The 57355-nt window shown below is 64.0% G+C and carries 47 protein-coding genes (2 of these 47 only partly in view); 22 read left to right on the plus strand and 25 right to left on the minus strand.

Annotation, left to right across the window (positions count from 1 at the left end; genetic code table 11):
- Both WM94_RS27910 and WM94_RS27915 read right to left on the minus strand, forming a co-directional pair.
- Window positions 1-6587, minus strand: the 5' portion of a protein-coding gene (locus WM94_RS27910) for a non-ribosomal peptide synthetase (RefSeq protein WP_061552651.1). Its footprint begins 5740 nt before the window's first position; the window shows 6587 of its 12327 coding nt (coding positions 1-6587); it begins with the start codon at window positions 6585-6587; the stop codon falls past the left edge of the window.
- A 1-nt stretch (window position 6588) separates the two neighbouring features.
- Window positions 6589-13053, minus strand: a complete 6465-nt coding sequence (locus WM94_RS27915; RefSeq protein ID WP_061552652.1) for a non-ribosomal peptide synthetase — start codon at window positions 13051-13053, stop codon at window positions 6589-6591.
- Between the two features lie 476 nt (window positions 13054-13529).
- Here WM94_RS27915 and WM94_RS27920 point away from each other — a divergent pair, with 476 nt between their 5' ends.
- The 4 genes from WM94_RS27920 (at window position 13530) to WM94_RS29995 (ending at window position 16255) form a co-directional block, all read left to right on the plus strand.
- Window positions 13530-14939 (plus strand): PAAR domain-containing protein, encoded by a 1410-nt coding sequence (locus tag WM94_RS27920; RefSeq protein ID WP_061552653.1) that lies wholly within the window; start codon window positions 13530-13532, stop codon window positions 14937-14939.
- Window positions 14932-15336, plus strand: a complete 405-nt coding sequence (locus WM94_RS30350; RefSeq protein ID WP_144084442.1) for a hypothetical protein — start codon at window positions 14932-14934, stop codon at window positions 15334-15336. The genes WM94_RS27920 and WM94_RS30350 overlap by 8 nt, the downstream gene beginning before the upstream one ends.
- A 300-nt stretch (window positions 15337-15636) precedes the next feature.
- Window positions 15637-15876, plus strand: a complete 240-nt coding sequence (locus tag WM94_RS27925) for a hypothetical protein (RefSeq protein WP_061552654.1) — start codon at window positions 15637-15639, stop codon at window positions 15874-15876.
- Window position 15877: 1 nt separating this feature from the next.
- Window positions 15878-16255 carry a hypothetical protein gene (locus tag WM94_RS29995; RefSeq protein WP_082810666.1) on the plus strand — a complete coding sequence of 126 codons (378 nt, stop codon included), beginning with the start codon at window positions 15878-15880 and terminating at the stop codon, window positions 16253-16255.
- 333 nt (window positions 16256-16588) lie between these two features.
- On the opposite strand, the gene WM94_RS27930 is transcribed toward WM94_RS29995, so the two are convergent.
- Window positions 16589-16849: a DUF3077 domain-containing protein gene (locus WM94_RS27930; protein WP_015271332.1), complete on the minus strand. Its 261-nt coding sequence runs from the start codon at window positions 16847-16849 to the stop codon at window positions 16589-16591.
- A gap of 578 nt (window positions 16850-17427) precedes the next feature.
- The gene (locus WM94_RS27935) at window positions 17428-18411 is read right to left on the minus strand and encodes a TauD/TfdA family dioxygenase (RefSeq protein ID WP_061552655.1); all 984 of its coding nucleotides are present in this window, start codon (window positions 18409-18411) and stop codon (window positions 17428-17430) included.
- A 181-nt stretch (window positions 18412-18592) separates the two neighbouring features.
- On the opposite strand from WM94_RS27935, the gene azu reads away from it, so the two are divergent.
- The 3 genes from azu (at window position 18593) to WM94_RS27950 (ending at window position 22040) form a co-directional block, all read left to right on the plus strand.
- Window positions 18593-19042, plus strand: coding sequence for an azurin (azu, locus tag WM94_RS27940; RefSeq protein WP_025340201.1), 450 nt, complete (start codon window positions 18593-18595; stop codon window positions 19040-19042).
- 33 nt (window positions 19043-19075) lie between these two features.
- Window positions 19076-20728 (plus strand): cyclic peptide export ABC transporter, encoded by a 1653-nt coding sequence (locus WM94_RS27945; protein WP_015271335.1) that lies wholly within the window; start codon window positions 19076-19078, stop codon window positions 20726-20728.
- Between the two features lie 154 nt (window positions 20729-20882).
- Entirely contained in the window at window positions 20883-22040 is a 1158-nt protein-coding gene (locus tag WM94_RS27950; protein ID WP_061552656.1) for a hypothetical protein, read from the plus strand.
- Window positions 22041-22176: 136 nt separating this feature from the next.
- Here the strand turns inward: WM94_RS27950 and WM94_RS27955 are convergent, their stop codons facing one another.
- On the minus strand, window positions 22177-23112 hold the full coding sequence (locus WM94_RS27955; RefSeq protein WP_015271337.1) for an aspartyl/asparaginyl beta-hydroxylase domain-containing protein: 936 nt from the start codon (window positions 23110-23112) through the stop codon (window positions 22177-22179).
- A 287-nt stretch (window positions 23113-23399) separates the two neighbouring features.
- The gene (gene cysK / locus WM94_RS27960; RefSeq protein ID WP_061552657.1) at window positions 23400-24374 is read right to left on the minus strand and encodes a cysteine synthase A; all 975 of its coding nucleotides are present in this window, start codon (window positions 24372-24374) and stop codon (window positions 23400-23402) included.
- Between the two features lie 134 nt (window positions 24375-24508).
- On the opposite strand from cysK, the gene WM94_RS27965 reads away from it, so the two are divergent.
- The 3 genes from WM94_RS27965 to WM94_RS27975 all read left to right on the plus strand — a co-directional run bounded on the left by WM94_RS27965 (window position 24509) and on the right by WM94_RS27975 (window position 27849).
- Window positions 24509-25582, plus strand: a complete 1074-nt coding sequence (locus WM94_RS27965) for a DUF748 domain-containing protein (RefSeq protein ID WP_013973747.1) — start codon at window positions 24509-24511, stop codon at window positions 25580-25582.
- Window positions 25583-25811: 229 nt separating this feature from the next.
- On the plus strand, window positions 25812-26657 hold the full coding sequence (locus WM94_RS27970) for a MoxR family ATPase (protein WP_061552658.1): 846 nt from the start codon (window positions 25812-25814) through the stop codon (window positions 26655-26657).
- A 13-nt stretch (window positions 26658-26670) separates the two neighbouring features.
- Complete coding sequence (locus tag WM94_RS27975; RefSeq protein WP_013973749.1) at window positions 26671-27849, plus strand: VWA domain-containing protein; 1179 nt, start codon at window positions 26671-26673, stop codon at window positions 27847-27849.
- A 114-nt stretch (window positions 27850-27963) separates the two neighbouring features.
- Here the strand turns inward: WM94_RS27975 and WM94_RS27980 are convergent, their stop codons facing one another.
- Genes WM94_RS27980 through WM94_RS27995 form a run of 4 tightly spaced genes read right to left on the minus strand, consistent with a single transcriptional unit; the run spans window position 27964 to window position 31636 of the window.
- Window positions 27964-28881: a biotin-dependent carboxyltransferase family protein gene (locus WM94_RS27980; RefSeq protein ID WP_061552659.1), complete on the minus strand. Its 918-nt coding sequence runs from the start codon at window positions 28879-28881 to the stop codon at window positions 27964-27966.
- Complete coding sequence (pxpB, locus tag WM94_RS27985) at window positions 28878-29564, minus strand: 5-oxoprolinase subunit PxpB (protein ID WP_061552660.1); 687 nt, start codon at window positions 29562-29564, stop codon at window positions 28878-28880. Before pxpB ends, WM94_RS27980 begins: the two co-directional genes overlap by 4 nt.
- Window positions 29561-30340, minus strand: a complete 780-nt coding sequence (locus WM94_RS27990; RefSeq protein WP_054573769.1) for a 5-oxoprolinase subunit PxpA — start codon at window positions 30338-30340, stop codon at window positions 29561-29563. The genes pxpB and WM94_RS27990 overlap by 4 nt, the downstream gene beginning before the upstream one ends.
- Before the next feature lie 9 nt (window positions 30341-30349).
- Window positions 30350-31636, minus strand: a complete 1287-nt coding sequence (locus WM94_RS27995; protein WP_061552661.1) for an MFS transporter — start codon at window positions 31634-31636, stop codon at window positions 30350-30352.
- A 128-nt stretch (window positions 31637-31764) separates the two neighbouring features.
- Here WM94_RS27995 and WM94_RS28000 point away from each other — a divergent pair, with 128 nt between their 5' ends.
- Window positions 31765-32676, plus strand: a complete 912-nt coding sequence (locus WM94_RS28000; RefSeq protein ID WP_061552662.1) for a LysR family transcriptional regulator — start codon at window positions 31765-31767, stop codon at window positions 32674-32676.
- A 199-nt stretch (window positions 32677-32875) separates the two neighbouring features.
- Here WM94_RS28000 and WM94_RS28005 read toward each other — a convergent pair whose 3' ends face one another.
- From WM94_RS28005 to WM94_RS28015, 3 genes are read right to left on the minus strand one after another with little or no spacing between them, the layout of a single operon-like run.
- Complete coding sequence (locus tag WM94_RS28005) at window positions 32876-33397, minus strand: DUF2937 family protein (protein WP_061552663.1); 522 nt, start codon at window positions 33395-33397, stop codon at window positions 32876-32878.
- 9 nt (window positions 33398-33406) lie between these two features.
- Complete coding sequence (locus tag WM94_RS28010; RefSeq protein ID WP_013973756.1) at window positions 33407-34180, minus strand: class II glutamine amidotransferase; 774 nt, start codon at window positions 34178-34180, stop codon at window positions 33407-33409.
- Window positions 34181-34194: 14 nt separating this feature from the next.
- Complete coding sequence (locus WM94_RS28015; RefSeq protein WP_061552664.1) at window positions 34195-34701, minus strand: hypothetical protein; 507 nt, start codon at window positions 34699-34701, stop codon at window positions 34195-34197.
- Window positions 34702-34839: 138 nt separating this feature from the next.
- Here WM94_RS28015 and WM94_RS28020 point away from each other — a divergent pair, with 138 nt between their 5' ends.
- Complete coding sequence (locus WM94_RS28020) at window positions 34840-36882, plus strand: S9 family peptidase (protein WP_061552665.1); 2043 nt, start codon at window positions 34840-34842, stop codon at window positions 36880-36882.
- Window positions 36883-36931: 49 nt separating this feature from the next.
- Here the strand turns inward: WM94_RS28020 and WM94_RS28025 are convergent, their stop codons facing one another.
- The gene (locus tag WM94_RS28025) at window positions 36932-37210 is read right to left on the minus strand and encodes a hypothetical protein (protein ID WP_015271347.1); all 279 of its coding nucleotides are present in this window, start codon (window positions 37208-37210) and stop codon (window positions 36932-36934) included.
- Between the two features lie 131 nt (window positions 37211-37341).
- Between WM94_RS28025 and WM94_RS28030 the strand changes: the two genes are divergently transcribed.
- The 3 genes from WM94_RS28030 (at window position 37342) to WM94_RS28040 (ending at window position 38657) form a co-directional block, all read left to right on the plus strand.
- Complete coding sequence (locus WM94_RS28030; protein ID WP_003259546.1) at window positions 37342-37713, plus strand: YajD family HNH nuclease; 372 nt, start codon at window positions 37342-37344, stop codon at window positions 37711-37713.
- Between the two features lie 72 nt (window positions 37714-37785).
- Window positions 37786-38256: an RNA methyltransferase gene (locus WM94_RS28035; RefSeq protein ID WP_015271348.1), complete on the plus strand. Its 471-nt coding sequence runs from the start codon at window positions 37786-37788 to the stop codon at window positions 38254-38256.
- Between the two features lie 62 nt (window positions 38257-38318).
- Window positions 38319-38657, plus strand: a complete 339-nt coding sequence (locus WM94_RS28040) for a DUF2892 domain-containing protein (protein ID WP_061552666.1) — start codon at window positions 38319-38321, stop codon at window positions 38655-38657.
- A gap of 130 nt (window positions 38658-38787) precedes the next feature.
- On the opposite strand, the gene WM94_RS28045 is transcribed toward WM94_RS28040, so the two are convergent.
- Window positions 38788-39996 carry a hypothetical protein gene (locus WM94_RS28045; RefSeq protein WP_061552667.1) on the minus strand — a complete coding sequence of 403 codons (1209 nt, stop codon included), beginning with the start codon at window positions 39994-39996 and terminating at the stop codon, window positions 38788-38790.
- Window positions 39997-40037: 41 nt separating this feature from the next.
- The gene (locus WM94_RS28050) at window positions 40038-40487 is read right to left on the minus strand and encodes a YcgN family cysteine cluster protein (RefSeq protein ID WP_015271351.1); all 450 of its coding nucleotides are present in this window, start codon (window positions 40485-40487) and stop codon (window positions 40038-40040) included.
- A gap of 144 nt (window positions 40488-40631) precedes the next feature.
- Here WM94_RS28050 and WM94_RS28055 point away from each other — a divergent pair, with 144 nt between their 5' ends.
- The gene (locus WM94_RS28055) at window positions 40632-41225 is read left to right on the plus strand and encodes a nitroreductase family protein (protein ID WP_015271352.1); all 594 of its coding nucleotides are present in this window, start codon (window positions 40632-40634) and stop codon (window positions 41223-41225) included.
- A 116-nt stretch (window positions 41226-41341) separates the two neighbouring features.
- Here the strand turns inward: WM94_RS28055 and WM94_RS28060 are convergent, their stop codons facing one another.
- The 5 genes from WM94_RS28060 to WM94_RS28080 all read right to left on the minus strand — a co-directional run bounded on the left by WM94_RS28060 (window position 41342) and on the right by WM94_RS28080 (window position 45967).
- Window positions 41342-42274, minus strand: coding sequence for a D-2-hydroxyacid dehydrogenase (locus tag WM94_RS28060; RefSeq protein ID WP_061552668.1), 933 nt, complete (start codon window positions 42272-42274; stop codon window positions 41342-41344).
- Window positions 42275-42276: 2 nt separating this feature from the next.
- Window positions 42277-42570, minus strand: a complete 294-nt coding sequence (locus WM94_RS28065) for a YcgL domain-containing protein (protein ID WP_015271354.1) — start codon at window positions 42568-42570, stop codon at window positions 42277-42279.
- Window positions 42567-43700: a ribonuclease D gene (gene rnd / locus WM94_RS28070; RefSeq protein WP_061552669.1), complete on the minus strand. Its 1134-nt coding sequence runs from the start codon at window positions 43698-43700 to the stop codon at window positions 42567-42569. The genes WM94_RS28065 and rnd overlap by 4 nt, the downstream gene beginning before the upstream one ends.
- A gap of 98 nt (window positions 43701-43798) precedes the next feature.
- Window positions 43799-45436 (minus strand): phosphoethanolamine transferase, encoded by a 1638-nt coding sequence (locus tag WM94_RS28075; protein ID WP_061552670.1) that lies wholly within the window; start codon window positions 45434-45436, stop codon window positions 43799-43801.
- Window positions 45437-45601: 165 nt separating this feature from the next.
- Complete coding sequence (locus tag WM94_RS28080) at window positions 45602-45967, minus strand: 5-carboxymethyl-2-hydroxymuconate Delta-isomerase (protein ID WP_039613987.1); 366 nt, start codon at window positions 45965-45967, stop codon at window positions 45602-45604.
- Window positions 45968-46083: 116 nt separating this feature from the next.
- On the opposite strand from WM94_RS28080, the gene WM94_RS28085 reads away from it, so the two are divergent.
- A complete protein-coding gene (locus WM94_RS28085) occupies window positions 46084-46320 on the plus strand; it encodes a YdcH family protein (RefSeq protein ID WP_003259536.1) in 237 nt (78 codons plus the stop codon).
- Window positions 46321-46443: 123 nt separating this feature from the next.
- Here the strand turns inward: WM94_RS28085 and WM94_RS28090 are convergent, their stop codons facing one another.
- Window positions 46444-47625, minus strand: a complete 1182-nt coding sequence (locus WM94_RS28090) for a PLP-dependent aspartate aminotransferase family protein (protein ID WP_039613986.1) — start codon at window positions 47623-47625, stop codon at window positions 46444-46446.
- A gap of 92 nt (window positions 47626-47717) precedes the next feature.
- On the opposite strand from WM94_RS28090, the gene WM94_RS28095 reads away from it, so the two are divergent.
- The gene (locus WM94_RS28095) at window positions 47718-48179 is read left to right on the plus strand and encodes an Lrp/AsnC family transcriptional regulator (protein WP_039613985.1); all 462 of its coding nucleotides are present in this window, start codon (window positions 47718-47720) and stop codon (window positions 48177-48179) included.
- 117 nt (window positions 48180-48296) lie between these two features.
- Here the strand turns inward: WM94_RS28095 and WM94_RS28100 are convergent, their stop codons facing one another.
- Entirely contained in the window at window positions 48297-50627 is a 2331-nt protein-coding gene (locus tag WM94_RS28100; protein WP_061552671.1) for an FdhF/YdeP family oxidoreductase, read from the minus strand.
- A 348-nt stretch (window positions 50628-50975) separates the two neighbouring features.
- On the opposite strand from WM94_RS28100, the gene moaA reads away from it, so the two are divergent.
- Together moaA and WM94_RS28110 are read left to right on the plus strand one after the other, a co-directional pair.
- Window positions 50976-51980: a GTP 3',8-cyclase MoaA gene (moaA, locus tag WM94_RS28105; RefSeq protein WP_039613983.1), complete on the plus strand. Its 1005-nt coding sequence runs from the start codon at window positions 50976-50978 to the stop codon at window positions 51978-51980.
- A gap of 20 nt (window positions 51981-52000) precedes the next feature.
- Entirely contained in the window at window positions 52001-52900 is a 900-nt protein-coding gene (locus WM94_RS28110) for a bestrophin family protein (protein WP_061552672.1), read from the plus strand.
- Between the two features lie 130 nt (window positions 52901-53030).
- Here the strand turns inward: WM94_RS28110 and moaB are convergent, their stop codons facing one another.
- Window positions 53031-53570, minus strand: coding sequence for a molybdenum cofactor biosynthesis protein B (gene moaB / locus WM94_RS28115; protein WP_003259533.1), 540 nt, complete (start codon window positions 53568-53570; stop codon window positions 53031-53033).
- A gap of 140 nt (window positions 53571-53710) precedes the next feature.
- Here moaB and WM94_RS28120 point away from each other — a divergent pair, with 140 nt between their 5' ends.
- The gene (locus WM94_RS28120; protein WP_061552673.1) at window positions 53711-54598 is read left to right on the plus strand and encodes a LysR family transcriptional regulator; all 888 of its coding nucleotides are present in this window, start codon (window positions 53711-53713) and stop codon (window positions 54596-54598) included.
- Here WM94_RS28120 and WM94_RS28125 read toward each other — a convergent pair.
- Window positions 54586-55368, minus strand: a complete 783-nt coding sequence (locus tag WM94_RS28125; RefSeq protein ID WP_061552674.1) for an AraC family transcriptional regulator — start codon at window positions 55366-55368, stop codon at window positions 54586-54588. The two genes, WM94_RS28120 and WM94_RS28125, sit on opposite strands and share 13 nt — an antisense overlap.
- A gap of 376 nt (window positions 55369-55744) precedes the next feature.
- Between WM94_RS28125 and WM94_RS28130 the strand changes: the two genes are divergently transcribed.
- A protein-coding gene (locus WM94_RS28130) for an APC family permease (RefSeq protein ID WP_061552675.1) crosses the window boundary here: on the plus strand, window positions 55745-57355 show its 5' portion. The gene runs 6 nt beyond the window's last position; 1611 of the gene's 1617 nt are visible here — the first part of the coding sequence; it begins with the start codon at window positions 55745-55747; its stop codon lies off the right edge, out of view.

Genomic DNA, 57355 nt, shown 5'->3' on the forward strand with positions numbered 1-57355 from the left:
AACGGGGTTTTCTGCAGCACGCTGTCGCTGGCGTCCAGCCTGTAGGCCTTCTGCATCCAGCACAGCCGGTTGACCAGCGCCTGATGGCTGTTGCCAGCACCTTTCGGGCGACCGGTGGAGCCGGAGGTGTAGATCAGGTAGGCGAGGTTCAGCGGGGCCACGTCGACATCCGGGTTGGCATCGCTGTAGCCGTCGAAGTTCTCGGTGTCCAGGTCCAGGCTGCGCAGGCCGGCCGGGATCGGCAGGGCTTCGTGCAGGTGCGACTGGGTCAGCAGCAAGGCGATGCCGCTGTCCTCGAACATGTAGCTCAGACGGTCATGTGGATACTCAGGATCCAGAGGCACATACGCGCCGCCGGCCTTCACGATACCCAGCAGGCCGACGACCATCTCCAGGCCGCGCTCCATGGCGATGCCCACCAGCACATCCGGGCCCACGCCCTGCTCGCGCAGCTTGTGCGCCAGCTGGTTGCTACGGCGGTTGAGCTCGGCATAGCTCAGGGTCTGCTCGCCAAAGGCCAGCGCCGGGGCATCCGGGGTGGCGAACACCTGCGCCTCGATCAGCTGGTGAATGCTGCGCTCGTCCGGGTACGTCGCCTGGGTTTCGTTCCAGCCTTCGACCATCTGTCGCTGTTCTGGCAGGCCCAGCATTGGCAGCTCGCCAATCACCGCGTCTGCATTCTCCACCAGCGCCTGCAGCAGGTTGGCAAAGTAGCCAGCCAGGCGGCCAATGCTCTCGTCGCTCCACAGCGCACGGTCGTGGCTGTACTGCATCGACAGCGTGGTGCCCAGTTCCACCACCAGGGTCAGCGGGTAGTTGGTCTGCTCCTGCACGGCCACATCGCCGAAGCGCAGGCCACCGGGCGCGCCCTGTTGCAGCGCCTCGGCCACCGGGTAGTTCTCGAACACCAGGATGCTGTCGAACAAGGCGTCACCGCCCTGCCCCGCCCAGCGCTGCACGTCGTACAGCGGGGTGTGCTCGAACTCGCGCACGGCCAGGTTGCCGGCCTGCACCTGGCCGATCCACTCGGCCACGGTCTGCTCGGCACGCGGGGCACCGATCACCGGCAAGGTGTTGATGAACAGGCCGATCTGTTCTTCCACCCCCGGCAGGTCTGCCGGGCGGCCGGCGACAGTGGCGCCGAAGCACACGCTGGCCTGGCCGGTGCAGCGCTGCAACAGCAGCAGCCAGGCCGATTGCACCAGGGTGTTGACCGTGACCCGGTTGGCCCGGGCGAAGGCTTCGATGCGTGCGGTCTGCTCAGGGTCGAAGGCCAGGCGGTGGTCGCCATGGCCGCTACCGCTTGTGCCTGCACTGCCGGCGATGGCCTGGGCCAGGCGGGTCGGCTCGTCCAGGGCCGCAAGCTGGGCTTTCCAGAAGGCTTCGGCAACGGCCGCGTCCTGGCCCTGCAGCCAGGCGATGTAGTCGCGGTAGTGCGTGGCCTGGGCCTGCGGCGCCAGGCCGGCATAGCGCTGGAGCACTTCGCCCAACAGGCGCGAGGTGCTCCAGCCGTCCATCAGGATGTGGTGGTTGGTGTAGATCAGGTGGTGGCGGGTATCGCCCGTGCGTACCAGTACCAGGCGCAGCAGCGGCGCGGCAGCAAGGTCGAAACCGCGCTGGCGCTCACCCTCGGCCAGGGCCTGCAATGCCTGCTCCAACGCCGGCTGGCCACGCCAGTCATGCTCGCTGCACGGCAATTCGACGGCCTTGCGTACCACCTGTACGGCCTGCTCCAGTTCGCCTTGCAAGACGAAACCGCTGCGCAGGATGTCGTGGGCATCGAGCGTGGCCTGCCACGCCTGGCGGAACCGCTGCACATCCAGCCCCTCCACATCCACGCGCAGCTGGTTGATGTAGTTGCCGGCCTGCTGGTCGTAAAGGGTGTGGAACAACATGCCCTGCTGCATGGGTGACAGCGGGTACACATCGGCGATCTGCCCGGCCTCCAGCGGCAGGCTGTCCAGTTGCGCCTGGGTCAGCGCGGCCAGCGGGAAGTCCGACGGCGTCACGCCCTGGTGCCGCGCATCGCAGCAGTGCTCGACCAGCTCTGCCAAGGCCTGCCCGTAGGCCTGGGCCAGCTTCTCGATGGTGGCCGGGTGATGAACGTCAGCGCTGTAGGTCCACTCCAGGAACAGCTCGCCGCCGTACACCTGGCCGGTGATGCTCAGCCAGTTGCCCAGTTGTGCGCCGGCACATTGGGTACGGCCTGCGCTTTCCCCGCTCGGGGTGAACAGGGCGCCGGCCTCGGCATCGAAGCTGGCATCGAACTGGCCCAGGTAGTTGAAGGTGACACGGGCCTGGGCGGCACGCTCGAGCTGTTCACGCACTTCAGCATCGCCGAAGTAGCGCAGCAGGCCGTAGCCGAGGCCTTTGTCCGGCACGCCGCGCAGTTGTTCCTTGATCGCCTTGATCGACTGGCCAAGGTCCTGGCCGGGTGTGAGGCGCACCGGGAACAGGCTGGTGAACCAGCCCACGGTGCGGCTGAGGTCGAGGTCGTCGAACAGGTCTTCGCGGCCATGGCCCTCCAGCAGTACCTGCACGTTGTCCTGTGAGCTCCACTGGCACAGGGTGCGCGCCAGCGCGGTCAGCAGCAGGTCGTTGATCTGCGTGCGATAGGCCGCCGGGGCCTGTTTCAGCAGCTTGGCGGTGCGCTCGGCATCCAGCCGTGTGGCGGCGGTACGGGCATGGGTGTTGGCCAGGCTGCCCAGCGGGTTGTCACGCGGCAGTTCGGCGTGGTCGCCGGCCAGCGCCTGCAGCCAGTAGTCGCGCTGTGCTTGCAATGCGGGGCTGCCGGCATGGCTGGCCAGGCGCTCGGCCCAGGCCTTCACCGAGGTGGTCTTGGCGGGCAGGCTCACGGCCTGGCCGTTCAGCAATTGCCGGTAGGCCGCTTGCAGGTCTTCCAGCAACACCCGCCACGACACACCGTCGACCACCAGGTGATGGACCACCAGCAGCAGGCGCTGCTGGCCATCGGCGAAATCGAACAGTTCGGCACGCAGCAGCGGCCCGTGCTGCAAGTTCAGGCTGGCCTGCACCTGGTTGCCGGCGGCGTCCAGTTCACTCAGTACTGCCAGGTTGCGCTGGTGCAGCAGTGGTGCATTGTCCAGCGGCTGGAAGCGCGCCTGCCACTGGCTTTCGCCACGGCTGAAGCGCAGGCGCAGGGCATCGTGCTGCTCGACCACGGCGCGCAGGGCTGCCTCCAGGTGTTGCACCTGCACCGGGCCGGCCGGCTTGAGCAGCACCGACTGGTTCCAATGCGCCGGCTGGGTGATCTCCATCTCGAAGAAACGCGCCTGGGCCGGCAGCAATGCCAACTCGCCGCTGGTGGCGGTGTCCACGGCTGCGGGCGCAACCGCTTGCTTGGCCTCGATGCGCTTGGCTACCTGGGCCAGCTGGGCGATGGTCTGTTGTTCGAACAACTGCTTGGGGGTGATCCGGATGCCCTGGCGTTTGGCCCGGGCGATGATCTGCAGGCTGAGGATCGAGTCGCCGCCCAGTTCGAAGAAGTTGTCGGTGCTGCCGACCTGCTCCAGCTTGAGCACATCGGCCCACACTGCGGCCAGTTTCTCCTCGATATCGCCTTGTGACGCCACATAGCCACGGCTGACCGCGCCCGGTGCCGGCAAGGCACGCTTGTCGAGCTTGCCATTGGCGGTCAGTGGCAGGCGCTCCAGCAGCAGTATCTGCGCCGGCACCAGGTAGTCCGGCAGGCGTGCCTGCAATTGCGCCTGCAGTTGCTGCACGGTCACGCCTGCGTCTGCCACCCCGTAGGCCACCAGCTGCAAGCGCTCGGCATCGCCCTCCAGTGGCAAGGCCAGTACCACGGCCTCGTTGATACCAGGCAGGCCGGCCAGCACCCGGCCGACTTCACCTGGCTCCACGCGATAGCCACGGATCTTCACCTGGTCGTCGGCACGGCCGATGAACTCGACCAGGCCATCGGCAGTCAGCCGCGCGCGGTCGCCGGTGCGGTACAGGCGGGCACCACCCTCGGTCGGCACGAAGCGTTCGGCGGTCAATGCGGGCTGGCCCAGGTAGCCCTGGGCGACGCCTTGCCCGCCCAGGTAAAGCTCACCGGGCACCTGCGCCGCCAACGGGTTGAGGTAGCCGTCCAGCACCTGGGCGCAGCCATTGCCCAGCGGGCGCCCGACCGGCACCGTGCGGCAACCTGGCAGCGGCAGCCCCGGCTCGAAGGTGAGCACGCCGACAGTGGTTTCGGTCGGGCCATAGTGGTTGATGACCCGGCAGGCCGGGCGCAGTTCGCGGATTTTTTCCAACAGGCCCCAGCTGCATGCCTCACCACCCAGGATCAACGCCTCGGTGGGCAGCACATCGGCGGCGCGGGCCGCTTGCAGCAAACCTTGCAGGTGGCTCGGCACCAGTTTGAGCACGCCGACCTGGTGCTGCGCCATGTAGCTGGCGAAGCCATCCGGGTCGAACGCAAGTTCCTGTGGCAACAGGTGCAGCAGGCGGCCCGAGGCCAGGGCACCGAACAGCACGGTGTGGCCCAGGTCGGCCGCGGTGGTGGACACCATCGCCATGCTCGCTGCGGCCGGCAGTTGCAGGCGCTCCAGCACCGCCTGGGTGTAACTGGCCAGCGCCCCGTGGCTGACCACCACGCCTTTCGGCTGGCCGGTCGAGCCCGAGGTGTAGATCAGATAGGCCGGTTGTTCGGCGGCGATGGCCATCTCGACCGGGCTGTCGCTGCAGGTTGCCCAGGCGGTGTGATCGCAGGCAATCAGCTGCACACCGTCCAGGCCGGCGAAGCGCCGGTCACCCGGCTCATGCAGCAGTACGGCGGCGCCACTGTCGGCAATCAGTTGTTGCAGGCGCTCCGGCGGCTGCTGGGTGTCCAGCGGCAGGTAGGCGGCGCCGGTCTTGAGCACCGCGAGCAAGGCGCCGACCCACTCGATGGAGCGCGGCAGGCACAGGGCGACGATGCTGCCGGCACCGACGCCGTGCTGACGCAGGTAGTCGGCCAGGCGGTTGGACGCCGCCTCCAGCCCGGCCTGGGTCATGAACCGGTCACCGGCACGCACACCGCCGTGGGCCTGGCCTTGCGCCATTGCCTGGCGCCACAAAGCGAGGAAGTCGCCGTGCGGGTAGGCCTGCGTGGCCGCCGGCAGCAGCGTCGCCACTTGCGGGCTGTCGACGATTGCCTGCTGCGGGTCACTGATCAGCGCATCCAGCACCTGGCGCAGCGAAGCGGCCATGCGTTCGATGGTGGCCTGCTCGAACAGGTCGGTGGCGTAGGTGAAGTAGCCTTCGATGCCGTCGGCCTTGTCGGAGAAGTCGAACGCCAGGTCGAAGCGGGCATCACCGCCGTCACGGGCAAAGCCTTCCACCTCCAGCGCGCCCAGGCGCTTGCGCCCTGCATCGCTGGCGGCCACGTGCTGGTTGATCTTGAACTGGAACAGCGGGTTGTGGGCCAGGTTGCGCTCGGGCAGCAAGGCATCGACCAGGTGCTCGAACGGCAGTTCCTGGTGCGACTGGGCGCCGCCGATCACGTCTTTGACCTGCTCCAGCAGCGCGGCGAAGGTGGCGCGCTCGTCCACCTGCACGCGCAGCACCTGGGTGTTGATGAAGAAGCCGATCAGGCCTTCCAGCTCCTTGCGGTTGCGCCCGGCGTTCGGCGCACCGATGCGGATGTCGGCCTGGCCGCTGTAGCGCGACAGCACCACCGCCATGGCTGCCAGTACCAGCACGAACAACGTGTGGCCACCCTTGCGCGCCTGGCTACGCAGGGCCTCGGCCTGTGCGGCGCCGATATCCACACGCACCACCGCGCCACGCTGGCTGGGTATTGCCGGGCGCTCGAAGTCCAGCGGCAGGCTCAGCACCGGCTGCTCGCTGCCCAACTGGGCCTGCCAGTAGGCCAATTGGCGCTGCGCTTCACCGGCCTCGAGCCAGGCGCGCTGCCAGATGGCGTAGTCGGCGTACTGGATCGGCAAAACCGGCAACTCGGCCTGCCGACCTTCGGCCAGGGCGCTGTACAGCTGGATGAATTCCTGCACCAGCACATCGCTGGACCAGCCGTCCGAGATGATGTGGTGCATGCTCACTGCCAGCACGTGGTGATCGGCGGCCACGCGCAGCAGGGTCACCCTCAGCAGCGGGCCGCTCAGCAGGTCGAAGGGCTGCTTGAGGGCGGCGTCCACGGCCACGCTCAGCGCTGTCTCATCGGCGGCACCGTCGAGCATCAGCAATTCCAGCGCCAGCGGGCAGTGCTCGAGGATTTCCTGGTAGAACTCGCCCTCCTCCGAGGCGAAGCGCGTGCGCAGCGACTCGTGGCGTTGCACCAGCGCATCCAGCGCCTGCTGCAGCACCGCCTGGTCCAGCGCGCCCTTCAGGCGTACCGCCATCGGCACGTTGTAGGCCGGGCTGTCGGGCTCCAGCTGCCAGAGAAACAGCAGGCGTTGCTGGGCGTACGACAGCGGAATACGCGCCAGGCCCTGGCGCGCGGGCACGATGGGCAGCAGGCGGAAGCTCTGCCCGGTGGCCTGCATCTTTTCCAGGATCTGCTGGCGTTGCTCCACGGGGAGGCCAACGAAACGTTGGGCGATGCGTTGTGCGGCAGTGAGTTCCATGTCAAGCCTCTGTGAATGCATTCATCATGTGTTCGATATCGCTCAGGCCATCGTCGGAGAGCGACAGGCCCTGCTCGTCCAGTGCCTGGGCGAACGCGCGTAGTTCGGGGTGGCTGAAGATCAGCCGCAGGGGTATGTCCAGCCCCAGCTCGACGTTGATCCGCGACACTGCCTGGGCCGCCAGCAAGGAGTGGCCGCCCAGCTCGAAGAAGTTGTCGCTCAGGCCGACCCGGGCAACGTTAAGCAACTGCGCCCAGATGTTCGCCAGCTGCTGCTGCCGCTCGGTCTGCGGCGCCTGGTAGTCATGCTGTGGCTGGTTCGGGTCGGGCAGCGGCAGCGCCTTGCGGTCGAGTTTGCCGCTGGGGGTCAGCGGCATGCTCGGCAGGGTCACCAGGTAGGCCGGGATCATGTAGTCCGGCAGGCTGGCCTTGAGGTACTGCTTCAGGGCCTGGCGCAGATCGCCGCGGTAGCCTTCGGCCGGCACCGCATAGGCGCATAGCTGCTTGCCACCGGGCAGGTCGATGGCCAGCACGGTGGCTTCGCGAACGTCCGGGTGCGCCCGCAGGTACTGCTCGATCTCGCCCAGCTCGATACGGAAGCCGCGCACCTTCACCTGGTGGTCGACCCGCCCGCGATAGGCCAGCTGGCCGTTTTCGTCGTAGCAGCCGAGGTCGCCGGTGCGGTACAGGCGGCCACCGCCAACCGGGTCGAACGGGTCGGGGATGAAGCGCTCGGCGGTGAGTGACGGCCGCTGGTGATAACCGCGCGCCAAGCACCCTGCCCCGCCGATGAACAGCTCGCCGGGCACGCCCACCGGTGTCGGCGCCAGTCCATCGTCCAGAGCATGCAGGGTACGCCCCGGCAAGGCACGGCCGATCGGTACGCCGCCCAGGCTGATCTGCTCCACGGTCATCTGCGAACAATCGTAGGTGGTGGCGACCACGGTGGCTTCGGTCGGGCCGTAGGTGTTCAGCAGGCGCACTGCTGGCGGGCCATCGGCCAGCCAGGCGCGCAGGGCATCTTCCGGCACCGCTTCTCCCCCCACGTGAATCTGCTTCAGCCGGCCATAGGCCGCAGGGGCTCGGCGCTCCAGCGCCAGCAGGCGCCAGTAGGCCGCCGGCAGGTCGGCCACGGTCACGCCGTGGCGGTTGATCTCGTCCAGCAGGGTGGCGGTGTCCCACAGCCGCAGGTCGCGCAGCACCACACAGGCGCCCTGGGCCAGCGGTGGGAAGAACTGCTCGATGAAGCCATCGAAGCTGATGGTGGCGAACTGCAGCACGCGATCGCTCGGGGTGAGGCGCGAATAGTCGCCGGCCACCTGGCAGAACAGCGACAGGGCATGGTGGTCGATGGCCACGCCCTTGGGCATGCCGGTGGAGCCGGAGGTGTAGATGACATAGGCGAGGTTGTGCGGTGCCGCCAGGTTGGCCAGCGGTTCGGCGGGCCAGGCTTGCAGCCACTCGGTGCCCGGCTCCAGTACCACGCAGGGCAGTTGCTTGCCCAATTGCAGGCGCTCACGCGAGGGCACGTCGGCCAGCAGCAGGCCGATATTGCTGTCCTCGACCATGTAGACCAGGCGTTCTTGCGGGTAGTCCGGGTCCAGTGGCACATAGGCGCCACCCGCCTTGTGAATGGCGATCAGCGCCAGGGCCATGCCCAGGCCGCGCTCGACAGCCACGCCAACCAGGCAGTCCGGCCCCACGCCCAGCGCCCGAAGGCGGTGAGCCAGCTGGTTGCTGCTGCGGTCCAGTTCGGCGTAGGTCATCTGCTGGTCGTCGAAGATCAGCGCCAGCGCATCCGGCCGCTCGTGGGCCTGTCGCGCCAGCAGCTGGTGCGCACACAAGCCGCTGCCAGCCTGGGGCGCCGGGTTCCAGCCGTGGGTCAGCTGCTGGCGTTCGCTACTGCCAAGGAAATCCAAATCGGCAATGCAGCATTGTGGTTCGGCGCAGATGGCTTCCAGCAGTGCTTGCCAATGCCCGGCCATGCGCTCGATACGTGCGGCATCGAACAGGTCGGTGGAATAGTTGAACGAGGCCGTCACGCCATCGGAGCGCTCCAGGGTGTTGAGCGATATGTCGTACTGCGCGCCCGGCTCCAGCAGGTCCACTTCCTTGACCTGCAGGCCGTGCAGGGCATCGCTGGACACCTGCTCGCCGAGGTCGCGCAGGTGGTTGTACAGCACCTGGAAGATCGGGTTCACACCCTGGTCACGCTCCGGATACAGCGCCTCGGCTACTTCGAGGAACGGCACATCCTTGTTGGCCTGGGCCTGCAGGGTGGTCTCCTTGATCGCCGCCAGCAGCTGCGAGAACGGCTGGCTGCCATCGACACGGATACGAGCCACGACCACGTTGATGAAGAAGCCGATCAGCCCTTCAAGCTCCAGGCGGTTGCGGTTGGTGACCGGCACACCGATGTTGAGCGTGCCCTTGCGGCTGTAGCGCGACAGCACGATGGCATAGGCCGCCAGGAACACATGGAACAATGTGGCGTTGGATGCCACCGCCAGTGCCCGCAGGCGCTCGGTGAGGGCCTGTGGCAGGCGCACGTCGAAGCGGCTGCCCTGGTAGCTTCTTACCTGCGGGCGAATGCGGTCGGCAGGCAGTTCCAGCACTTCGAAGTCGTCTTCCAGGCGGGCCTTCCAGTAGTCGATCTGCGCCTGCATCTGCCCCTCGGCCAGCCACTTGCGCTGCCAGGCGGCGAAGTCGGCGTACTGCACCGGCAGCGGCTCGACGGCTTGCGCCTGGCCCGTGGCGGCGGCGTTGTAGGCGGCGGCGAACTCGCGCACCAGCAGGCTCATCGACCAGCCATCGGAGACGATATGGTGCAAGGTCAATGACAGCAGGTGCTCCTGCGCATGCACCTTGAACAGCCGTGCGCGCAGCAGCGGGCCGTGCTCCAGGTCGAACGGGACGAAGGCTTCGGCTTCCAGCTTGCGCATCTGCGCGGCGTGGTCCTGGCCGCTGAGGTCTTCGAAACCGATCGGTACCGTGGCAGCCGGCAGGATGCGCTGCCAAGGCAGGCCGTCGGCCTCGACGAAAACAGTGCGCAACGATTCGTGGCGGGTTACCAAGGCATCCAGCGCAGCCTGCACGGCGCAGTGGTCGAGGTGGCCCTGCATGCGCACGGCCATCGGCGTGTTGTAGGCCAGGCTTTCGGGGTTGAGCTTCCAGAACAGCCACTGGCGGTTTTGCGAGCGGGACACCGGCAGGGGTTGCTGGCGATCGAGGATCTCGATGTCCAGGCCTGCGCCCTGCTCGCCTTCGGCCACTGCCTGGGCAAAGGCCTGCAGGTCGACGGTGTCGAACAGGCTGCGCAGCGGGATATCCACGCCCAGCTGCTTGCGTATCCGCGATATTGCCTGGGTGGCCAGCAGCGAATGGCCGCCAAGGGCAAAGAAGTTGTCACCCAGGCCTACCTGCGGTACTTGCAGGACTTGCGCCCAGATCTGTGCCAATTGCGTTTGCAGCGGGGTCTGCGGCGCTTGATAGGCCACCTGGGTGGCGGCGGGTTCCGGCAGTGCCTTGACATCGACCTTACCGTTGACCGTGACCGGCAGGTGCTCCAGCACCATCAGGTGGGTCGGCACCATGTGCTCGGGCAGCAGGCTCTTGAGGCTGGCGCGGATCGATTCCTGCCAGGCCAGGCTGTCGGCCGGCATCTGGCTGGGCACCAGCCAGGCAGCCAGTTGCAGTTGCGGCGCCTGGCCATGCACGCGCACCAGGGCATTGGCGACACCGCCCAGGGCACGCAGCTGGTTTTCGATTTCGGCCAGTTCCACGCGATAGCCACGGACCTTGACCTGGCCATCCATGCGCCCGGCGAACTGCAGGTCGCTGCCTTGGCGAACCCAGTCACCGCTGCGGTACAGGCGCTGGCCGTGGCCGTTCGGGTCGGGAACGAAGCGCTCGGCGGTGAGTGCCGGGCGGTTCAGGTAGCCACGGGCCAGGCCGGCGCCACCGATGTACAGCTCGCCCTTGGCTTTGGCCGGCAGGGGTTGCAGGCAGCGGTCGAGCACCGCGACGCGGGTGTTGGCCAGTGGCTGGCCGAGGCTGGCCTGCCCGTTCAGTTCGGCGACCAGCACACCGACGGTGGTCTCGGTCGGGCCGTAGTGGTTGAACACCTTGAGCGCCGGGGCCAGGTTGCGGACCTTGCCCAGCAGGCTCGGGCTGATGGCCTCGCCGCCGAGCACCAGGCACTGGGCCGGCAGCGCCGAGCGGCCAGCCACCAACATGGCCTCCAGGTGCGACGGTACGATCTTCAGCGCGTCTACCTGGTGCTCGGTCAGGTAGGCGGCGAAGCCTTCGGCATCCAGCACCTGCTCGCGTAGCAGCAAATGCAGGGTGTGGCCGCCGCACAAGGCGCCGAACAGCATGGTGTGGCCGAGGTCGGCAGCCGGGGTCGAGACCTGGGCCATGCTGCGGATACGCTTGAGCAGCAGGCGCGCGGCGATGCCTTCGACGTAGTTGGCCAGGGCGCCGTGGCTGATCGCCACGCCCTTGGGCTGGCCGGTGGTGCCGGAGGTGTAGATCACGTAGGCCAGGTTGGCCGGCGCCGGGGCGATGCGGGCGGCGCTGCCGCTGTCGGTTTGCGCCCAGTCCAGGCGCTGCACGCCCTCGGGCAGTTCGGCCTGCCAGTTACCGGGCGCCAGTACAAGGCGCGTACCGCTGTCGGCGAGCATGTAGGCCAAGCGTTCGGCCGGCTGCTCGGGCTCCAGTGGCAGGTAGGCGCCACCGGCCTTGAGCACGCCGAGGATACTGGCGAGCATGCCGACACTGCGGTCGGCCAGCACGCCGACCAGTGTGTCCGGCCCTGCTCCGGCTTCCACCAGCCGGCCTGCAATTGCTTCGGCGCGGGCATCGAGTTCGGCGAAGCTGGCCTGCTCGCCCGCAGCCATCACCGCCGTGCGTTCGGGGTGGCGGCTGGCGGCCGAGGCAAAACGCTGGTGAACCAGCAGCGTTGCGTCAGCCTGCGCAGGCGCGCCAATGGCAGGGGCCAGGCCTGGCAATGGCAGCTCGCCGACTGCGCCACCCGCTTCGTCGGCCAATGCCTGCACCAGGGCCAGCCACTGCTCGCCAAGGGCTTCGACGGTGGCCGTATCGAACACGTCGGTCGCATAGGTGAACGCTGCGTGCAGTTGCCCCGCTCGCTCATGGGTGTCCAGCGCCAGGTCGAAGCGGGCGCTGTGCTTTGCCAGGTTGACCGGCGCCAGGTGCAAACCGGAGCGGGTCTCGATGGCCTGCACATCCGCCACCTGCGCCTGGTGGTTGAACAGCACACGGAACAGCGGGCTCTCGCTGCTGCGCGGCAGGTCCAGGGCTTCTACCAGTTGCTCGAACGGCAGGTCCTGGTGGCTTTGCGCGCCTAGGGCGGTTTCGCGCACGCGCTGGAGCAGGCCGGTGATGTCCAGCAGTGGGTCGATTTCGGTGTGCAATACCTGGGTATTGATGAAGCAGCCGATCAGCCCTTGGCTTTCGGCGCGGTTGCGGTTGGCGATGGGCACGCCGACACGGATCGCCGACTGGCCGCTGTAGCGCTGCAGTAGCAGCTTGAAGGCGGCCAGCAGGACCATGAACAGGGTGACGTTATGCTTGCGTGCCAGGCCGCGCAGCCGTTCGACGACATCCGCGGCGATGGGGAACTCGTGACGCGCGCCACGATAGCTGGGGCGGCCCTCGCGGCTGCGGTCCAGTGGCAGCTCCAGCGGCGAATGGTCATCGCCCAGGCGCGCCTGCCAGTAGGCCAGCTGGCGCTCCTGCTCACCGGCCTGGAGCCAGCTGCGCTGCCACAGGGCGTAGTCGCGGTACTGGATTGGCAGCGGTTCCAGGCGGGCTTCGCTGCCGGCCACGGCGGCGTCGTACAGGTGCAGGAATTCGTCGATCAGCACGTTCATCGACCAGCCGTCGGCGACGATGTGGTGCAGGGTGAGCAGCAGTATGTGCTCCTCTGCCGCCAGTTGCAGCAGGCGCACACGCAGCAGCGGGCCGCTGGCCAGGTCGAAGGGGGCCAGGGCTTCGGCTTCGGCGATGGTTTCGATGGCGGCCTGACGGGCGCCCTCGTCCAGGCCGGCCAGGGCATCCTGGTGCAGCTGCAACGGGGCGGCGCTGGCCTCGACCTGCTGGCGCACGTCATCGCCGTCGGCGACGAAGCGGGTGCGCAGGGTTTCGTGGCGGGCCACCAGGGCATCGAAGGCGTGCTGCAGGGCGGCCAGATCCAGCGAGCCATTCAGGCGCACGGCCATGGGCAGGTTATACGCCGCGCCTTGCGGGTCGAGCTGCCAGAGGAACCACATGCGCCGCTGGGCGTACGACAGCTGGTCACGCTCGGCCACCTCTACCCCGGGCGCAATCGGCAGCACGGAAAAATCCATGCCCTCGCCCTGCAGCGCCTTGAGGAACAGGCGGCGCTTGTCGGGGCTGAGTTCGATGAAGCGGCGGGCGAGCTTGAGCGTTTGGTCGGCATTCATGTCGAGCGGTGTCCTGGCAGTCGAGCGGTAACTGTCAGACGAAGGTGTGGGGGGGTGATTTAGTGTGTATGGCACCGGCTGCGCCGGTGATCGCCGGCAAGCCAGCTCCCACACCGACCGCGCTGGGAGATTGCCCAGATCTTCGGGTTGCACAGTCACATAGGGAACAAGGTTCGAGAGGGTGTCACATTCACTGTGGGAGCGGGCGCGCCCGCGAAGGGCCTAACGCGGTGTATGGCACCGGCTACGCCGGTGTTCGCGGGCGCGCCCGCTCCCACAGAGCCCCGCTAAATCAATGACTTATGTGTTGTTCTATGGAGCGGGCATGCCCGCTAAGAGACCGGCATTGCCATCAATAAAATAACGTAGTCCAAATCTCTATCCCTTGTAGGACTCTTCCTAAACCCCCGCCACCCCGAAAATACCCGCCAACCGCCTGCTAGGTTCCTGGCTTCCACCTGAAAAAGAGGCGAGCCATGAGCATGCGCATGAACATCTTCGGCCGATACCAAGGCCTGGACGGCGACGAAACCACCACAGGCGCCATCTGCATTGCCAGCCAAGCGAGGGGCCGTGTGCATGGCTGCAACTGGCTACTTCAAGGCGACCCGACCACACCCTGCCCGCTATGTGGACAAACGGGCACCATCGTCGAGGGCGAAGTCCGCTGGCGGCAGGATGGTATTCCCACGGCTCTGGACGGAGCACTGGTGCAATGCGGGTGCCCACAGGGCAGCAATCGCCTGGTTGCAAGTGGGTACGCACCTCCGGCTTCGCGCGGGGCACCCGCATCTGAGCCTGTTCGTGAGGCACCAGCACACGCCCAGACGCGTAACACAATAAGAAGTACCTATCAGCCTGAGGCGGTTCAGCCCTCGCCCATTCCTCAAGGCATGGAACCCGGCTTCTACATCGTTCCGCGCTGCATGTCATACCAGGAAGTCCTGGCAGAGCTGGGCGCGCCGCAGGCCAACCTGCCTCGGTCAATTCTGGAGCGGCTGAATCCGACCTATCAGCAGGGGTTCAAGGCGGGCGAGATCTTTGTCATTGGCGATGGTTACAGTCGCCCGGCCTGCACCCGTGAAGAGCAATATGCGATGAGTGCGGCTAAACAGGCGCGAGAGGACTTGGCAGATCTCACGCCGGAAGAAGCTGACTTCATGATGCGTCACTTGCCTGAAATAGCAGGTTTGTTGAGCAGTACCAGCTTGGCAATGGGAGTGAGCGGCGCCATGATGGCTCAGGCGCTAGATGATCTTAGCGCGACGTTGCGCAAGATCGAAGAGCTGCACCAGCATCAGTTTTCCAAGCATGGACATCTACGTAGTCCGGAGTTTTTTGCTGAACGTAGAAAGCTACTCGGACAATTGGATGCGCAACTGAAGATGGGCTTTCTTAACAAGCACATGAACCTCGGAAGCCATGACAGATTACGGGGCGACTTAGGCATTTCCTCAAAAATCCTAGTACATCACTGGAGCAAGGCTGGAGCGCCCGGGGGCATCCCTGGATATTCAACGCATCTGGACAAGTTGACACGTTTATCTAACTACCTAAAAAAAGGTGGATATGTAGGGCTGGCGATCGGTGGTGGATCGTCTTGGCTGAAAACTCAAGAGGTATGTAGGTCAGGCAATTCTCAATCATGCAGAAAAATAAGATTCACTGAGATAGGCAACTTTTCAGGAGGACTAGCAGTAGGTGCCGCTGCGGGAGTAGCTGGAAAAGCGATAGCAGGCTTTGCCTGCGTGAGCCTTGGGCCCATAAGTGGAGCAGCATGTGCCATTGCAGTCGTCGGTGCTAGTTCGTACGCCGGGAGCGTAGCTGGCATGAGCATGGGCGAGTACATAGGGGAAGAGCTCTATGAATTAACCGAACATGAATGAATTTCTGGAGTCTCTCTGGGGTCTGGGATTTCTGGCCATGCCTTTCGCACTCTCTTTAGCAGGACTGTCAATGACAGCGCAACTCGCTTACCTGCCTAACTACCGGAATATCCAGCACGCCTTGAGTAGAAGTGAATGTTTGAAACGAGCTACGCATTGGTGGGGAGAACGTAGTTTTTATTCAAGGGTATCAGTCGTAGCCACACTGAGCGGAATCGCGCTAGACCCCGAATTCTTCTTGAAAAGAGGACTTCTCGATCAAAATGATGCTTCTAGTTTTCCAACCAACTTAAAAACCAAAATGCGTATTGCATTCTGTTTATTGCTAGCAGCATTTGCCTGGGCAGTGTTAGCCGCCGTACTGATCAAACTGAAGCGCATGCAATTCTGGAGTTAACTCGACCGAAGCATAGCCCATGGGAGAGGCCGAGTGCTGCAAGGGAACATACAGCAGCGATAGACAGCTGTATGTTCCCTTGCAGCACCAAGGCTCTGTGTAAAAAGTCTTGAGACGAAGGTAAGGCAAAGCAAGCACAGCCGAGGAACGGACTGGTGCAGTCATAGGGGCATTACCACAACAAAACATGTAGTCCAAATCCCTATTCCTTGTAGGCCCCTTCCTAAATCCCTTCCACCCCGAAAATACCCGCCAACAGCCTGCTAGGTTCCTGGCTTCCACCTTAAAAAGAGGCGAGCCATGAGCATGCGCATGAACATCTTCGGCCGATACCAAGGCCTGGACGGTGACGAAACCACCACAGGCGCCATCTGCATTGCCAGCCAAGCCAGGGGCCGTGTGCATGGCCGCAACTGGCTGCTTCAAGGCGAGCCGACTAGACCCTGCCCGCTATGTGGACAAGCGGGCACCATCGTCGAGGGCATTGCAGGCATGGGCGGCGGCGAAGAATTAGGTGAAGTAATCTTCGAGGTCTTTTAAGATGATTGATCATCTGGACATAAAATTAAGGCTATTTATAGTAGCCTCACCTTTCTGCCTCGGCTTGACCGCACTTGCAATGGACTTTCACATTGCAATTTCTCAGCAATATAAACAAATGGTCACAGCACTTCACCGAAGCCCATGTCTTTCATACGCCATAACCCTTTGGGGAGAGAAAGGCATACGTTCAAGAATGCTGGTGATTTTCATGGTAGCAGGCGCCATCACTTTCCCAATTTCAAGTATTCGCAGAGGCCTACTTGACAAAGAAGATTATGAGCAACTCCCCAAGCCATTGAAAACCAAAATAGTTATCGCATCATGGTTAAGCACAACCGGATTCACTTGGCTAGTCATAAACTACTTCATTATTTAGCCACAACAGAGACAACGCAATGCACCATCTGAGAGTTCGCCAAACAATAGGCAGTCAATGTATGCGAAGGTGATGCGTGCGGGCTGCAAAATTCACAAATAACTTGGGCAAATGTTATGTGGTTAATTGCTTGCTGGATGCCTATGGCCGCGCTCTTTGGATTCTTGTCAGGTTACGCACCATTCACGAAATAACTCGATCAGCCAGACCTTGCTTGCTGGAACCTGCCCCAGATGAACCCATTCCCACAGGAGTTGTGCATACCCTGAGGCATGCACAATCCCTGTAGGAGCGGCTTTAGCCGCGAAAGGGCCAGCCCAGCCAATACAAGGATCAGCGCAGCAAACCCAACTCGGCATCATCCAGCAGCGCCTTGGCCATGGCTGCGAAGTAATGCGAAGCCCAGAGCATCTGCTGATCGCCATCCATCAAGCCGGTCAGTGACAAGTCGCGAGCATAGCCCATCAGTTCCGAGGCTTGCTCCCGGGCGCTGCGGCAGGGGATGCCCTCAGCGATACGGAACAGCGGATGGGTTTGGCCTTCGCCTTGGTAGAAGTAGGTAACGCCGGGGGTGGTTTTGGTTTCGTCTGTCATGGGTTCTCCTGAATGTAACGACAAACCCTGAAATGCTTACTACAGGTTTCCACACCCGATCGCTGAACCGTCAGCGACGGGCACAGCCTAGAGAGCGGGATTTGCAGGAACAATCAGACGCATGTCGACAGAGGTTGTAGGATATTTCGCAGGGGTGGAGTTGCCAGTCCCGAGGCGTAGGAAGAGTCTGGGATTGTTGTAGGTTGCTGGGGGCATGTCTTGAGAATGCATCTGGGCTGACAGGTGTTCGCCATAACCCTTTCAGTGCCTATGAGATCGAGCGCCGCCCGCGCGGCGCTTCGCGGGACAAGCCCGCTCCCACATTTGTTGCAACGTGCCGAACCTGTCAGGCCATGGTTGCCAGCCTTGGTGGGTTGACTGGATTTCTGAGTTGGCATTGCTGCCGCATCACCTGTCTCAAGCCATGCACCCAGGCTGACAACGCCTCTCCCACAGGCATGGCCACGTTGCAACAAATGTGGGAGCGGGCTTGTCCCGCGAAGCGCCGCCCGGGCGGCGCTCGATCTCACAGACACCACACCTCTCAAGGCAGGCACATGGCAGCCCTCACTCCCGAATCAGCCCAACCCCTCGCTATACCCCTGCGCCATCGCCACCACCACCTTGCGCTTGCCGGTAAACGGCGACCGCGCATGCGCCGCAAGCATGTTGTCCAGCATCAGCACATCGTTTGCCTGCCACGGAAAGCTGATGGTGCATTCGTCCAGCACCCCGCGCACTTCATCGAGCAGCGAATCCTCGACGGTAGTACCGTCGCCGTAATACACGTTACGCGGCAGGTCCTCTTCCTCGACGATGTCCATCAACGACTCGCGCACTTCTGGCTGCAGGTTCGACACATGGAACAGGTGCGCCTGGTTGAACCACACATCCTCCCCAGTCACCGGGTGGCGCGCCACCACCTGGCAGCGCTGGCGGGTGCGCAATTCGCCGTCATCCTTCCAGATGCACTCGATGGCATGCGCCCGGCAATAGGCCTCGACCTGGCGCGGGTCTTCAGTGTTGAACACCTGCGACCATTCCACATCAAGGCCGTTGCCGTAGTTGCGCACGTACATCAGCCCCTTCTCCACCAGCCGCTCACGAATGCGCACCGGCATGCGCCGGTACACCTCGCGGCTGTCGGCAATCGGCGTCTCGCCACCGGTCTCGGCGGGGATCACGCTGTAGAACCAGATCTTCATCGGCCATTCCAGGGTATAGGCCTGCTCGTTGTGCAGGGGGATGCTCTGGTGCGCCGGGTACTCGGTGGAGGTGTACACGCCCTTGGTCACGTTGCTGCGCGGGGTGGAGCCAAACTCGTAGTTGAGCAGCGGGTGACCGAAAGAAGCAGCGAACTGGCGGAAAGCTTCGGCACCACCCACCTCGAAGCCGCGAAACAGGATGCCGCCAGCCTGCAGCAGGTGCCGGTCCACCAGCGGCTGCAACTCGGCAAAGGCTTCCAGCAGGTCGATGCCCGGCTCCGGCGCGCGCACCAGCAGTGGCAGGTTGCCGCGTGCAGCGTCCAGGGGTTCGATCGCAAAGCTCAGCAGTTCACTCATGTCCGGTCACCTCAGGCCAGGGCCGCATAGGCGGCGAAATCGGGATGTGCGCCATGTCGGCGCCTGACTGAGTGAACGAGCGGGCGATGGGGAAATTCACCCGGCCCGCACACACAGGTAAAGCCGGCGCGCGCCGGTTCGTCTGAACGATGTGCACCCTTCTATCGCCCAGGAACCGTACATGACTCGCCAGCTTCTGCTCCTCGCCCTGCTCGCCGTGGCCCCTGCCGCGTGGTCGGCAGAGCCATGCGCCGTGGAAATCCATGGCACCGACCAGATGACCTTCGACAAGGCCGCCATCACCGTGCCCAAGGCCTGCGCCGTGTTCACCGTCACGCTCACCCACCCTGGCGACATGCCGAAGAACGTGATGGGCCACAACTGGGTGCTGAGTACCCAGGCCGACATGCAAGGCGTGCTCGACGACGGCCAGAAAGCCGGCGAGGCACTGGACTACGTGAAGCCCGGCGACACCCGGGTGATCGCCCACACCCGCCTGATCGGCGGCGGTGAAACAGACAGCATCAGCCTCGACGTCCGGTCGCTGAAGGCAGGTACCGCGTACAGCTTCTACTGCTCGTTCCCGTTCCACGGCACCTTGATGAAAGGCTCCCTGACCCTCGGCAGCTGACCCGCCCCCACCTCACCAGCGAGATCACGCTTCATGAAAACCTCCTCCCCCGGGGCCATCCGCGAATTGCTGGGCCTGCTGAAACCCTACCGCCCGGCGGTAATCGTCTCGGTGCTGCTGGGCATGCTCGGCGGTCTGGCCGTGACCGCCCTGCTGGCCACCGTCAACCAGGGCCTGCATGCCGCTGGCGGCATGAGCCAGGGCGTGATCCTGGCCTTCGCCGGCCTGTGCGTGCTGGCCTTGGTCAGCAGCGTGGCGGCCGACAGCGGTACCAACTACGTTGGGCAGAAAGTCATCGCCAGGCTGCGCAAGGACCTCGGCGCCAAGGTGCTGTCAGCGCCGATCGAGCAGATCGAGCGCTACCGCACCCATCGCCTGATCCCGGTGCTGACCCGCGACGTCGACACCATCAGCGACTTTGCCTTCGCCTTCGCCCCGCTGGCCATCTCGCTCACCACCGTGACTGGCTGCATGGCCTACCTGGCCTGGCTGTCGTGGCCGATCTTCCTCATCACCCTGGCGGCCATCGGCATTGGCAGTGGCATCCAGTACGTGGCCAGGCAGAAAGGCGTGGCCGGCTTCAACGCCGCCCGCGATGCCGAAGACAACCTGCAGAAGCACTACTCGGCCATCGCCGAGGGCGCCAAGGAGCTGCGCATCGACCGCCGCCGCCGCCACGCCATGCTGACCCGTAACATCCAGGGCACCGCCGACTTCATCGCCAACACCCATATCCGCGCCATCAACATCTTCGTCGCGGCCAAGAGCCTGGGGTCGATGCTGTTCTTCGTGGTCATCGGCCTGACCCTGGCCCTGCAATCGCTATGGCCGAGCAACGACCCGGCGGTGATGAGCGGCTTCGTGCTGGTGCTGCTGTACATGAAAGGCCCGCTGGAAACCTTGATCGGCAACCTGCCGATCCTCGGCCGCGCCCAGGTGGCGTTCCGCCGCATTGCCGACCTGTCCGAGCGCTTCTCCTCGCCCGAGCCGCACCTGCTGCTGGAGCCGCCGGTCAAGCGCACCGCCCCGGCCAGCGCGCACCTGGAACTGCACAACGTCGAGTACGCCTACCCGCCGGTGGACGGCAACGAGCCGTTCCGCGTGGGGCCGGTGAACCTGAGCATCGAACCGGGCGAGATCCTGTTCATCGTCGGCGAGAACGGCTGCGGCAAGACTTCGCTGATCAAGCTGCTGCTCGGCCTATACACCCCGCAACGCGGCGAAGTGCGCCTGAACGGCAAGGCCGTCGGCCCGGAGGGGCTGGATGACTATCGCCAGCTGTTCACCACGGTGTTCGCCGACTACTACCTGTTCGACGACCTGCCCGAGCATGAACACAGCCTGCCCAGTGATGCCACGCGCTACCTCGAGCGGCTGGAGATCGCCCACAAGGTGAGCGTACGCGACGGTGCCTTTACCACCACCGACCTGTCGACCGGCCAGCGCAAGCGCCTGGCACTGGTCAATGCCTGGCTGGACGGGCGACCGGTGCTGGTGTTCGACGAATGGGCGGCGGACCAGGACCCGACCTTCCGCCGGGTGTTCTACACCGAGCTGCTGCCGGACCTGAAGCGTTTGGGCAAGACCATCATCGTGATTTCGCATGATGACCGGTATTTCGATACGGCGGACAAGGTGGTGCACCTTAGCCGGGGGAAAGTGGTGGAGGCGTTGGAGCCGGCTTGAGGCAGCAAAGGGGGGCTGCGCGCCCCTCATCCACCACAATCTATAATCGTTCTATAGTCTGTCTATAATTCCCTATAAACACCGCGCCTCTCAGATCTATAATGCCTCTATAATCCATCTATAATCGACTATAAATTGAAACGGAGGGGCCGAGATGCCTGAAACTGTCTATCACCGCCCGGCGCTTGCGTCCCGCCTGTCGAAATTGATCCTGCAAGTCGCCGTGGGCAGCGCAGCAAGCTCTGGTGTGTTTCTCGCTGCGCCACGACGTACCGGGAAATCCACCTTTGCCCGCGAAGACCTGCGCCCGGCCCTCGAAACAGCCGGGGCCATTGTGCTGTATGCCGATCTGTGGAAAGACCTGACCAAGGATCCCGGGCAAGTCATCGTAGAAGCGGTGCGTGAGGCGGTCGGGCGTAACGAAGGCTTCATCACGCGGCTGGCAAAGTCATCTGGCATGGAGAAGGTCACTGTCGGCGGCCTGAATTTCAGCGTGGACAAGATCGGGCTGGGGCAAGATGTCGACCTGACCACCGCCCTGGCGGCGCTCTCCGATGAGTCCCGCAAGATCATCGTGCTGATCATCGACGAAGCACAGCATGCAATCACGACCGAGCAAGGAATAGCGGCGCTGTTCGCCCTCAAGGCAGCCAGAGACGAACTCAACAGTTCGAAGCACCATGGCTTGCGCATCGTCTGCACCGGTTCAAACCGGGACAAGCTGGCCATGCTGCGCAGCAGCAAGGACCAGGCGTTCTTCGGCGCCTCCATGGTGCAGTTCCCGACCCTGGACCAGGACTTCATCGACTGGCTGTGCGCCAATATCGACCTGCCATGCGCACTCGATTCAACGGAGGTGTTTCAGCTCTTCAAGGAAAGCGGCTATCGCCCAGAGCTATTGGGTGCGGCCGCGGATGAAATCCGCTTCGACTTCGGCATTGAACCCGAGGCCATTCCGGCACGGTTCAGAGAGCTTGTCCAGGCACAAGCCAATGACTTGAACGCAAACCTGAAAAAGGTGATCCACAGCCTCACGCCTATCCAGGCTGCGGTTCTACGTGTCATGTGCGCAAAGGGGAACGACTACGCGCCGTTCGAGGCCCCGACCATGGCACTGTACGCCAAAGCGATGGAACAGGCTGGCGTGGATGCGAGCGAAGTGAAGGCCGAGGTACCGGGGGTGCAGCAAGCGCTTATCGCCTTGCAGGACAAGAATCTGGTGTGGAAAGCATCGCGGGGGGTGTACGCGGTAGATGAACAGGTGATAGTCGATATCGTGCGAGCGGACGGTTTGCTGGAAGGTCTTGCCTGAGTGGTTTTCTGAGAGGACGCCGGGGGCGCTTTGCGCCCCTATCGCGACACAAGGCCGCTCCTACAGGAGTACGCAATCACCTGTAGGAGCGGCCTTGTGTCGCGATGGGCTGCAAGGCAGCCCCAACAGGCAGAAATCAGAACAACCAGTGATACAACAGGTACACCACCACCGCCGCCAGCACCGGCCGCAGCACGCGGTAGGCCTTGGGGTTGGCGCGCTTGAACTGCTTGACCTGGCTACTGATCCGGTTGCTGAAGCGCTTGCTCCAGGCGTAGGCCTGGTTGATCCCGCCCACACGCTCGTCGTCGGTGTTCTGCGGCGCGGTGGCACGGCCGAGGAAGGCGCTGACCTGGCGGTTGATGCGGGTCATCAGTGGGCTGCTCAGCGGGCGTTCGATGTCGCAGAACAGGATCACCCGGGTAACGTCGGTCTCGTTCTTGACCCAGTGCACGTAGGTTTCATCGAACATCACGTCCTCACCGTCACGCCAGGCATATTCCTCGCCATCGACGTAGATGCGGCAAGCATCGGAGTTGGGGGTGGACAGGCCCAGGTGGTAGCGCAGGGAACCGGCGAACGGGTCGCGGTGCGGGTTCAGGTGGCTGCCGCCGGGCAACAGGGCGAACATCGCGCCCTTGACGTTGGGGATGCTGCTGACCAACTCGACAGTGCGCGGGCACAGGGTTTCGGCAGAAGGCAACGGTTTGTCGTACCACTTCAGGTAAAAGCGCTTCCAGCCTTTCTTGAAGAACGAACCGAAGCCTGCGTCGTTATCCTTCTCGGCGGCGCGGATGTAACCTTCGTCGAACAGGCGCATGGCCTCTTCGCGGATTTCCTGCCAGTTGTCCTTCAGCACATCCAGCTCGGGGAAGCGCTGGCGGTCCAGGTAGGGCTTGGACGGTACGCCGGAAAACAGGTACATCAGGCTGTTATAAGGGGCGAACAGCGCCGAATGGTTGACGAACTGGCGCAACACCGGCAAGCGAGCCTTGCCGCGCAGGTGCACGAACAGCACGCTGCCAAAAAACACCAGCAAGACACCCGCCTTGGCTGCAAAGGAAAAGGTCATGCTTTCACTCCTTGAGGAAGAAACAGGGCTGCGCGCCCTGCACTCCGATAAATCATCCTGCCATCATAAACTGATGCCGCCAGGGTAAAAACAGCCCGGGCAGCAACTCAATCATGAAGATTTTGCAATAAACCACGCTGGCGAGCATTGCTGCGGGTCAGCAGCAGGGCATGAAACCTGGGGGCGCCTTGCGCCCCGTTCGCGACACAAGGCCGCTCCTACAACAGGTCGCATTCCCTTGTAGGAGCGGCCTTGTGTCGCGATGGGCTGCAAAGCAGCCCCACACCTTACTGCTGGTTTTCCTGCTCGCTGAACATGTCGCTGAACAGCATGCTCGACAGGTAGCGCTCGCCGGAGTCCGGCAGAATCACGACGATGGTCTTGCCCTGCATTTCCGGCTTTTCGGCCAGGCGCACGGCCGCTGCCATCGCCGCACCACAGGAAATGCCACAGAGGATGCCCTCTTCCTGCATCAGGCGGATGGCCATGGCCTTGGACTCTTCGTCGGTCACCGTTTCCACCTGGTCGACGATCGACAGGTCGAGGTTCTTCGGCACGAAGCCGGCGCCGATGCCCTGGATCTTGTGCGGGCTGGGCTTGAGCTCTTCGCCGGCCAGGGTCTGGCTGATAAGCGGCGAGGCCACTGGTTCCACCGCCACCGACAGGATCGCCTTGCCCTGCGTGTGCTTGATGTAGCGCGAAACACCGGTGATGGTGCCGCCGGTGCCGACCCCAGCCACCAGCACGTCGACCGCGCCGTCGGTGTCGTTCCAGATTTCCGGGCCGGTGGTTTTTTCGTGGATCGCCGGGTTGGCCGGGTTTTCGAACTGGCCCGGCAGGAAGTACTGGGCCGGGCCGGAGGCGACGATTTCGTTGGCCTTCTCGATGGCGCCCTTCATGCCCTTGGCCGGGTCGGTCAGCACCAGCTCGGCCCCCAGCGCCTTCAGCACCTTGCGGCGCTCCAGGCTCATGGACGCGGGCATGGTCAGCATCAGTTTGTAGCCACGGGCTGCGGCGACGAAGGCCAGGCCGATGCCGGTGTTGCCCGAGGTCGGTTCGACGATGGTCATGCCCGGCTTGAGCTTGCCGCTGCTTTCGGCGTCCCAGACCATGTTCGCGCCGATGCGGCATTTGACCGAATAGCCCGGGTTACGCCCTTCGATCTTGGCCAGGATGGTCACGCCGCGCGGGGCAATGCGGTTGATCTGCACCAGCGGCGTGTTACCGATGGAGTGGGCGTTGTCTGCAAAGATACGGCTCATGGCAGGGGTCCTTGGCATGAAAAAAAGCAGGGAAAGACCTCAAGGGTAAGCCCGCACCGGTGGCCCGTAAAGCCTGTTCGAACTCACGCGGACTCGTTGCGGTCAACCGCATATCCTGCGTTGGAGACAATTCGATGAGAGCCCGTTATCGCTGGCCGTTGATCGGCCTGGCCAGCCTGATCGTGCTGTTGCTGGCGCTGCACCTGGCCCTGCCCTATCTGGTGCGCGACTACCTCAATGACAAACTGGCCGACATGGGCGACTACCGTGGCCAGGTGGCCGATGTGGACCTGGCCTGGTGGCGCGGTGCATACCAGATCAACGGGCTGAAGATCGTCAAGACCACCGGCAAGGTGCCGGTACCGTTTCTCGATGCACCGCTGATCGACCTGTCGGTGAGCTGGCACGCCCTTTGGTACGACCGCGCAGTGGTTGCCGAAGTCATATTCGACCGGCCGGAACTCAACTTCGTCGATGGCGGCAACAAACAGAACTCGCAGACCGGTCAGGGCACCGACTGGCGCCAGCAACTGGAAAAACTGCTGCCGATCACCCTGAACGAGGTTCGCATCGACAACGGCGTGCTGACTTTCCGCAACTTCAACTCCAAACCACCAGTCAACCTCAAGGCCACTCAGCTCGATGCCAGTATTCGCAACCTCACCAATATTCGTGACGAAAAGGGCCGACGTGATGCCAGCTTTGATGGCACGGCGCTGATCGTAGGCGACGCCAAGGTGGAAAGTCGCGCTACCTTCGACCCGTTCAGCGATTTCGACGACTTCGAGTTCCGCCTGCGCGCCACGGGTATCGAGCTGCGCAAGCTCAATGACTTCGCCAGCGCCTACGGCAAGTTCGATTTCAATGCCGGGCACGGCGATGTGGTGATAGAGGCCGAGGCGACCAACGGGCGATTGAACGGGTACATCAAGCCACTGTTGCGGGATGTGGATGTGTTCGACTGGCAGCAGGATGTGCAGGAGAAGGACAAAGGCTTCTTCCGCTCGGTCTGGGAAGCGCTGGTAGGTGCAACCGAGACAGTATTGAAGAACCAGCCGAAGAACCAGTTCGCGACCCGGGTAGAGCTCAGCGGCAGCGTGCACAAACAGGATATCAGCGCCTTCGAGGCGTTTCTGCAGATACTGCGCAACGGGTTCATCGAGGCGTTCAATGCGCGGTATGAGCGTGATGCGCCGGATTCCGACTAGGATCGAGTGACGGGGCATTCAGGGACTGAATACCTGGTCTGCGTTTCCAGTCGGCGAACCCCGCGTTATAGTCGGTGACAAATCGAAAATATGTGCTGCCTGTGCTGGCCTCTTCGCGGGTAAACCCGCTCCCACAGGTATTCCACAAACCTCAGAAAAGGTGGGGTAACTGTGGGAGCGGGTTTACCCGCGAAAGGGCCGGTGCAGGCTTCCAGCAGAGGACAGACCCATGAAGTTCGAAGGCACCCGCGACTACGTCGCCACAGACGACCTGAAACTGGCGGTAAACGCGGCCATCACCCTCGAACGCCCCTTGCTGGTCAAGGGCGAACCCGGCACCGGCAAGACCATGCTCGCCGAGCAGCTGGCAGCCTCGTTCGGTGCGCGCCTGATCACCTGGCACATCAAGTCGACCACCAAGGCCCACCAGGGCCTCTACGAGTACGACGCGGTCAGCCGTCTGCGTGACGCCCAGCTGGGCGTGGACAAGGTCCACGACGTGCGCAACTACCTGAAAAAGGGCAAGCTGTGGGAAGCCTTCGAGGCCGAGGAACGGGTCATCCTGCTGATCGACGAAATCGACAAGGCCGACATCGAGTTCCCCAACGACCTGCTGCAAGAACTCGACAAGATGGAGTTCTACGTTTACGAAATCGACGAGACCATCAAGGCCAGACAGCGCCCGATCATCATCATCACCTCCAACAACGAAAAGGAGCTGCCGGACGCCTTCCTGCGCCGCTGCTTCTTCCACTACATCGCCTTCCCCGACCGCACCACCCTGCAGCAGATCGTCGACGTGCACTACCCGAACATCAGCCAGTCGCTGGTCAGCGAGGCGTTGGACGTGTTCTTCGACGTGCGCAAGGTACCAGGCCTGAAGAAAAAGCCGTCCACCTCCGAACTGGTCGATTGGCTCAAGCTGCTGATGGCCGACAACATCGGTGAAGCGGTGCTGCGCGAACGCGACCCGACCAAGGCCATTCCACCGCTGGCCGGCGCGCTGGTGAAGAACGAGCAGGACGTACAACTGCTCGAGCGCCTGGCCTTCATGAGCCGGCGCGGCAACCGCTGACAGGAGCCGGGCCATGCTGCTCAACCTGTTCAATGAAATGCGCGCGGCCAAGGTGCCGGTGTCGGTACGCGAACTGCTCGACCTGCACCAGGCCCTGCAAAAGCGCGTGGTGTTCGCCGACATGGACGAGTTCTACTACCTCGCCCGCGCCATCCTGGTGAAGGACGAGCGCCACTTCGACAAGTTCGACCGGGCCTTCGCCGCCTACTTCAAGGGCCTGGAGAACCTCGACCGGCACATCGAGGCGCTGATCCCCGAAGACTGGCTGCGCAAGGAATTCGAGCGTTCGCTGACCGACGAGGAACGCGCGCAGATCCAGTCGCTGGGTGGCCTGGACAAGCTGATCGAGGAGTTCAAGAAGCGCCTCGAAGAGCAGAAGGAACGTCACGCCGGCGGCAACAAGTGGATCGGCACCGGCGGCACCAGCCCGTTCGGTTCGGGCGGCTTCAACCCCGAGGGCATCCGCGTGGGCGAGGCCGGCAAGCGCCAGGGCAAGGCGGTGAAGGTGTGGGACCAGCGCGAATACAAGAACCTGGACGACCAGGTGGAGCTGGGCACGCGCAACATCAAGCTGGCTTTGCGCCGGCTGCGCAAGTTCGCCCGTGAAGGCGCCGCCGAAGAGCTGGACATCGACGGCACCATCGACCACACCGCGCGGGATGCCGGGCTGCTGAACATCCAGATGCGCCCCGAGCGGCGCAACACGGTGAAGCTGCTGTTGCTGTTCGACATCGGTGGTTCGATGGACGCCCACGTCAAGGTCTGCGAAGAACTGTTCTCGGCGTGCAAGACCGAGTTCAAGCACCTGGAGTACTACTACTTCCACAACTTCGTGTACGAGTCGGTGTGGAAAAACAACCTGCGCCGCACCTCGGAGCGCTATTCCACCTTCGACCTGCTGCACAAGTACGGCGATGACTACAAGGTTGTGTTCGTTGGCGATGCGGCCATGGCGCCCTACGAGATTACCCAGCCGGGGGGCAGCGTGGAGCACTGGAACGAAGAGGCCGGGTATGTGTGGATGCAGCGTTTCATGGAGAAATTCAGGAAGATCATCTGGATCAACCCGTACCCGAAGCAGGCCTGGGACTACACCGCATCGACCCACCTGGTGCGGGACTTGATCGAGGACAAGATGTACCCGCTGACCTTGCAGGGGTTGGAGGAAGGGATGCGTTACTTGTCCAAGTGATTTTGCCAGTGCCGGCTCTTTCGCGGGTCAACCCGCTCCTACAGGTCCCGCACAGGCCTCCCGGCTTGCGCCGTACCTGTAGGAGCGGGTTTACCCGCGAAGAGGCCGGCTGCCTTATCGCCAACGGTCCAGGTAAGCCTGCTGCTCCCGCCACGCCTCATCCTGCACCACCGCCCGGAACCGCACCACCGCGCCCGGCATGCACTGCGCCAGTTGCGCCAGCGCCAGCGGCGTCAATGCCCCCAGCCGCGGATAACCGCCAATGGTCTGCCGGTCATTGAGCAACACGATCGGCTGCCCATCCGGCGGCACCTGTACCGCCCCGAGCGGAATCCCCTCGGAAATCATCGGCGCGCCCTGGTAGACCAACTGCGGCCCCAGCAGGCGGATGCCCATGCGGTCGGCACGGCTGTCCAGCGTCCACTCGCGGTTGAACGCCTCGAACAGGCTGGTACCGCTGAAGTCACCGATCTGTGCGCCGATCACCAGGTCAAGTACAGGCTTTTGTGGGTACTGTGGCCGCAGCGCTTCGGGTACCTCACGCAGGGTCGGCGAAGTGCCTGAGAATGCCAGAACCTGGCCTTTGCCAAGCCCAGAACCCTGACCATCGATACCGCCAAGTTCTTCCCGCACAACGGTGGCACAACTGCCCAGCACATCCTCGCCGAGGAACCCGCCAGGCGCCGCCAGATACGCTCGCACGCCCTGCTTCGGCTGCTTCAGGGTCAACCGCTGGCCCTTGACCAACGCAAAGCTGCGCCAGGGCGCCAGCGGCTGATCATCGACACGCGCATCCAGGTCGGCACCGGCCAGGGCCAGCACACAATCCTGCTCGGCGACCACACAGAAACCACCTAGCGCCACCTCGACCACCGGCGCCGCCAACGGGTTGCCCAGCAGCCAGTTGGCCCAGTGCATCGCCACCCAGTCCAGCGCCCCGCCCTGGGTCACGCCCAAATGGCGTACGCCAAAACGCCCAGCATCCTGTAATTGGCACAGCGGAGTACTGGCCTCGATCTTCAACTGCTTCATGCTTGTGCCTCCACATCACCGCCCAACGCCACGAAGTCGCTGCGCGAAACCGGCACGAAGCGCACCCGGTCACCGGGTTGCAACAGGCTGTAGCCCTCGCGTTCACGGTCGAACAGGCGCACCGGGGTACGCCCGATCAGGTTCCAGCCACCCGGCGATACCGCTGGATAGGCCGCCGTCTGGCGCTCGGCAATGCCGACGCTGCCGGCCGCAACGCGCTTGCGCGGGGTGCTAAGGCGCGGGCTGGCCAGGCGTTCGTCCACCAGACCCATGAAGCCGAAACCGGGGGCGAAACCCAGGGCGAACACCGGGTACTCGCGCTCGCTGTGCAAGCGGACCACCTCTGCTTCACTCAAGCCACTGCGGGCCGCCAACACCGGCAGCTCCGGGCCGACGCTGGCGTCGTACCACACCGGGATCTCATGGCGGCGGCCACCGCTGCCCGTGTCTGGCTGCAAGCCCTCCAGCGCACGGATGATCAGTGCCCTCGCCTCACCCGGTGGCAGGTCGAACTGCACCATCAGCGTGGTGTAGGACGGCACCAGGTCCAGCAAGTGCTTGCCGAACGTCGCGTGCAAGCGCTGGCTGGCGGCAAGCATCCACGGCATGTTGCCCTCGTCGATACCATCGAACAGGCGCACCATCAGGCTGTCGATGGCCACGACTTCAATACGGGGTTTCATCGCGACTCCAGGGCATCGAGAGCCTGGCGAATCTGCCGCACAGCCGCCACCGAACTGTCGTTGTCACCGTGTACGCACAGGGTACTGGCTGCAAGCCTCAGTGCACTGCCATCGTCCGCGACGAGCGTATCGCCGCGGGCCAGGCGCACGGCCTGCTCCACCACCAGCGCCGGGTCGTGGTGCACAGCGCCGGGCAGGCGACGCGACACCAGATGGCCGCTGGCGGTGTAGGCGCGATCGGCGAATGCTTCGAACCACAGCGGCACGCCAATCTCATCTCCCAGGGCCTGGGCGGCGCGGTTGTCGGCGGTGGCCATCAGCATCAGCGGCAGGTCTGCGCCATAGGCCGCCACAGCCTCCAGTACGGTGCGCAGCTTGAGCGGGTCGGCCATCATGTCGTTGTACAGCGCACCATGGGGTTTCACGTAGGCCACGCGGCCGCCCAACACTTTGCAGATGCCGTCCAGCGCACCGATCTGGTAATGCAGCAGGTCGCGGATTTCCTCCGGGCTGCAGGCCATGGAGCGGCGGCCGAAGCCGACCAGGTCCGGGTAGGCCGGGTGCGCGCCGATGGTCACCCCGTGCTCCAGCGCCAGGGCCACGGTGCGGCGCATGATGCCGGGGTCGCCGGCGTGGTAGCCGCAGGCGATGTTGGCGCAATCGATGTAAGGCATGACTTCGGCATCCAGGCCCATGCGCCAGCTGCCGAAACTCTCGCCCATGTCGCAATTGAGTAGCAGGCGTTCCACTGCACGGCCTCCGTTGTCGTTGTTCATATGCCTACCTTAACGCGCCTGCAGCTGTTTGCCGCGGGTTTCCGGCAGGCTCAGCGCCGCCACGATCACCACCCCGTAGGACACGGCGGAGAACACGCCGATACCCAGGCCCAGCGGTACTTTCTGGCCGAGCACGCCGATCAGCAGCGGGAACAGTGCCGCGATGACCTTGCCGATGTTGTAGCAGAAGCCCTGCCCCGAACCGCGGATACGCGTGGGGAACAGTTCGGTGAGGAACGCGCCCATGCCGCTGAAGATGCCCGAGGCGAAGAAGCCCAGCGGGAAGCCCAGCCACAGCATCACGCCGTCGCTGACCTGCATTTGCGTGTACAGCAGCACGATGACGAACGAGCCCACGGCGAACAGGATGAAGTTCTTCTTGCGACCCAGCAGGTCGGACAGGTACGCACTGACCACATAGCCGACGTAGGAGCCGACGATCACCATGGCCAGGTAGCCACCGGTGCCCAGCACGCTCAGGCCGCGCTCGTTCTTGAGGAAGGTCGGCAGCCACGAGGTAATGGCGTAGTAGCCGCCCAGCGCGCCGGTGGTCAGCAGGGACGCTCGCACGGTGGTCCAGAGCATGCCCGGGGCAAAGATCTCGTAGAACTGCGCAGGTGCCTCGGCGTTTTCCACCGCCTTGGCCTCGCGGTATACCTCGGGGTCCTTGACCAGGCGGCGGACGAAGATCACGAAGATCGCCGGTACCAGGCCCAGCAGGAACAGCGCGCGCCAGGCCTGCTCGGCCGGCAGCCAGGAGAACAGCAGCGCGTAGAGGATGGCGGTGAGGCCCCAGCCAAGGGCCCAGCCGGACTGCACCATGCCCACCGCCTTGCCACGGTCCTGGGCGCGGATCACCTCGCCGATCAGCACCGCGCCGGCGGTCCACTCACCGCCAAAGCCGAAGCCCATCAGGGTACGGGCGATCAGCAGCTGTTCGTAGTTCTGGGCGAAGCCGCAGAGGAAGGTGAAGAAGGCAAACCACACCACCGTCAGTTGCAGGGTGCGCACGCGGCCAATGCGGTCGGAGAGAATGCCGGCCACCCAGCCACCCACGGCCGAGGCGATCAAGGTGCTAGTGTGGATCAACCCGGCTTCGGTGGTGGTGATGCCCCACAGCATGATCAGCGTCGGAATGACGAAGCTGAGCATCTGTGTGTCCATGCCGTCCAGGCCGTAGCCGATCTTGCAGCTCCAGAACGTCCGGCGCTGCTGTGAGTCGATGTCGCGATACCAGGCGAAAGGCCCGGACGAAGATGGGGAACTGACCTGCTGCTGCACGCCGGTGGGGTTCATGCTTGCCTCGGCTTGTTGGTATTGTTTTATGGGCGACAATGAGTCGCGGCCTGGCTGCCATTGTTCAGAGGCCGCGCCATTTGCGTCCAACGAGAAAAACCGCCGGTCTGGAACAAGAAAAACTGATCATGAACCTTCGCTTCCTCGAAACCTTCGTCTGGGTCGCCCGGCTCAAGAGCTTCCGCCTGACCGCGGAAAAGCTGTTCACTACCCAGGCCTCGGTTTCCAGCCGCATCGCCGCGTTGGAGGCCGACCTGGGCGTCAAGCTGCTGCTGCGCGACTCACGCGGCGTCAGCCTGACCCCGGAGGGCAGCAAGGTACTGGAATATGCCGAGCGCATGCTGGAAACCGCCAAGGCCATGAAGCAGTCGCTGGACAGCGACCGGGCCAAGGTCGGGCGCATCCGTATCGGGGTGATGGACACGGTGATCCACACCTGGATGAGCGCGCTGGTGGCGGAGCTGACCGAGCGTTACCCGCAGGTGGAGATCGAACTGGTGGCCGACACTGCGCTGAACCTTCGCGAGCAATTGCAGAAGGGCTTTCTCGACGTGATCCTGCAGACCGACCTGCTGCGCGAGCAGTCGATCCGCAGCCTGGACCTGGCGCGCTACCCGATGGGTTGGGTGGTGGCCGCCGGCTCGCACCAGCACCGCGACTACGCCTCACTGGCCGAGCTTGGGCGTGAGCGGATCATCACCTTCTCGAAGAACTCGCGGCCGCACCAGGAAGTGCTGAGCCTGCTGCTGAGTGCCGGGGCCGAAACGCCGCGGCTGAACTGCGTGAACTCGGTGGCGGCGATTACCCGGCTGTTGCGTGACGGTTTTGGCATTGGTGCGTTGCCGCCGGCGCTGGTGGATGCCGAGTTGAGCCGGGGTGAGCTGGTATTGCTGCAGGGGCTGCAACCGCCGCCGAGCCTGGAGCTGGTGGTGGCCTGGCAGACCGGGGTGGCGTTGGTGGATGAAGTGGTCGGGGTTTGCCGCCAGGTGCTGGAGCGGTATGCGCGGGATGTGGGTGGGCAGCGGATTGTGTTGGTCTGACTGAATACCTTTTCAGCTGCTGACTCACTTTTGAACGACTGGCGCAGCCCCTGTAGGAGCGGCCTTGTGTCGCGAAAGGGCTGCAGCGCAGCCCCAGCAATTTGTGAAGCGCTGCAGAACCTTGTGGCCGCTTTGCGGCCATTTCGCGACACAAGGCCGCTCCTACAAAGACCGCGTCGCTCGGGCAAATCGAATCAGCTCAGCGCCAGCTCTCTTTCACCGCCCCACGCCGCCCGCCCAGGATCACCCAGCCAATTACCATCAACAGGCTCTCGATCACGAATGCCAGCACAAACCCTGCACCAAGCCCCCAGCCAACCGCCTCGGGCACCAGCAGGATCTGGTAGCTGTAGCCATTGAGGGTTTCTTCGCGCAACTGCGGGTCGGCCTGTACCAGCACGTGCCAGGTACGCTGCGCCCATGGCGCTTGCAGCGCCTGCCATTCGTTTTCCAGCAGTTCGTTGCGGATCATCAGGCTTTCGATGCTGTTGGCATCACTGTTGAACACTGGGTCGTCGCTGCTGCGGTAATGCCGCAGCAGCGCCTGCAGGTCGCCATTGAAGAAACGTTCGGCGGTCTGCCGGAAGCCGTCGAGCGCCTCGCGGGATTCGAACAGGTGCGCCTCGACCCGCTGGCTGTAGTCCTTCACCAGCCCCGGGACCTGGATACCGGCCAGCAGGCCGAAGGTGAACAACAGCAACCGCAGGTAACTTCTGAACATGCCGCGTCCTTAGCTCTGGCCGTGCGCCACGCACTCGCCGTGCCGCCACAGGGCCCACTGACCCGGCTCGTAACGCTGCCAGGTCTCGTTCTCGGTCAGGGCCTCGGTGGCGATCACCGTGACCACGTCGTTAGGGGTGGTTTCGGTGTGAAAATCGACGATCAGGTCGACATCCTTCAACCGTGCCGCACCAAAGGGTGCCCGGCGGGTAATGTGCACCAACTTGGTCGAACAGAAGCAGAACAGCCAGTCGCCGTCGCTGAGCATGCAGTTGAACACGCCCTGGCCGCGGTAGCCGGCACAGGCTTCGACCAGCACCGGCAGCAGCTGTTCCACCGGAACGGGCTCGGGGAAGGCGCTGCGAATGCGGTTGAGCAGGTCGCAGAAGGCCGCCTCGCTGTCGGTGTCGCCCACCGGCCGGTAGAAACTGGCCTGGCCCTTGAAGTCGCCCAGCTGGCCGTTGTGCGCGAAGCACCAGTTGCGGCCCCACATCTCTCGCACGAACGGGTGGGTGTTGGACAGGCATACCTTGCCGACGTTGGCCTGGCGGATATGGCCAATGACCACTTCGCTCTTGATCGGGTAACGCTGCACCAGGTTGGCCACTTCCGACTCGCTGCTGGCAGCCGGGTCCTGGAAAAGGCGCAGGCCACGGCCTTCGTAGAAGCCGATGCCCCAGCCGTCACGGTGCGGGCCGGTACGACCGCCGCGCTGCATCAGGCCGGTAAAGCTGAAGACGATATCGGTGGGGACGTTGGCACTCATGCCCAGCAGTTCGCACATAGGCGTGTCTCCGCTTACAGACGGGGCTCGACCCGGCCGCTGCCGCGGGAGACGGCTGGGGCGGCAGGGGGTGGCGCATCACGGAAACGGTCGCGGCGCTCTGCGGCCAGCGGGCCCTGGGCGCCAAGCTGGTCATCTTCGGCAGCCTGGCGCTGGGCAGCGGCCTCGGCCTGCGCGCGGCGCTCGCGGGCGCGCTTTTCCAGCGGCAAGCGCAGCAGTACGAAAAGGAAATACAGGGAAAACGCGCCCATGCCGTACATGGCGAAGTCGGATACCGCGCGCCAGGCGTTGTTGCCGACCTTGAAGGCGACATCCAGGGCGGTGATGGCAATGGCCGGGGCGAAACTGTCCTTGACCGGGTCGACGATGGTCGGGGTCAGCAGCAGCACCGCCAGCACCACCCGCAGCGGTTCGCGCAGCCAGCGCCACATCCAGCCGGTGAGCTTGAAGCCCACCATCAGGCAGCCCAGGGCGGCAACGGCGTAAAGGCCCCAGGCGAGGGTGTAGTCGTTCTCGGTCATGGTGTTCGTGCAAGCCAGGCAAAGAGATGCCTATGATAAACACTTTTCCGGGCGCAGACAGTGTTTGCCTGTACCGGCCTCTTCGCGGGCTTGCCCGCAAGGAGGCCGGCACAGGCAACCCCAATCAAGAGATCCTCAATGCCAACCAAGCCCCAACCCCCGATTGCCCACCAGGCCCAGGCCACCGACCCGTACGCCTGGCTGCAACAGCGTGACACCCCCGAGGTGCTTGCCTACCTGCAGGCCGAAAACGCCTACCAGGAAGCCTGCCTGGCCGACCAGGCGCCGTTGCGCGAACAACTGTTCGAAGAGATCAAGGGCCGCATCCTGGAAACCGACCTGTCGCTGCCGGCGCCCTGGGGCCCCTACCTGTACTACACCCGTACCACCGCAGGCGACGAGTACCCGCGTCACTACCGCTGCCCGCGCCCGGCCGACGACTCCAACACGGTCGATGAAAGCCAGGAGCAACTGCTGCTCGACCCCAACGCCCTGGCCAATGGCGGTTTCCTGTCCCTCGGCGCGTTCAACGTCAGCCCTGACCACCGCCTGCTGGCCTACAGCCTGGACACCAGCGGCGACGAAATCTTCACCCTGTACGTGAAGGACTTGGCCAGTGGCAGCGTCAGTACCCTGCCCTTCGACGACTGCGACGGCAGCCTGACCTGGGCCAACGATAGCCAGACGCTGTTCTTCGCCGAACTGGACGACACCCACCGCCCGTGGCGCCTGCGTCGTCACACCCTGGGCAACGACGGCGCGCAGACCGTGTTCGAGGAGCCCGATGGGCGCTTCTTCCTGCACTGCTACCGCACCAGTTCCGAACGCCAGCTAGTGCTGCTGCTCAACAGCAAGACCACCAGCGAAGCCTGGGTGCTGGACGCGGAAACCCCGCAGACACCGTTCACCTGCCTGGCGCCACGGGTCGAAGGCCACGAGTACTTCCCCGACCACGGCCAGCTCGACGGCCAGTGGCGCTGGTTCATCCGCACCAACCAGGACGGCATCAACTTCGCCCTGTACCACGCCCCGGTCGCACCAGTGCCCAGCCGTGAGCAATGGCAGGTGCTGGTAGCGCACCGCGACGCGATCATGCTCGAAGGCCTCAGCCTGAATGCCGGCGCGCTGACCCTGAGCCTGCGCGAAGGCGGCCTGCCGATCATCGAGGTACGCCCGCAGGGCCTGGCACCCTACCGCGTCGAACTGCCCGACGCGGCCTACAGCCTGTACGTGCAGGACAGCCTGGAATTCGCCAGCCCACGCCTGCGCCTGCGCTACGAAGCACTCAACCGCCCGGCCCAGGTACGCCAGCTGGAGCTGGCCAGCGGTGCCCAGGCGGTGCTCAAGCAAACCCCGGTGCTGGGGCCGTTCGATGCCGACGACTATGTCAGCGAGCGCCTGTGGGCTACCGCAGCGGACGGCACCCGGGTGCCGATCAGCCTGGTGCGCCGCCGCCAGGACCTGGGCCAGACCGTGCCGCTGTACCTGTATGGCTACGGCGCCTATGGCGAAAGCCTCGACCCGTGGTTCTCGCACGCGCGCCTGAGCCTGCTGGAGCGCGGCGTGGCCTTTGCCATCGCTCATGTGCGTGGTGGTGGCGAACTGGGCGAAGCCTGGTACCGCGCCGGCAAGCAGGAGCACAAGCACAACACCTTCAGCGACTTCATCGCCTGTGCCGAGCACCTGATCGCCGAGGGTGTCACGGCTGCCGACCGCCTGGCCATCAGTGGCGGCAGCGCCGGTGGCCTGCTGATGGGCGCTGTGCTCAACCTGCGCCCCGAGCTGTTCCGCTGTGCGATTGCCGAAGTGCCGTTCGTCGACGTGCTCAACACCATGCTCGACCCCGAGCTGCCGCTGACCGTGACCGAGTACGACGAATGGGGTAACCCTGAGGAGCCGGAGGTGTATGAGCGGATCAAGGCCTATGCACCGTACGAGAACGTGAAGGAACAGGCCTACCCGGCGATGCTGGTGGTGGCGGGCTACAACGACAGCCGCGTGCAGTACTGGGAAGCGGCCAAGTGGGTGGCGCGGCTGCGCACGCGAAAGACCGACGATAACCTGCTGCTGCTCAAGACCGAGATGGGGGCTGGGCATGGCGGGATGAGCGGGCGGTATCAGGGGCTCAAGGATGTGGCCCTTGAGTACGCGTTCGTGTTCGGCGAGCTAGGTGTCGTTTGAGAAAGCCGGGGGCGCTTTGCGCCCCTTTCGCGACACAAGGCCCTCTCGGTCAATCATCCTGCACCGCCGGCTTCGGCGGGTCCTGGCGCAACCCCGGCAATGGCTGGTCTTTCGGTGGCCCGGGCACCGGCATCGGCGGTAACAGTGGCGCCCCCGGCTGGCTGTCATAGGCCTTGGGCGGCGTACTCGGGGTAATCTGCGGATATGGCGTAGGCGTAGGCGTACCCGGTGCACCGGGCACCGGCGTGCTCAACCGGGGTGGCGTGCTGGCAGCTTCGGCCATGGGCAGGCCGGCCAACAACAGCACAACGAGGATCGCGCGAAACATCAGCAACCTCCTGTCGGGAACCTTCCTACAGGCTACGCCTAAATCAAAGCTTTCGCCTGTCCGCCTGCCACGCAAGCGCGCTAGACTCAGCGCATAACCGTCATTTGCCTGATCAGAACAAAGGAAACACCATGAGCTCCACCTCTTCCGCCGCCGCCACCGCGCGCCTGGACCGCATCCTGGCCGATGCCAAGCGCGACAAGGAAATGGGTTACCGCGACAAGGCCCTGAAAATGTACCCGCACGTCTGCGGCCGCTGCGCCCGCGAGTTCTCCGGCAAGCGCCTGAGCGAGCTGACCGTGCACCACCGCGACCACAACCACGACAACAACCCGCAGGACGGCTCCAACTGGGAGCTGCTGTGCCTGTACTGTCACGACAACGAGCACTCGCGCTACACCGACCAGCAGTACTTCAGCGAAGGCTCCACCAGCACCCCGAGCATCGCCAAGGCCACCCACAACCCGTTCGCCGGGCTGGCGGGCATGCTGAAGAAAGACTGACCATCGATTCGCCCCCCGCTGCTACCGGGCAGCCCGTATAATCGCGCTTTTTTTCGCGAAGGGCCCCGGTACGTGGCAAACAAACGATACAGCTGCATCGGCCTGTTCAACCCCAAGTCGGCAGAAAACGTCGGCTCGGTGATGCGCGCCGCGGGTTGCTACGGCGTCAATTCGGTGTTCTACACCGGCAAACGCTACGAGCGTGCCCGTGACTTCGTCACCGACACCAAGCGCGTGCACTACGACATCCCGCTGATCGGCATCGACGACCTGCAGCGCATCATCCCGCTGGGGTGCACGCCGGTGGCTGTGGAATTGGTGGAAGGCGCGCGGCCATTGCCGGAATACACCCACCCGGACCGGGCCATCTACATCTTCGGGCCGGAAGACGGCAGCCTCAGTGCCGATGTGCGGGCGTGGTGCGAAGAGACCATCTACATTCCGACCGAGGGCTGCATGAACCTGGCAGCGACGGTGAATGTGGTGCTGTATGACCGCATGGCCAAGGGGCTGAATACCCGTTCGGGGCCCAGGTTCAAATAGCCGACTGAACGATGGCGGCGGCCGACAGGTCACCTGCATACACTTCAGACGGAGACCTTGCCATGCTTGATATCCATTCGGCAGCGACATCGCAAGAGAAGAACGTTCATGGCCTGGAGCGCGCCAGTTCGCTGGCTGGCGGCGCGTTGATGGTCAGCAAGGGGCTGCGCCACGGCGGCCTGGTCGGGTTGTTGCAGATCGCAGTTGGCGGCTTGGCACTGGCTCGGGGCTTCAGCGGGCATTGTGCGACCAAGGCCTGGTGGCAGCGGCACCGGCAGGAGTATCACCGCTTGCGTTCGGACATCGAGCGCAGTGCTGCGGAACTGGAGGCGTTGAAGGCCAGTGCCGAGGCGGCGACGCGCGGGGTGACGGTAACCGGGAAGGATCCGTTGGCCAGTTGATTTTGCACTGCCTGTGCCGGCCCTTTCGCGGGTAAACCCGCTCCCACAGGATCACCAAGGCTTCGGCCTCTTCGCCGTACCTGTGGGAGCGGGTTTACCCGCGAAGAGGCCGGCACAGGTACAGAAATGGCTAGCGCAACGCCTTGCTCTGCAACACCTCTGAGCGCCGCCCCAGCACGTTCTCGCTGATCTGCACGAAGTCTTCGGTGCTGACGCTGGGCAGGCGCATCAACCCGCGTGCCACATCGTCCAGCGAGCGTTTGGCCTGAGTGTGGATGCGGATTTCCTTGTCCAGCGCTTGCAACAGCATCACCCCGCGCGCCACCTGCGCCGGGGTGGCATGCTCGCCCTTGAGCCGGGTGACCTTGGCGCCCTGCTTACTCAGGCGCGCCTGCCAAGCCTCGTAACGGTCGTCACTCACCCCGCCCGAGCGGCGCAGCAACTCGCTGGCATAGTAGTCGTTCAGGCTTTCCACCAGCCAGTCACTGCCATCACGCCCATGGATCTGCGCAAACAGTTGCACCACTTCGCGCAGCAACGGGCTGCTGCCATTCTCGCTGACCATCGGCCGGGCACTGTGCAGGTACAACGAGCCCTGCGCGGCGGTCGCCCCACGCCACATGCCGTCGCGAGCGCCGACCAACAGCAGCTTCGGCGGGTTGCGCGGGAAAACCGCCTGCAATTGCGGCCAGACAAAGGTCAGCATGGTCAGGTTGTCCATGCGCCGCATACCTTGCCCCACCGGTGCGGCCACTGTGACCTCGGTTTCGCCCAGGCGGGCGCGGCGGCTGCCCAGGTCGCCGGCGAGCATCCAGCCTGTGGGGCGGTCGAACAGGCGCGAAACGTTGTCGATGCGGAACTTGTCCTTGCCGATGCGCGGCCAGGAGGTCTCAATGCTCTTCCAGCCCTCCGGCAGGTCGAACGCCAGCCGCGCCACCAGTTCGGTGCCATCCTGCTGGTCGAGGCGCGCAGGCGGCACCAGTTGGTCGCCCAGGAACAGCGCCCAATGCGGGGTGATGCGCGACGAATAGGCGCCGCTGCCGCGTTTCTGGTCCAGCTGCACGCGGTAACTGAGGCTGGTCTTGCCGGCCGCCGGTTGCCACACGCCGCGCTGGCCCTGCAGTTGCCATTGGCCATCAGCCTGGAAGCCGCTGTAGGCCCCGGCCTTGCCCAGGTCGAAATCCAGACTGCGCACGGCACTGCCTTCGGCCAAGGTTAGGCGGACCTCCGCCTGGCCACTGGCTGGCAACAGGCGCACCTGATAGTCGAGGTCGACCTTTTTCGCCCAGGCCGGCGAACTGGCCATCAGGCCCAACAGCAACAACAGCTGGCAACGCATACAGAAACTCCTTGTTTCCCCGTGGCAGCGGGCCGCGCCGGTCAGCTGGCGCGGAAGATCAGGTGGTCTTCCCAGTCGTCTTCGTGCACATCGTGTTCACTGAGCATGCGCCCCGACTGGGAAATGCGCTGTTCATGGACCTGCTGGCGATCACCGCAGACCAGGTGGTGCCAGGCCGGCAGGTCCTTGCCCTCACTGACCAGGCGGTAGCCGCAGGTACTCGGCAGCCACTTGAACTGGTCGGCCTTGCCCGGGGTGAGCTGGATGCAGTCAGGTACCTGGGCGAAGCGGTTGGGGTAATCGCTGCACTGACAGGTGTGAAGATCCAGCAGTTTGCAGGCGATACGCGTGTAATAGACGCTGTTGTCGTCCTCGTCCTCGAGCTTTTGCAGGCAGCACAGGCCGCAACCATCACACAGCGACTCCCACTCTTGCGGGCTGAGTTGCTCGAGGGTCTTGCGCTGCCAGAACGGCGCGTTTTCAGCGATCATCACACGGGTTTCCTGCATTCATCTTGGGGCCACGGCGCGCGGCGGCGCCAGTCTAGATCCTGGCCTTCGGCAAAGCCAGACCGCTTGTCAGTCGCGACGCGACGCAGTAGCGTGCGCGTTTACCGCCCTTTTGCAGGAGCCGCCATGAGCGCCAACCCCCGCATTGCCGATTACGCCATCAACGAGCAGTTCATCAACCGCTGGTCGCCACGTGCCTTCACCGCCGAGCCGATCAGCGAAGAAACCTTGCTGAGCTTCCTCGAAGCTGCACGCTGGGCGCCGTCGGCGAACAACTCGCAACCTTGGCGCTTCCTCTATGCCCGCCGTGACACGCCGAACTGGGAGCGTTACCTGAACCTGCTGGTGCCGGCCAACCGCAGCTGGGCGCAACAGGCATCGGCGCTGGTGCTGGTGATTTCCAAGACCACCTACGCCGCCCCGGGCGCCACGGAAGAAAGACCGGCGCTGTGGCACACCTTCGACACCGGCTCCGCCTGGGGGCACCTGGCCCTGCAAGCCAGCATCAGCGGCTGGCATACCCATGGCATGGCCGGTTTCGACCAGGAACTGGCGCGGCAGGAGCTTAAGGTTCCTGAAGGCTACGTGCTGCATGCCATGGTGGCGATCGGCAAGCTGGGCGACAAGGCCAGCCTGAACGAAGCGCTGCAGGCGCGTGAAGTCCCGAGCCCGCGCAAGCCACTGAGCGAGCTGGCTGCCGAGGGTGATTTCAGCCTGTAAGCCTTGCATTGGCTGTACCGGCCCTTTCGCAGCACAAGGCTGCTCCTACAGCACAGTGAAAAAAACCTGTAGGAGCAGCCTTGTGCTGCGAAGAGGCCGGTACAGGCACTACAAAATCAATAGCCCCGGGCGAAGTCCACTTCTCCTCGCAACCCCTGCCCTGCCGTGAACGCCCGCACATTCTCGACAAACAACCGCACCATCGCCGCCGGCGAGGTGGGTGCCGAGCTGTGCCCGGTCAGCAGCAAGCCCCACGCCGTCCAGAACGGGTGTTGCCTGGGCAACGGCTCCTGCCGGCAGACATCGATCACCGCCCCCGCCAGGTGCCCTTCCTTCAGTGCCTCGACCAGGTCAGCGTCGACCACCGCAGCGCCGCGCCCTGCATTGATGAACAGCGCCGTGGGCTGGAAGCACTTGAACAGTGCCGCGTCATACAGGTCGTGGGTTGCCGGGGTATCCGGCAGCAGGTTGAGTACGTAGTCAACCTGACCCACCATGCGCGGCAGGTCGACCAGCGCCGCTACCTCGACGAACGGCGCCTGCTCGCGGGCGCTGCTGGCAACGCCATACAGCACCACGCCAAACGCCTGCAGGAACTCGGCCACCCGCTGGCCAATGTCGCCAGTGCCGACGATCAGCACCTTGCGCCCTTCCAGGGTACGCCCCGGGCGGTCGTCCCAACGCCGCTCGACCTGGCTGACCAGCCGCGACAGCACCTCGCGCTCATGGCCGAGCATGTAGGTGAGCATGTACTCGGCCATCACCTGGCCAAAGATGCCCACGGCGCGGGTCAGGCGATAGTCGCGCGGCAGGCCCTCGGCCAGCAGCGGGGTGATACCAGCCCAGGTGGACTGCATCCAGCCCGGCTTGTGGCCCTGGCGCAGCAGGCTTGCCAGCAGGTCCGGCTGGCCCAGCCACACCGGGCACTGTGGCGCCTGGCGTGCCAGTTCGGCGGAGTCGCCGCTGGTCAGGACTTCCAGCTCTGGCGCGGCTGCGCGCAAGATCTCGGCGTATCGAGCATGATCATGCTCAGCAATCAGTACTCGCATGATCAGGCAGGGTCGTTACGGCGCAGCAACTCTTCGGGCAGGTGCTCGATGTAGTCGTCTTCCGGCGGCGGCATCTGCAGGTGGTAACCCTGGTTGTCGAGGTTTTCCAGCACCTTGGCGATATCCTCGCGGGCCAGCTTGCGCTCGGGGGTCAGCACCAGGTCGAAGGCGTGCACGGGGGTGCCGAAGAACGGCAGCAGGCCTTCGGGCACGCGCTCCAGGCCGTCGGCCTTGAGCACGTAGAGGTACATTTCGTTCTTGCGGGGGCTCTTGTAGATAGAGCAAATGCGTTTCATCGGGTCTCTCCGGCGCCTGCCAGGCTGTCCAGCAGGGCCTGGCCCATGCGCTCACGGCGCCAGCCGCGCAGCGAATCGGGCAATTGATAGGGGCCATTGGGGTAGCCGCTCTTGAGCAGCGCTTCCAGGGCTTTCTTGCGCAGCATCAGCTCCGGGGCAATGCCCAGGCGCTCACCTTCGGCCTGGCCGATGGCACGCAGCTGCTTGAGGATACCTGCGGCCTCGATCGGCAAAGGCTCGGGCAAGGCCTGTGGCCATTGCTCGGCTGGCAGGCTGGCGGCACGCTTGATCAGCTGGATGAGGAACTCACCGTCCTGACGAATGGTGCGCGGATGCATCTCGTCGATCTTGGCCAGCGCCGACAGGTTGCTCGGCTGGCTCTTGGCCATGGGCCACAGCGAGTGCTCCTTGAGGATGCGATTGCGCGGTACGTCGCGGTTGCGCGCTTCACGCTCGCGCCAGGCACATAGCTCACGCAGCACTGCCAGTTGCTGGGGGGCCAGCTTCCAGGCCAGCTTGACGTCGCGGTACAGACTTTCGGGCTCGACCTCGCGGCGCAATGCGGCTACCAGCTCGGCACCGTCCTCCAGCACCCAGGCGTACTTGTCGTCACTCAGGCGCGGGCGCAACACGGTGAACAGCTCGGCCAAGTGCACGGCATCCTCGGCGGCATAGCTGACCTGGGTTTCCGAGAGCGGGCGCTGCAGCCAGTCGGAGCGGGTTTCGCCCTTGGGCAGGTCGATCCCCAGAACTTCCTGCACCAGGCGCGAATAGCCCATGGAGAAGCCCAGGTTCAGGTAGCCGGCGGCCAATTGGGTGTCGAACAGCGGCTGTGGCAGCTTGCCGGTCAGGCGCAGCAGCACTTCGAGGTCTTCGCTGCAGGCGTGCAGCACCTTGACCACGCCACTGTCATCCAGCAGTTCGGCCAGGGGTTGCCAGTTGCCGATCAGCAACGGGTCGATCAGGAAGGCACGCTGGCCATCGCCGATCTGGATAAGCCCGGCTTTCGGGTAGAAGGTGTCGACCCGCATGAATTCGGTGTCGACGGCGACAAAGGGCAGCTGATGCCAGTCGCGGCAGTGTTCGGCCAGGCTCTGGTCGTCACGGATCCAGTGTATTTCGATGGCCACGAGGCTCTCCCACTAACATTGGCGCGCAGTATATACGGCGCGGGCACTGCTGGTGAAACCTGCGCCATCCCTGGAATGGATAAACGGTGCAGTCAGACTCAGCGCTTGGCCGCCAGCCAGGGCCGGCAGCTGGCGAACATGTCCAGCGATTGCTGGTAGACCTCGGTACGCACCTGCAACAGGCCGAGCATCGAGTGGAACAGGTTGTCCTGCGACAGCGGCGCATCGCTGAGCTTGGCCAGGCAATCGGTGTCGACGCCGAAGTCCTCCTTGTAGCTGTCGGAGAACCAGGTCAGCAACGGCACGTGCTTCTGCTGCTCGGGGGCGATGGCGTAAGGCGTGCCGTGCAGGAACAGGTTGTACTCACCCAGCGACTCGCCATGGTCGGACAGGTAGATCATCGCCGTGTCGACCTTGTCCTGCTTGCTACGCAGGATGTCGATCAGCGAGGCCAGCACCTTGTCGGTATAGGCCAGTGTGTTGTCGTAGCCGTTGACGATTTGCTGCTCGCTGCACTGGTCCAGCGCGTTGCTCTGGCATACCGGGGCAAAACGCTGGTCGGCACCGGGGTAACGCTTGAAGTATTCAGGCCCGTGGCTGCCCATCTGGTGCAGTACCAGCACGGTGTCCTTGTCGAGGTTGTCGATCAGCTCACCCAGGCCCTGCAGCAGGATCTGGTCATGGCATTCACCATCAGCGCACAACTGCGGGTCCTTGAGTTTGCTGACGTCGATGAACTGCACGCGATCGCAGGTACCCTTGCAACCCGATTGATTGTCACGCCACTGCACCGCCAGACCGGTCCGCTGGAGGATGTCCAGCAACCCTTCGCGGTTCTTCGCCACGCGGGCATCGTAGTCCTTGCGCTTCATGCCAGAGAACATGCACGGCACCGAAACGGCGGTTTCCGTGCCGCAGGAGTGAACATCGGAGAACGCCAGCAGGCCCTGTTCCCTGGCAAGGTTCGGTGTGGTATCGCGGTTGTAGCCGAGCACGCCGAAGTGATCTGCCCGCGCACTTTCACCCACCACCAGCACAGTCAGCGACTTGCGTTCATGCTTTTGCCAGGCAGCGTCACGCTTGGCATCTTCGCCGTAATGCTGGAAGGGCCGTGATGCGGTACCGACGCGCTCGCTGACATAACCGATGGAGGCACCCACGATATTGCTGGGGGTGAGCATCAGGCGCAGTTCGTGGTGGTTGCGAAACAGCGACGACAGGCCCTGGTAGTTGACCAGTGCCACCGAGCCCAGGGCCACCACGCAGGCACCGCCAACCACCAGCTTGCCGAGCAGTTCACGGTGCCAGGCGCGATAGGCGATCGGCGCCTTCCACAACAGCAGCGAAGGCACTACACCGAGGCCCAGGATATACAAGGCAAACTTCAACGAAAGCAGGTCACGCACTTCCGCCACGTTGGTTTCCGCAATATTGCGGAACATGCCCGCGTCAATAAGTACGCCGTACTGGTTCATGAAGTAAGCCACACCCGCGCCACTCATGAACAACACGATAAGTATTGGCTTCAATACATAACGGAAGGCGAACAACGTGAGGATCAGGTTGAACGCGAACAGCATCAGCACGGCAAACGCCAGGCTCAGCCAAAGCCCCGGCAAACCGGGCGGCACGACCTGTTCGAGATGCTGCCAGAGGAAGACATTGAAGCCTATCAGCAGGTAAAGGCTGGCCAGCAGCGTGACCCATTCAGTCCGCAGGGATTTGAAGTTGAGCATCAGTGTTCGCAATCAAGAGTGATTATCAGCCCGAGAGCCTGCGCGGCACCGGGGAAACTTGGCTGAACTCTAGAAAGCGTGCCATCAATATTTTGTGAAAAAGACGCCAACAAATTCGTGAGCAGGCGCTTTTTTTACATTAAAAGAAGTTCATTCAGCGCTTGTTCAGCCTGCCAGGCGTTCCTTGGCGTATGGCTCGCGGTCGATGTCCAGCACTTCCACGCACAGCTGGATGTCCAGCCCAGGTTGCTTGGGGATGGCCTCACGCAGCACATCCAGCAGGCTGGCGGACAGTTGCTTCTTCACCTCGGGCGAGCGCCCGCTGAGGATGGCCAGGCGCACATGGGCAAAGGCACGCTCGCCGGGCGCAGTGCCCACCCGATAATGCTTGAAGGCTTCGGCGCGGCTTTTGATATCGGCCTCGTCGGCGAACTGGCCACTGCCGACCAGGGCATGGTTCAGGCGCAGCAGCAGGACGTCGACATTCAGCTCACGCAGGTTGTCGCTGTATTCGAGGTTCAGGTGAGGCATGGCGCAGGTTCCGGGTCACGGGGGAGATGCGACAGCCTACCCCAGTCCCCTACCTGCGCAAAGACGACTATCCTCAAAGGTCAGAACCATCCGCCAACCCCGACAGAGGTGAAGAAATGCCAGTTCCGCATGATCTGCTCGCTGACCTGCACGTTACCGCTGATGCATTCCAGGCGCTCATGGACAAGGACCAGACGCTGCACTCACTGCACAAGGAATACAACGCAAAAGACAAAGAGGTGGTCGCTGCCGAAGGCAACGGCACCAACGACGAAACCGTCAACCGCCTGCGCAAGGAGCGCTTGCTGATCAAGGACAAGATCGAACGGATCATTCATCCGCCCAAATCCTGACAGGAATTCATTGAATCCACCGGCCTCTTCGCGGGTGAACCCGCTCCCACAGGTACAGCGCCAGACCTGAAGGCAGCGGAGTTCCTGTGGGAGCGGGTTTACCCGCGAAGAGGCCAGCAGCCCTCACATGGCAGCCGCAGCCTTCAACGCCCCATCCAGGTCGTCGACCAGGTCGCGATAATCCTCGATCCCCACCGACAACCGCAGCAGGTTCTCGCTGATCCCCATCACGCCCTTCTGCTCCGGGCTCAGCGAGCAGTGCGACATGCTCCAGGAGTGGTTGATCATGCTTTCCACCCCGCCCAGCGAGTCGGCCAGCACGAAGATCTGCAGCGCCTCCACCAGGCGGTTGAGCGCGGCGCGGTCGCCCTTGACCTTCATCGCCACCACCGCCCCGCCACTGCGCATCTGCCGTTTGCACAGCTCATGCTGCGGGTGGCTCTCCAGCCCCGGGTAATACACCTGCTCGATCTGCGCGTGGCTTTCGAGGAAGCGCGCCACCTGCAGGGCATTGGCACACTGGCGCTCCATGCGCACATCCAGGGTCTTCAGACCGCGCAGGGCCAGGTAGCAGTCGAACGGCCCCTGCACTGCGCCAATCGCCATGCTGATGCGGCGCAGGCGCGCCAACAGCGCATCATTGGCAGCTACGACCACGCCACCGGTGAGGTCGGAGTGGCCGCCGATGTACTTGCTGGCCGAGTGCATCACCAGGTCCACGCCCAGGGAGATCGGGCGCTGGTTCCACGGCGAGCAGAAGGTGTTGTCGATGCAAGTGAGGATGCCCCGTGCCTTGGCCAGGTCGCACACCGCCTTGATGTCGACCAGGTGCAGCAACGGGTTGGTCGGCGATTCGATCCAGATCAGCTGGGTTTCCGGCTTGATGGCGGCGGCCACCGCCTCGAGGTCGTTGAGGTCGACGTAGGTGGTGGTCAGGCCCGAGGTGCGGCTGCGGTAGTCTTCCATGATGCGGAAGGTACCGCCGTACACGCCGTTCATCACCACCACGTGGGCATCCTTGGGCAGCAGCTCCAGCACGGTGGCGGTGGCGTTCACGCCCGAGGCGCAGGCGACCGCGCCAACGCCCTCTTCCAGGGCGGCGACACAGGTTTCATAGGCATGCCGGGTGGGGTTGCCGACGCGGCTGTAGGAGTATTCCGGTTTGTCGTCAAGGCTGCGCTTGGTGAACGAGCTGGCGGTGACGATCGCCGGGAAAATAGCGTTATCGGCGACGCTGAACTGCTCACCGGCGTGAATGGTACGGGTGGCGAAATTGCGCGGCTTGTCGGACATGGTCAGGCCCATTGGCAGAGTGAAAGTCGCCACTATCGCACAACCCAAATCTTCTAGCCTTGGGGTAATCTGTGAAATATTTTTCTCCACGGCCCAAGCGCGATATGGACAGCTTCGACCAGCACATTCTCACCCTGCTTCAGCGCGACGCCTCGATCTCGCTCAAGGACCTGGCCGAGGCCGTCAACCTCTCCACCACGCCGTGCTGGAAGCGGGTCAAACGCCTGGAGGAAGACGGCTACATTGTCGGCCGTGTCGCCTTGCTCGACCCGGAACGGCTGGGGCTGGGGCTGACGGTGTTCGTCCAGCTCAAGACCCAGCGCCACGACAGCGCCTGGCTGGAGCAGTTTGCCGCGACCGTGACCGGGTTCGAGGAAGTGATGGAGTTCTACCGCATGTCGGGGGACTGGGATTACATGCTGCGGGTGGTGGTGGGGGATATTGCGGCGTATGACCGGTTTTATAAAAAGCTGATCACCAGTACTGATGGGCTGTCGAACATCACTTCCAGTTTTGCCATGGAGCAGATGAAGTACACCACGGCCTACCCGGTGCATCGTTCCTGATCGGTGCTGGATTCTTCGCGGGCTTGCCCGCTCCCACAGGAGTACCACAGGTGCTGAAAACTGTGGGGTCCCTGTGGGAGCGGGCAAGCCCGCGAAGAGGCCAGCACAGGCAACCGATCAATCCGCGGCAAGCACCGCCGCAATCCGGTTGCCGGCCTTGGCCTTCTCGACCTTGATCGCCACGAACTTCGAGGTCGGGGTATAGGTCCCCTCGCCATAGCTTTCCAGCGGCACCAGCGGGTTGGTCTCAGGGTAGTACGCCGCCGCCTGCCCCTCGGGTACGTCATACGCCACCAGGCGGAAGCCCGACACGCGCCGCTCCACGCCATCCTCCCACAGCGACACCAAGTCCACATGCTCGCCCGGCTCGAAGCCCATCCGGCGGATGTCCACCTCGTTGACGAACACCACTTCACGCAGACCGAACACCCCACGATAACGGTCATCCAGGCCATACAGAGTGGTGTTGTACTGGTCGTGCGAGCGCAGGGTCTGCAGGATCAGGTCGGGCTTGTCACCGCGCGCCAGCACCTTGGCATTCACCAGTTGCTCCGGCAGCCGGTGCGGGCTGAAGCGCGCCTTGCCTGTGGCCGTGCGCCAGGTACGGTCGGCGGCATTGTTGCCCAGGTGGAAGCCGCCCGGGTGCTGCAGGCGCTCGTTGAAAGCGGCAAAGCCGGGGATCACATCGGCAATCATGCTGCGGATGCGGCCGTAGTCGGCAACAGCGTACTCCCAGTCGATCGGCTGCTTGCCCAGGGTCGCCTGGGCCATGCCGGCGATGATCCACGGCTCCGAGCGCAGGTGCGGCGAGCGCGGGCGCAGCTGGCCGTGGGAGATGTGCACCATGCTGAAGGTGTCCTCCACGGTCACGCCTTGCGGCCCGCTGGCCTGCATGTCGATTTCGGTACGGCCCAGGCACGGCAGGATCAACGCATCGCGGCCGGTGACCAGGTGCGAGCGGTTGAGCTTGGTGGAAATCTGCACGGTCAGCGCGCAATTGCGCATGGCCGCATGGGTGCGCGGCGTATCCGGCGTGGCCTGGGCAAAGTTGCCACCCAGGCCGATGAACACCTTGGCCCGCCCCTCTTCCATGGCCTTGATCGCCAGCACGGCGTTGTGCCCGTGGGCACGCGGCACGCGGAACCGGAAGCGTTTTTCGATGGCATCGAGCAGCGCCGACCCGGGCTTCTCGTCGATGCCCATGGTGCGGTCGCCCTGCACGTTGCTGTGGCCGCGCACCGGTGACAGGCCGGCACCGGGCTTGCCGACGTTGCCGCGCAGCAGCTGCAGGTTGACGATTTCCTGAACGGTCGGCACCGAGTGGCGATGCTGGGTGACGCCCATGGCCCAGCACATGATCACCCGTTCGGCCTTGCGGTACATGCGCGCGGCCAGTTCGATCTCGGCCTGGGTCAGGCCCGATTGCTCGACGATGTGCGCCCAAGGCGTGGCGTCCACGGTTTCCAGGTATGCGTCGATGCCACTGGTGTGCTCGGCGATGAAGGCATGGTCGAACACCGCCGGTTCGCCATTGGCCTGGGCTTCGCGTTCCCACTGCAGCAGGTACTTGGCAATGCCACGCATCACTGCCATGTCACCGCCCAAGGCCGGGCGGAAGTAGGCCGTATTGGTTGGTTCGGAGCCATTGCTGAGCATCTCGAACGGGTGCTGCGGGTGCTGGAAGCGCTCCAGGCCGCGCTCCTTGAGCGGGTTGAAGCAGACCACCTGGGCACCACGCTTCACCGCTTCACGCAGCGGTTCGAGCATGCGCGGGTGGTTGGTGCCGGGGTTCTGGCCGATGACGAAGATGGCATCGGCCAGTTCCAGGTCGTGGAACACCACGGTGCCCTTGCCCACGCCGAGGGTTTCCGACATGCCCACGCCGCTGGCTTCATGGCACATGTTCGAGCAGTCGGGGAAGTTGTTGGTGCCGTAGGCGCGGACGAACAGCTGGTAGAGGAACGCCGCCTCGTTGCTGGCCCGGCCCGAGGTGTAGAACTCGGCCTGGTCGGGCGATTCGAGTGCGCGCAAGTGTTGCGCAACCAACGCAAAGGCTTCTTCCCAGCTGGTTTCGACATAGTGGTCGGTGGCTGCGTCGTAGCGCATCGGGTGGGTCAGGCGGCCCTGGTACTCCAGCCAGTAGTCGGTCTGCTCGGCCAACGCACTGACGCTGTACCTGGCGAAGAACGCTGGGTCCACCGAGCGGCCAGTGGCTTCCCAGTTGACTGCCTTGGCGCCGTTCTCGCAGAACTTGACCATGTCGTTTTCCGGCGACTCGCCCCAGGCGCAGCCGGGGCAGTCGAAGCCGCCGTTCTGGTTGGTCTTGAGCATGGCCCGCAGGTTCTTGAAGGCATTTTCGCTGCCCAGCCAGCTCTTGGTCACGCTCTTGAGCGCCCCCCAGCCGGCGGCGGCGCCTTTGTAGTCCCTGATATGTTGGTCCTGGCTCATGCTATGAATCCTCACGCTTCGATGCTTTTTTTCAGCCTATGGAGCGTGGGGTAGAGCCGTCCAATCGAAAGATCTTACGGGGTGATAGGCGGTTTCGATCATGGGCTGGAACCGCGCCACGGCCTTCGCGGGTGAACCCGCTCCCACAGGGCCCCCACAGGTTTCGAGCCCTGCGCTTTACCTGTGGGAGCGGGTTTACCCGCGAATTGGGCGACGCGGTCAACACTTTGAAATACGTGGCCTGCAGCCATGATAGAGGCCATCGATCAATCGGTCGGACAAAGCAATTTGACGGCCCTGCGCCCAAGTTATAGCTTGGATCGAGTCCCAATCCATTCGAGCGCGAACGTGGAACAGAACAGCCGGGCCCTGATCGACGGCTTCAACCGGAAAATCGACTACCTGCGGATGTCGGTCACCGACCGCTGCGACTTCCGTTGCGTGTACTGCATGGCCGAAGATATGCAGTTCCTGCCGCGCCAGCAAATCCTCAGCCTCGAGGAACTGCTCCAGGTGGCCGAGCGCTTCGTCGCCCTTGGTACCCGCAAGATCCGCCTGACCGGCGGCGAGCCGCTGGTGCGCCAGGGCATCGTCGACCTGTGCGGGCGCATCGCCGCCCTGCCCGGCCTGCGCGAGTTGTGCCTGACCAGCAACGGCTCGCAACTCGGGCGCCTGGCCCAACCGCTGTTCGACGCCGGTGTCACGCGCCTGAACATCAGCCTCGACAGCCTGGACGCCGAGCGCTTCAAGCAACTGACCCGCACCGGCGACTTGCACCAGGTGATCGCCGGCATCGACGCCGCCCGCCAGGCCGGTTTCAAGCGCACCAAGCTCAACTGCGTAGTCCTCAAAGGCCGCAACGACCACGAACTGGTCGACCTGGTGCGCTTTGCCATCGACCGCGAACTGGACATCACCTTCATCGAAGAAATGCCCTTGGGCGTGATCAGCGAACATGAACGCGGCGAGTCGTTCTGCTCCAGTGACGAAGTACGTGCGCTGCTGGCCGAGCAGTTCACATTGGTCGAATCGACCGAGTCGTCCCAGGGCCCCGCCCGCTACTGGCGCCTGGCCGAAGCCGCCAACACTCGGGTCGGCTTCATTTCGCCACACAGCCACAACTTCTGCGCCACCTGCAACCGCGTGCGCCTCACCGTCGAGGGCCGCCTGCTGCTGTGCCTGGGCAATGAACACTCGGTGGACCTGAAGCAGGTGCTGCGCGCCCACCCCGGCAACCCCGAACGCCTGGAAAAGGCCATTCGTGACTCCTTGCACCTCAAGCCCTACCGCCATCATTTCGAAGTCGGTGGCGACGTGCAGATCCTGCGTTTCATGAACATGACCGGCGGCTAGGCAGCCGTCTCTGGATTTCCATGATCGTTCACCCCACCCCCGATGTGCTGCGTGTGCTGTTCACCCTCAAGGGTTCGATCGTCAAGCGCATCGCCCTGCGTTGCCTGACGATCACCCTGCTGGCCGCGCTGATCGTGTTGGTCGAGCGGCATTTCCCGGCGTTTTTCTACCCGGTCAGCGCCACCCCGTTCACCTTGCTGGGCCTGTCGCTGTCGATTTTCATGAGTTTTCGCAACAACGCCTGCTATGACCGCTGGTGGGAGGGGCGCAAGGCCTGGGGCAAGCTGATCATCGAGACCCGTTCGTTCGTGCGCGAAAGCCTGGTGATCACCGACGAAACCCTGCGTGCCGAACTGTTGCGCAGCCTGTGCGGCTTTGCCCATGCGCTGAATGCACGGCTGCGCAGCGAGGACGAACTGGCCGCCGCCCGGCCCTGGCTGGCCCGGCCCGATGCGATCAGCCCGCACAACGTGTGCGACGCCATCCTGCGCGAAATCAGCGGGCACTGCTCGCGGCTGGCAACACAGCAGCAGATCAGTGACTGGCGCTACAGCCTACTGGAACAGCGGCTGGTGGGGCTGACCGAAGTGCAGGCTACCTGCGAGCGGATCAAGGGCACGCCGTTGCCGTTCCCCTACACGCTGTTGCTGCACCGCACCATCTACATCTTCTGCCTGCTGCTGCCGTTTGCCCTGGCCGAGCCGCTGGGATGGCTGGCGCCGCTGTTCACCACCATCGTGGGGTACACGTTCTTCGGGCTGGATGCGATAGGCAACGAACTGGAAGACCCGTTCGGGCGCGATGAGAACGACCTGCCGACCGATGCCATGGTGCGGACCGTGGAGCGCGATGTGCTGGCGGGGTTGGGGGAACAACAGCTACCGCCGGTGTTGTTGCCGGTGGACCATGTATTGAGCTGACTGAATGCAGTGGCCTGTGCCGGCCCTTTCGCGGGTAAACCCGCTCCTACAGGGCCCCCACAGGTTTCGAACCCTGCGCGATACCTGTGGGAGCGGGTTTACCCGCGAAGAGGCCGGTACAGGAGAAAACTCAGCCCCGGCTTGCACAGGCCTCGATCGGTTTCAGGTGCTTGACGAAGTTGCACGGCCGGTGCCGCGCATCCAGCTGCTCCGCCAGGATGCCCTCCCACGCCGTACGGCAGGCCCCGGTGGAGCCCGGCAGGCAGCACACCAACGTGCGGTTGGACAGCCCGGCCAGCGCCCGGCTCTGCACGGTCGAGGTGCCGATATCGAGAATCGACAGGGCCCGGAACAGTTCGCCAAAGCCATCGATGCGCTTGTCCAGCAAGCACTCGACCGCTTCCGGCGTGCTGTCACGCCCGGTAAAACCGGTACCGCCGGTGATCAGCACCACCTGCACCTGTTCGTCGGCAATCCAGGTGGCGACCTGGGCGCGGATCTTGTAAAGGTCGTCCTTGAGCAACGCCCGCGCCACCAGGCGGTGGCCGATCTCCACCGAGCGGCTGGCCAGCAGCTCACCGGAAGTATCGTTGTCGTAGGTACGGGTATCGCTGACTGTCAGCACGGCGATGTTGAGCGGTACGAAGACCGCATCGGGTTGGACGCGCACGGTGGGGCTCCTCGAGTGGCATTGCCGCCACGCTAGAGGCATGGCCCGGGGGCGTCCAATCGATATGGCGTACCGACTCATCAATGACATCTATCGCAGACGTGGGTTAAGGTCTGCATAACCCGATACCAGGCACCTCCATGGACATCAAGCAGCTCAAATTCCTCATCGCCCTCGACCAGACCCGCCACTTCGGCCAGGCGGCGGCGCTGTGCCATATCACCCAGCCGACGCTGTCCATGCGCCTGCGCAACCTGGAGGACGAGCTGGACCTGATACTGGTCAAGCGCGGCCAGCGCTTCGAAGGTTTCACCGAAGCGGGCGAGCGAATCCTGGCCTGGGCCCGTACCCTGCTCGCCGCGCACGATGGCTTGCAGGCCGAAGCCGCCAGTTGCCGCGGCCAGGTGGTCGGCAGCCTGCGCCTGGGCACGGTGCCGCTGGCCAGCTTCAACCCCATGCACCTGCTGCTGCCGCTGCGTGAAAAATACCCCGAACTGCACTTCCAGATCAGCTCGCTAAGCTCGGAACAGGTGATCGACGGGCTCAGCCGCAACCAGCTCGACCTGGGCATCTGCTACCTGGACCAGGTCAACACCAGCTTCTTTGAAGTGATCGAACTTGGCACCACCACCATGGGCCTGCTGCACGATACCCGGCACTTCCAGTTCGCCAGCGACACCCTGCGCTGGGACGAGCTGGGCGACATTCCGCTGGGCCTGCTGAGCAAGGGCATGCACTACCGCCAGTCGCTGGACCTGAGTTTTCGCAGCCGTGGCCTGGAGCCGAATGCGGTACTGGAAAGCGACTCGAGCTTCCAGCTGATCCAGGCCATCAACACCGGCATGTGCTGTGCGGTCATGCCACTGGACTGCGGGCTGGAAGACCTGAGCGAGCACCTGCGCATCCTGCCGGTGGCCGACGCCGCCATCCACAGCCCGGTCGGCCTGCTGCTGCGCCGCAGCGAACCGCGTTCGGCAATTGCCGAGCAGTGCTTCGATGAGGCGCGGGCGCTGTTTCAGGCCAACTGAGCGCTGGTTGCCTGGCGGTACTGGCGCGGAGTGAAGCCGGTCAGTTGCTTGAACTGGCGGCTGAAGGCACTGTGGTCGGTATAGCCGCAGCACATCGCCACTTCAGTGATCGGCAGTTCCGAATGCAGCAAACGGTGGGCGTGCTCCAGGCGTGCCTTGTGGATCATCTGCCGTGGCGTGAGGTGGAACACCCGCTTGCAGTAGCGCTCCAGCTGGGCCACGGAAATGCCAGCGATACGGGTCAGCTCGCCCATGCTGATAGGCTGGTGGAAATGCCGCCGGATATGCTCGTCCACCGCCGCCAGGCGCTGGTAGGCAGGATGGCTGTCGGCGGCTGACTGCAAGTCGACCGAGATGCCGACCAGGCCAATGATATCGCCGGCACGGTTGTACAGCGGGCGCTTGTGGGTCAAGCACCAGCCAGGCTCGCGGCTGCCGTAAAGATGCAGCTCCAGCTGGTCTTCCAGCACCAAACCCTCCTTGAGAACGCGACGGTCCTGCTCGGTGTAGCCGGGGCCCAGCTGTGCCGGGAACACTTCGGCGCTGGTCTTGCCCAGCAGCGGTTGCAGGCGCTTGAGGCCACAGCGCTGGACCAGGGTGTTGTTGGCCAGCACATAGCGGGCGGCCGGGTCCTTGATGAAGATCGCGGCGTTGGGGATGGCGTCGAGGATCGGCAGCAGTAGGGACACACCGGCGAGCAGGGCCTGGAGGTTGGCGGGGCGGTGCTGGTCGAGGGACTGGTACAGGGTTGCCAGGGGAGTGTCGGTCATCTGCTCTCTCTCGGTTTGCTGTGCCGGCCTTCGCGGGTAAACCCGCTCCTACAGGTACTGCGCAGCCCTCGAAGCTGCGGAGATACCTGTAGGAGCGGGTTTACCCGCGAAGAGGCCGGCACAGCAAGTAAATGTCTACAACCCTTATGCGTTAAGGCTTACAGCCTATCCACCACCCTTCCCTCATACCACTGCTTTTTCGCAACTGTGCCGATTTCGTCATCCCCCCTGCAGAAAACCATCAAGAACCGCCGCCCCGATCGGTCCACTCTATGCCCCACGCAAGCCGCCCCAAGTCCTACAAGAGCGCGGCCCAAAAAGCCGCATCTCGTGACATCAGACCTGCCTATCCAATAACCAACAAAAAGGCGAACCCATGTCAGGCAAATTCAAAAAACAGTTGTCATTGCTGGACCTCACCTTCATCGGCCTAGGCGCCATCTTCGGCTCCGGCTGGCTGTTCGCCGCCAGCCACGTCTCGGCCATCGCCGGCCCGGCCGGCATCCTGTCCTGGTTCCTTGGCGGCTTCGCCGTACTGTTGCTGGGCATCGTCTATTGCGAACTGGGCGCTGCCCTGCCGCGTGCCGGGGGCGTGGTGCGCTACCCGGTGTACTCCCACGGCCCGCTGCTGGGCTACTTGATGGGTTTTATCACCCTGATCGCCTTTTCCAGCCTGATCGCCATCGAAGTGGTCGCTTCGCGTCAATACGCCGCCGCCTGGTTCCCCGGGCTGACCAAGGCCGGCTCCAGCGACCCGACCGTGCTCGGCTGGCTGGTGCAGTTCGCCCTGCTGGGGCTGTTCTTCTTCCTCAACTACCGCAGCGTGAAAACCTTCGCCAAGGCCAACAACCTGGTCAGTGTGTTCAAGTTCATCGTGCCGCTGCTGGTGATCGGCGTGCTGTTCACCTTCTTCAAACCGGAAAACTTCGAGGTCCAGGGCTTTGCCCCGTTCGGTCTGTCCGGCGTTGAAATGGCGGTATCGGCCGGTGGCATCATCTTCGCCTACCTGGGCCTGACGCCGATCATTTCGGTGGCCAGCGAGGTGAAGAACCCGCAACGCACCATCCCCATCGCGCTGATCCTCTCGGTACTGCTGTCCACCGCGATCTACGCCCTGCTGCAACTGGCCTTCCTCGGCAGCGTGCCGACCGAAATGCTGAGCAACGGCTGGGCCGCAGTGACCAAGGAACTGGCCCTGCCCTACCGCGACATTGCCCTGGCTTTGGGTGTGGGCTGGCTGGCCTATCTGGTGGTGGCCGACGCGGTGATCTCGCCCAGCGGCTGCGGCAACATCTACATGAACGCCACCCCGCGCGTGGTCTATGGCTGGGCGCAGACCGGCACCTTCTTCAAGTACTTCACCCGTATCGACGCCGAGTCCGGCATCCCGCGCCCGGCGCTGTGGCTGACCTTTGGCCTGTCGGTGTTCTGGACCCTGCCGTTCCCGTCCTGGGAAGCGCTGATCAACGTGGTTTCCGCCGCCCTGGTACTGAGCTACGCCGTGGCCCCGGTCACCGTCGCCGCCCTGCGCCGCAACGCCCCCGATATGCCGCGCCCGTTCCGGGTCAAGGGCATGGGCGTGCTCGGCCCGCTGTCATTCATCATCGCCGCGCTGATCGTGTACTGGTCGGGCTGGAAGACCGTGTCGTGGCTGCTGGCCCTGCAGATCGTGATGTTCGTGCTGTACCTGCTGTGCGGCCGCTTCGTGCCGACCCAGCACCTGTCGCTGGCCCAGCAAGTGCGCTCGTCGGCGTGGCTGATCGGCTTCTACGCGGTGACCATCCTGTTGTCGTGGCTGGGCAGCTTCGGCGGCCTGGGAGTGCTCGGCCACCCGTTCGACACCCTGGTCGTGGCCGCTTGTGCACTGGGCATCTACTACTGGGGCGCTGCCACCGGCGTGCCTGCCCACCTGGTGCGCCTGGAAGGTGAGGATGAAAGCGAAGCCTCCTCCGAAAGCTACCCAGGCCAGTGCCCTGCCGCCGTCGCC

Origin of the sequence: Pseudomonas sp. ABFPK, assembly GCF_001586765.1 — a bacterium.
GTDB classification, from domain to species: Bacteria; Pseudomonadota; Gammaproteobacteria; order Pseudomonadales; family Pseudomonadaceae; genus Aquipseudomonas; species Aquipseudomonas asiatica.

Coding starts and splice junctions, on each gene's coding strand:
- WM94_RS27915 (WP_061552652.1), bottom strand. CDS start 13,053: ATGAATGCCGACCAAACGCTCAAGCTCGCCCGCCGCTTCATCGAACTC.
- WM94_RS27920 (WP_061552653.1), top strand. CDS start 13,530: ATGAGCATGCGCATGAACATCTTCGGCCGATACCAAGGCCTGGACGGC.
- WM94_RS30350 (WP_144084442.1), top strand. CDS start 14,932: ATGAATGAATTTCTGGAGTCTCTCTGGGGTCTGGGATTTCTGGCCATG.
- WM94_RS27925 (WP_061552654.1), top strand. CDS start 15,637: ATGAGCATGCGCATGAACATCTTCGGCCGATACCAAGGCCTGGACGGT.
- WM94_RS29995 (WP_082810666.1), top strand. CDS start 15,878: ATGATTGATCATCTGGACATAAAATTAAGGCTATTTATAGTAGCCTCA.
- WM94_RS27930 (WP_015271332.1), bottom strand. CDS start 16,849: ATGACAGACGAAACCAAAACCACCCCCGGCGTTACCTACTTCTACCAA.
- WM94_RS27935 (WP_061552655.1), bottom strand. CDS start 18,411: ATGAGTGAACTGCTGAGCTTTGCGATCGAACCCCTGGACGCTGCACGC.
- azu (WP_025340201.1), top strand. CDS start 18,593: ATGACTCGCCAGCTTCTGCTCCTCGCCCTGCTCGCCGTGGCCCCTGCC.
- WM94_RS27945 (WP_015271335.1), top strand. CDS start 19,076: ATGAAAACCTCCTCCCCCGGGGCCATCCGCGAATTGCTGGGCCTGCTG.
- WM94_RS27950 (WP_061552656.1), top strand. CDS start 20,883: ATGCCTGAAACTGTCTATCACCGCCCGGCGCTTGCGTCCCGCCTGTCG.
- WM94_RS27955 (WP_015271337.1), bottom strand. CDS start 23,112: ATGACCTTTTCCTTTGCAGCCAAGGCGGGTGTCTTGCTGGTGTTTTTT.
- cysK (WP_061552657.1), bottom strand. CDS start 24,374: ATGAGCCGTATCTTTGCAGACAACGCCCACTCCATCGGTAACACGCCG.
- WM94_RS27965 (WP_013973747.1), top strand. CDS start 24,509: ATGAGAGCCCGTTATCGCTGGCCGTTGATCGGCCTGGCCAGCCTGATC.
- WM94_RS27970 (WP_061552658.1), top strand. CDS start 25,812: ATGAAGTTCGAAGGCACCCGCGACTACGTCGCCACAGACGACCTGAAA.
- WM94_RS27975 (WP_013973749.1), top strand. CDS start 26,671: ATGCTGCTCAACCTGTTCAATGAAATGCGCGCGGCCAAGGTGCCGGTG.
- WM94_RS27980 (WP_061552659.1), bottom strand. CDS start 28,881: ATGAAGCAGTTGAAGATCGAGGCCAGTACTCCGCTGTGCCAATTACAG.
- pxpB (WP_061552660.1), bottom strand. CDS start 29,564: ATGAAACCCCGTATTGAAGTCGTGGCCATCGACAGCCTGATGGTGCGC.
- WM94_RS27990 (WP_054573769.1), bottom strand. CDS start 30,340: ATGAACAACGACAACGGAGGCCGTGCAGTGGAACGCCTGCTACTCAAT.
- WM94_RS27995 (WP_061552661.1), bottom strand. CDS start 31,636: ATGAACCCCACCGGCGTGCAGCAGCAGGTCAGTTCCCCATCTTCGTCC.
- WM94_RS28000 (WP_061552662.1), top strand. CDS start 31,765: ATGAACCTTCGCTTCCTCGAAACCTTCGTCTGGGTCGCCCGGCTCAAG.
- WM94_RS28005 (WP_061552663.1), bottom strand. CDS start 33,397: ATGTTCAGAAGTTACCTGCGGTTGCTGTTGTTCACCTTCGGCCTGCTG.
- WM94_RS28010 (WP_013973756.1), bottom strand. CDS start 34,180: ATGTGCGAACTGCTGGGCATGAGTGCCAACGTCCCCACCGATATCGTC.
- WM94_RS28015 (WP_061552664.1), bottom strand. CDS start 34,701: ATGACCGAGAACGACTACACCCTCGCCTGGGGCCTTTACGCCGTTGCC.
- WM94_RS28020 (WP_061552665.1), top strand. CDS start 34,840: ATGCCAACCAAGCCCCAACCCCCGATTGCCCACCAGGCCCAGGCCACC.
- WM94_RS28025 (WP_015271347.1), bottom strand. CDS start 37,210: ATGTTTCGCGCGATCCTCGTTGTGCTGTTGTTGGCCGGCCTGCCCATG.
- WM94_RS28030 (WP_003259546.1), top strand. CDS start 37,342: ATGAGCTCCACCTCTTCCGCCGCCGCCACCGCGCGCCTGGACCGCATC.
- WM94_RS28040 (WP_061552666.1), top strand. CDS start 38,319: ATGCTTGATATCCATTCGGCAGCGACATCGCAAGAGAAGAACGTTCAT.
- WM94_RS28045 (WP_061552667.1), bottom strand. CDS start 39,996: ATGCGTTGCCAGCTGTTGTTGCTGTTGGGCCTGATGGCCAGTTCGCCG.
- WM94_RS28050 (WP_015271351.1), bottom strand. CDS start 40,487: ATGATCGCTGAAAACGCGCCGTTCTGGCAGCGCAAGACCCTCGAGCAA.
- WM94_RS28055 (WP_015271352.1), top strand. CDS start 40,632: ATGAGCGCCAACCCCCGCATTGCCGATTACGCCATCAACGAGCAGTTC.
- WM94_RS28060 (WP_061552668.1), bottom strand. CDS start 42,274: ATGCGAGTACTGATTGCTGAGCATGATCATGCTCGATACGCCGAGATC.
- WM94_RS28065 (WP_015271354.1), bottom strand. CDS start 42,570: ATGAAACGCATTTGCTCTATCTACAAGAGCCCCCGCAAGAACGAAATG.
- WM94_RS28075 (WP_061552670.1), bottom strand. CDS start 45,436: ATGCTCAACTTCAAATCCCTGCGGACTGAATGGGTCACGCTGCTGGCC.
- WM94_RS28080 (WP_039613987.1), bottom strand. CDS start 45,967: ATGCCTCACCTGAACCTCGAATACAGCGACAACCTGCGTGAGCTGAAT.
- WM94_RS28085 (WP_003259536.1), top strand. CDS start 46,084: ATGCCAGTTCCGCATGATCTGCTCGCTGACCTGCACGTTACCGCTGAT.
- WM94_RS28090 (WP_039613986.1), bottom strand. CDS start 47,625: ATGGGCCTGACCATGTCCGACAAGCCGCGCAATTTCGCCACCCGTACC.
- WM94_RS28095 (WP_039613985.1), top strand. CDS start 47,718: ATGGACAGCTTCGACCAGCACATTCTCACCCTGCTTCAGCGCGACGCC.
- WM94_RS28100 (WP_061552671.1), bottom strand. CDS start 50,627: ATGAGCCAGGACCAACATATCAGGGACTACAAAGGCGCCGCCGCCGGC.
- WM94_RS28110 (WP_061552672.1), top strand. CDS start 52,001: ATGATCGTTCACCCCACCCCCGATGTGCTGCGTGTGCTGTTCACCCTC.
- WM94_RS28120 (WP_061552673.1), top strand. CDS start 53,711: ATGGACATCAAGCAGCTCAAATTCCTCATCGCCCTCGACCAGACCCGC.
- WM94_RS28125 (WP_061552674.1), bottom strand. CDS start 55,368: ATGACCGACACTCCCCTGGCAACCCTGTACCAGTCCCTCGACCAGCAC.